38 protein-coding genes and 5 tRNA genes are annotated in these 41,031 nt (G+C 47.6%); 19 read left to right on the top strand and 24 right to left on the bottom strand.

The window, feature by feature from the left end; genetic code table 11:
* Positions 1–456 precede the first annotated feature (456 nt).
* Together mgtE and L976_RS11840 are read right to left on the bottom strand one after the other, a co-directional pair.
* Positions 457–1,830 carry a magnesium transporter gene (gene mgtE, locus L976_RS11845; protein ID WP_047536968.1) on the bottom strand — a complete coding sequence of 458 codons (1,374 nt, stop codon included), beginning with the start codon at positions 1,828–1,830 and terminating at the stop codon, positions 457–459.
* 22 nt (positions 1,831–1,852) lie between these two features.
* Positions 1,853–2,533, bottom strand: coding sequence for a hypothetical protein (locus L976_RS11840; protein WP_047536966.1), 681 nt, complete (start codon positions 2,531–2,533; stop codon positions 1,853–1,855).
* A 612-nt stretch (positions 2,534–3,145) separates the two neighbouring features.
* Between L976_RS11840 and L976_RS11835 the strand changes: the two genes are divergently transcribed.
* Both L976_RS11835 and L976_RS11830 read left to right on the top strand, forming a co-directional pair.
* Positions 3,146–4,279, top strand: a complete 1,134-nt coding sequence (locus L976_RS11835; RefSeq protein ID WP_047536963.1) for an endonuclease/exonuclease/phosphatase family protein — start codon at positions 3,146–3,148, stop codon at positions 4,277–4,279.
* A gap of 271 nt (positions 4,280–4,550) precedes the next feature.
* Positions 4,551–5,741, top strand: a complete 1,191-nt coding sequence (locus L976_RS11830; protein WP_047536960.1) for a class I SAM-dependent rRNA methyltransferase — start codon at positions 4,551–4,553, stop codon at positions 5,739–5,741.
* A gap of 91 nt (positions 5,742–5,832) precedes the next feature.
* Here the strand turns inward: L976_RS11830 and rpiA are convergent, their stop codons facing one another.
* On the bottom strand, positions 5,833–6,492 hold the full coding sequence (rpiA, locus tag L976_RS11825) for a ribose-5-phosphate isomerase RpiA (protein WP_037415120.1): 660 nt from the start codon (positions 6,490–6,492) through the stop codon (positions 5,833–5,835).
* 256 nt (positions 6,493–6,748) lie between these two features.
* Here rpiA and L976_RS11820 point away from each other — a divergent pair, with 256 nt between their 5' ends.
* The 7 genes from L976_RS11820 to L976_RS11790 all read left to right on the top strand — a co-directional run bounded on the left by L976_RS11820 (position 6,749) and on the right by L976_RS11790 (position 13,952).
* Positions 6,749–7,675, top strand: coding sequence for a DUF808 domain-containing protein (locus tag L976_RS11820; RefSeq protein ID WP_047536955.1), 927 nt, complete (start codon positions 6,749–6,751; stop codon positions 7,673–7,675).
* A 104-nt stretch (positions 7,676–7,779) separates the two neighbouring features.
* Positions 7,780–8,679, top strand: a complete 900-nt coding sequence (locus L976_RS11815; protein WP_047536953.1) for a 3'-5' exonuclease — start codon at positions 7,780–7,782, stop codon at positions 8,677–8,679.
* A gap of 43 nt (positions 8,680–8,722) precedes the next feature.
* Entirely contained in the window at positions 8,723–9,691 is a 969-nt protein-coding gene (locus tag L976_RS11810; RefSeq protein WP_047536951.1) for a hypothetical protein, read from the top strand.
* A gap of 307 nt (positions 9,692–9,998) precedes the next feature.
* Positions 9,999–10,075 (top strand) — tRNA-Trp (locus tag L976_RS11805).
* A 158-nt stretch (positions 10,076–10,233) separates the two neighbouring features.
* On the top strand, positions 10,234–10,524 hold the full coding sequence (locus L976_RS11800; RefSeq protein ID WP_047540419.1) for a hypothetical protein: 291 nt from the start codon (positions 10,234–10,236) through the stop codon (positions 10,522–10,524).
* 85 nt (positions 10,525–10,609) lie between these two features.
* Positions 10,610–12,757 (top strand): TonB-dependent siderophore receptor, encoded by a 2,148-nt coding sequence (locus L976_RS11795; RefSeq protein WP_047536949.1) that lies wholly within the window; start codon positions 10,610–10,612, stop codon positions 12,755–12,757.
* Positions 12,747–13,952: a DUF1624 domain-containing protein gene (locus L976_RS11790; RefSeq protein ID WP_047536946.1), complete on the top strand. Its 1,206-nt coding sequence runs from the start codon at positions 12,747–12,749 to the stop codon at positions 13,950–13,952. Before L976_RS11795 ends, L976_RS11790 begins: the two co-directional genes overlap by 11 nt.
* Positions 13,953–14,035: 83 nt before the next feature.
* On the opposite strand, the gene dpsA is transcribed toward L976_RS11790, so the two are convergent.
* Positions 14,036–14,503 (bottom strand): DNA starvation/stationary phase protection protein DpsA, encoded by a 468-nt coding sequence (gene dpsA / locus L976_RS11785; protein WP_037415139.1) that lies wholly within the window; start codon positions 14,501–14,503, stop codon positions 14,036–14,038.
* Positions 14,504–14,718: 215 nt separating this feature from the next.
* Between dpsA and L976_RS11780 the strand changes: the two genes are divergently transcribed.
* Together L976_RS11780 and rimI are read left to right on the top strand one after the other, a co-directional pair.
* Entirely contained in the window at positions 14,719–15,069 is a 351-nt protein-coding gene (locus tag L976_RS11780) for a DNA polymerase III subunit psi (RefSeq protein WP_047536943.1), read from the top strand.
* A 95-nt stretch (positions 15,070–15,164) separates the two neighbouring features.
* Positions 15,165–15,617, top strand: coding sequence for a ribosomal protein S18-alanine N-acetyltransferase (rimI, locus tag L976_RS11775; RefSeq protein WP_081990959.1), 453 nt, complete (start codon positions 15,165–15,167; stop codon positions 15,615–15,617).
* A 67-nt stretch (positions 15,618–15,684) separates the two neighbouring features.
* On the opposite strand, the gene lipA is transcribed toward rimI, so the two are convergent.
* The 14 genes from lipA to leuS form a co-directional block, all read right to left on the bottom strand.
* Positions 15,685–16,650 (bottom strand): lipoyl synthase, encoded by a 966-nt coding sequence (gene lipA, locus L976_RS11770; protein ID WP_023268311.1) that lies wholly within the window; start codon positions 16,648–16,650, stop codon positions 15,685–15,687.
* Positions 16,647–17,300, bottom strand: coding sequence for a lipoyl(octanoyl) transferase LipB (gene lipB, locus L976_RS11765; RefSeq protein ID WP_037430802.1), 654 nt, complete (start codon positions 17,298–17,300; stop codon positions 16,647–16,649). Before lipB ends, lipA begins: the two co-directional genes overlap by 4 nt.
* Before the next feature lie 92 nt (positions 17,301–17,392).
* Complete coding sequence (gene ybeD / locus L976_RS11760) at positions 17,393–17,659, bottom strand: DUF493 family protein YbeD (protein ID WP_037415150.1); 267 nt, start codon at positions 17,657–17,659, stop codon at positions 17,393–17,395.
* 120 nt (positions 17,660–17,779) lie between these two features.
* The gene (locus tag L976_RS11755) at positions 17,780–18,955 is read right to left on the bottom strand and encodes a serine hydrolase (RefSeq protein WP_037430803.1); all 1,176 of its coding nucleotides are present in this window, start codon (positions 18,953–18,955) and stop codon (positions 17,780–17,782) included.
* A 144-nt stretch (positions 18,956–19,099) separates the two neighbouring features.
* Positions 19,100–19,942 (bottom strand): septal ring lytic transglycosylase RlpA family protein, encoded by an 843-nt coding sequence (locus tag L976_RS11750; protein WP_037415153.1) that lies wholly within the window; start codon positions 19,940–19,942, stop codon positions 19,100–19,102.
* A complete protein-coding gene (mltB, locus tag L976_RS11745; protein ID WP_047536939.1) occupies positions 19,926–21,002 on the bottom strand; it encodes a lytic murein transglycosylase B in 1,077 nt (358 codons plus the stop codon). The genes L976_RS11750 and mltB overlap by 17 nt, the downstream gene beginning before the upstream one ends.
* 17 nt (positions 21,003–21,019) lie before the next feature.
* Complete coding sequence (rodA, locus tag L976_RS11740; RefSeq protein WP_037415160.1) at positions 21,020–22,123, bottom strand: rod shape-determining protein RodA; 1,104 nt, start codon at positions 22,121–22,123, stop codon at positions 21,020–21,022.
* On the bottom strand, positions 22,120–23,976 hold the full coding sequence (gene mrdA, locus L976_RS11735; protein WP_047536937.1) for a penicillin-binding protein 2: 1,857 nt from the start codon (positions 23,974–23,976) through the stop codon (positions 22,120–22,122). Before mrdA ends, rodA begins: the two co-directional genes overlap by 4 nt.
* A gap of 60 nt (positions 23,977–24,036) precedes the next feature.
* Positions 24,037–24,507, bottom strand: coding sequence for a 23S rRNA (pseudouridine(1915)-N(3))-methyltransferase RlmH (rlmH, locus tag L976_RS11730; RefSeq protein WP_037415165.1), 471 nt, complete (start codon positions 24,505–24,507; stop codon positions 24,037–24,039).
* Positions 24,507–24,836: a ribosome silencing factor gene (rsfS, locus tag L976_RS11725; RefSeq protein WP_011071401.1), complete on the bottom strand. Its 330-nt coding sequence runs from the start codon at positions 24,834–24,836 to the stop codon at positions 24,507–24,509. Before rsfS ends, rlmH begins: the two co-directional genes overlap by 1 nt.
* A 117-nt stretch (positions 24,837–24,953) precedes the next feature.
* Positions 24,954–25,592, bottom strand: coding sequence for a nicotinate-nucleotide adenylyltransferase (gene nadD, locus L976_RS11720; RefSeq protein WP_047536934.1), 639 nt, complete (start codon positions 25,590–25,592; stop codon positions 24,954–24,956).
* A 12-nt stretch (positions 25,593–25,604) separates the two neighbouring features.
* Entirely contained in the window at positions 25,605–26,636 is a 1,032-nt protein-coding gene (gene holA / locus L976_RS11715) for a DNA polymerase III subunit delta (protein ID WP_047536931.1), read from the bottom strand.
* Positions 26,637–26,688: 52 nt separating this feature from the next.
* Positions 26,689–27,183, bottom strand: coding sequence for an LPS-assembly lipoprotein LptE (locus L976_RS11710; protein ID WP_037415176.1), 495 nt, complete (start codon positions 27,181–27,183; stop codon positions 26,689–26,691).
* A 59-nt stretch (positions 27,184–27,242) separates the two neighbouring features.
* Positions 27,243–29,822 (bottom strand): leucine--tRNA ligase, encoded by a 2,580-nt coding sequence (gene leuS, locus L976_RS11705; RefSeq protein ID WP_047536928.1) that lies wholly within the window; start codon positions 29,820–29,822, stop codon positions 27,243–27,245.
* Positions 29,823–29,943: 121 nt separating this feature from the next.
* On the opposite strand from leuS, the gene L976_RS11700 reads away from it, so the two are divergent.
* Positions 29,944–30,444: a zinc ribbon-containing protein gene (locus L976_RS11700; protein ID WP_023268299.1), complete on the top strand. Its 501-nt coding sequence runs from the start codon at positions 29,944–29,946 to the stop codon at positions 30,442–30,444.
* A gap of 56 nt (positions 30,445–30,500) precedes the next feature.
* Here L976_RS11700 and L976_RS11695 read toward each other — a convergent pair whose 3' ends face one another.
* The 6 genes from L976_RS11695 to miaB all read right to left on the bottom strand — a co-directional run bounded on the left by L976_RS11695 (position 30,501) and on the right by miaB (position 36,701).
* Entirely contained in the window at positions 30,501–30,995 is a 495-nt protein-coding gene (locus L976_RS11695; RefSeq protein WP_047536925.1) for a type II secretion system protein, read from the bottom strand.
* Complete coding sequence (gene lnt / locus L976_RS11690; RefSeq protein WP_047536922.1) at positions 30,992–32,560, bottom strand: apolipoprotein N-acyltransferase; 1,569 nt, start codon at positions 32,558–32,560, stop codon at positions 30,992–30,994. Before lnt ends, L976_RS11695 begins: the two co-directional genes overlap by 4 nt.
* 42 nt (positions 32,561–32,602) lie before the next feature.
* A complete protein-coding gene (gene corC, locus L976_RS11685; RefSeq protein ID WP_037415189.1) occupies positions 32,603–33,478 on the bottom strand; it encodes a CNNM family magnesium/cobalt transport protein CorC in 876 nt (291 codons plus the stop codon).
* 39 nt (positions 33,479–33,517) lie between these two features.
* The gene (ybeY, locus tag L976_RS11680; protein WP_023268295.1) at positions 33,518–33,979 is read right to left on the bottom strand and encodes an rRNA maturation RNase YbeY; all 462 of its coding nucleotides are present in this window, start codon (positions 33,977–33,979) and stop codon (positions 33,518–33,520) included.
* Positions 33,969–35,033 carry a PhoH family protein gene (locus L976_RS11675; protein WP_047536919.1) on the bottom strand — a complete coding sequence of 355 codons (1,065 nt, stop codon included), beginning with the start codon at positions 35,031–35,033 and terminating at the stop codon, positions 33,969–33,971. Before L976_RS11675 ends, ybeY begins: the two co-directional genes overlap by 11 nt.
* 243 nt (positions 35,034–35,276) lie before the next feature.
* Complete coding sequence (gene miaB / locus L976_RS11670) at positions 35,277–36,701, bottom strand: tRNA (N6-isopentenyl adenosine(37)-C2)-methylthiotransferase MiaB (RefSeq protein ID WP_047536916.1); 1,425 nt, start codon at positions 36,699–36,701, stop codon at positions 35,277–35,279.
* Positions 36,702–37,192: 491 nt separating this feature from the next.
* Here miaB and L976_RS11665 point away from each other — a divergent pair, with 491 nt between their 5' ends.
* The 7 genes from L976_RS11665 (at position 37,193) to L976_RS11635 (ending at position 41,031) form a co-directional block, all read left to right on the top strand.
* Positions 37,193–38,407 carry an FAD-dependent oxidoreductase gene (locus tag L976_RS11665; RefSeq protein WP_047536913.1) on the top strand — a complete coding sequence of 405 codons (1,215 nt, stop codon included), beginning with the start codon at positions 37,193–37,195 and terminating at the stop codon, positions 38,405–38,407.
* 167 nt (positions 38,408–38,574) lie between these two features.
* Complete coding sequence (pth, locus tag L976_RS11660; protein ID WP_037415200.1) at positions 38,575–39,162, top strand: aminoacyl-tRNA hydrolase; 588 nt, start codon at positions 38,575–38,577, stop codon at positions 39,160–39,162.
* 137 nt (positions 39,163–39,299) lie between these two features.
* Positions 39,300–40,391, top strand: a complete 1,092-nt coding sequence (gene ychF, locus L976_RS11655; protein WP_037431408.1) for a redox-regulated ATPase YchF — start codon at positions 39,300–39,302, stop codon at positions 40,389–40,391.
* A 207-nt stretch (positions 40,392–40,598) separates the two neighbouring features.
* Positions 40,599–40,675, top strand: a tRNA-Met gene (locus tag L976_RS11650).
* Between the two features lie 54 nt (positions 40,676–40,729).
* Positions 40,730–40,814 (top strand) — tRNA-Leu (locus L976_RS11645).
* Positions 40,815–40,859: 45 nt separating this feature from the next.
* Positions 40,860–40,934: transfer RNA gene (locus L976_RS11640), tRNA-Gln, on the top strand.
* A 22-nt stretch (positions 40,935–40,956) separates the two neighbouring features.
* Positions 40,957–41,031 (top strand) — tRNA-Gln (locus L976_RS11635).

Raw genomic sequence — 41,031 nt, 5'->3', positions numbered from 1 at the left:
CGGGACTGTTGTTGCATGGCTTCATTTTCGCGGGCCATATTTTTTAGCTCTTCGATTTCAACTTCGTATCTATCTTGTTGATCAATGAGCTTTTGCTTCAGCGCTTCGTTTTCTGCTTTGAGTCTTGAATTAAACCACATAAAAACCTCTAAACTTTTATTGATATTGTTATGGCCACTGAATTAATAACGTCTAAGGTGCAATCCCTGCGGTATTAGGGTAAGTAGGAAAGTGTGGTAAGAAAATATTAACGTATATCAATGCCATAATCTTACTTTTTTATTGAATAACAATGAATTTATGAACTTGAGCAAATAAATTGCCCAAGTCCATTTTGGATAACAAGTGAATATCTCGTACTGTATTTCTACAAATTGCGATTCAACCTTAATTGAGCTTGCTAGTTTGAGTGTTAACGCTTTTCATCAGCATCGCAGCAAAAGCGTTGTAACTCTTTTAAGCCACAGGTAAATCTAAAATCATTGTAGCAATACTAAAGTAAACGAGCACACCAATGATATCGGCGATTGAGGTGATAAGTGGTGCGCTGGCTGAAGCCGGATCCATTTTTAACTTGCTGAGTAAAAAGGGCAGTGACATGCCAATCAGGCTGCCAATGATCACTACGATCTGCATGGTTAATGCAACGACCAAGGCGATTTCTGGACCGCCGCGCCAAAACCCAAGTAGCGATACTGCCAAGGCCATGCTGGCACCGAGTAATCCTGCTACCCCTAATTCACGCCCCAGCAATGAGAGCCAATCCTTGAGTATCACTTCGCCCGTGGCTAAGGCTCGCACCATTAAGGTGGCTGATTGTGAACCCGCATTACCGCCGCTATCGATGAGCAGGGGAAGAAAGAACACCAAAGAAACATAACTGGCAATGGTATCTTCAAAAAAGGCGATGCCAGCGCCTGAGAAAATATTACCAAACACTAAAATGACCAACCAAACGACTCGTTTACGATAGAGCAAGCCTATGCTGGCGGTCTTTAAATTGTGATCAATATTGCCGATGGCCGCAGTTTTAGTAAATTCAACATCAACCTGTGAACTGGCAATGTCCATCGCATCGTCATAGGTGACAATACCGACTAACTGTCCCTTGCCATTGATGATGGGGAGAGCCAACAAATCGTAATGGGCGATCATCTGTACCGCCTCTTGGCAAAGGGCGTTGGCATCTAAGGCGATGGGGTTGGGTTTCATAAAGTCGACCACTCGCTCTTCTGGCTGCGCTAAAAGTAATTGTCTAAGTGATACCGTTCCAATTAAACGGCCTAACATATCGACCACATAGGCTTGATAAATCGTCTCTTTATCGGCGGTTTCCGTGCGCAGCATTTCAATCGCTTGTGCGGCGGTATGACGGCTATTGAGCAGGGTGTAATCCGATGTCATCGCTGCACCGACTTTGGTTTTGTCGTAGGCGGCTAAAGTGCGCATATCCTCTCGTTTTGCCTGTGCTAACACGGGCAATAGTCGTTTTTGTTGTTCAGGTTCGAGCAGGTTATAAAGATCGGCGCGCTCGTCCGCTGCCATAGTGAGCAACAGCGATGACAGCGTGGTTTTATCTAACTGCTGCACTAATTCTGTTTGTAATTCATCACGTAAATAACGAAATAAATCCGCCGCAATTTTGGCGGGCGCAAGTTGCAAAAACCGTAATTGCTGTGGCTGAGTAAAGCTACCAACTACAGCGGCAATATCTGCGGGGTGACGCTCTTTCGCTAAAGCCATAATGCCTGCTGTATCGCGCTGCTCTAAAATATTTTGGATAGCTACGACGATTTGCTTAGTATTTTTTTGGTTGTTGTTCATGTTCATAGTTCATTCTCCCAACGATCTATTAATTAAAGAAAAAGGTAAAGTCAGCGCCCAGCTGTTGTGTGTTTCCTTTTAGGCTGTTGCCTAGGCTTAGTTGAAGTTGTAACTGTCTTTTAAGTAAATATTGATATGCGAGTTTGTAGGTTCGTTCATGGGACTCATGGCGATAAAATTCGGCTATCCATTGCTGCTCAGTGTCGTATTCGAAGGCGATAGCAACTCCTGCAATAAGCTGGGGCGATTGAGCGCCATACTGATCGATACCTAGGTTGCTATAGAGGCGTAAATTCTGAGCTGCCAAGTCATATCCCAAAATCCCCACAATTTGCGTTGTTAGAGGGTGGCTGCCTTGATGATTTTTTTGCAAATTAACAGCCAGCGCACTTTGCCAAGGGGCATAGTCTGCATTTAATGGCAATTTGAACCCCAGCTCGGTTTGCTGCTCATTGATAGCATTATTGCTTTGTTGTTCAATGCCTAAGTGCCATTCCCATTGATCTGGGTTGCAGGTGCCACTGCCATTTATCTGTTTTGCGCTATGATCGGATCTCGGCTGTTGCCAACCTAGCTGTAACTCGCAGTGTTCGGCGATGCTGGGATCATCCACATCGAGTTGAGAGGCATGTGTTGCGACGCTAATGCATAGCCCAAAAAATGCCCAAGACTGAAAAGCAAAGGTGAATGGCTTGTTTGTGTACGCCATGGTTTAACTCCCTGAGTGTGGGAGCCAACTGGGGCAAAATAGGCGTGAAGATGTATTCAATAGGCAGCACTTATTCTCCGGCTCAATGCCGGAAAAACCAATAGGCGAGCGCTAACGCTAGCATGACTGGCTAATATTAAGGTCTGAAATTGAATGTACGGGTGTGGGGTGAGATGTGTCACGCTACTACCCTGCTTAGCAGGTAGCAGCAAAATATTGCGGGCTAGTGCTAGGCGTTAAATCCTGTCTTTTGGACAGGGCATCTACTGTCGCTTATGTGTGTGCCCACAGTGGGTCTCCTAATGGTAAAATCGGCTAGATTCTAAACCGCTGACAATGAAAGTCAACCCAATAGGCAATTACCTATGTTTATGTTTCAATTTTGCTTTTATTCTTGAGTTAATTTTTGTTTTAGGTTTTTGCTGTGTTGCATTTTGGTGTTCAGCAGGTTGCCTTAGGGTGTCGGACTGTATTTTTATAAGATTTGATATTTATTAATTGCTGTTGTTCTGCGCCAGTTAATGGATGTATTTAATGATAAAATCGATTTATCGCAATCAGTTAAGAACCGAGTTTAATTAGCACAACAGTTTGGCTAAAGAGGAATCACCTGTGACATTTGCTTCCCAACAGCAGTCCATTTCGGCTGAAAACTGCCACTCGAATATTCGTATTGTGACTATCAATCTATTTAATTTTATTGAACCACCTTTAGCCTTTTACGATTTTGAAAATATCTATAGCCATGGCCAATGGCAAAAGAAGTGTCAGTGGTTTGGCGAGCTTTTAAACCAATATCATCCGGATATTGTCGGGTTTCAGGAAGTGTTTAGCCCTGAGCCATTAAAACAACTTGCGGCGCAGCAAGGGTTAACACATTTTGCCATAGTTGATAGCGCCACTTTGGTCAGTGATTACATTTATCAAAGCCCTGTGGTTGCGCTAGCGTCGCGCTTTCCTATCCTTGAGGTGCATGCGATTGAACCCGATGCACATTTAGTGGCAGCGATGGGGTTATCGAGCCAATTTACCTTTAGTCGTAAAGTGCTGCGGGCGACGGTGGATATACCGCAAATTGGCGCTTGTGATTGCTATGTGGTGCATTTTAAATCTAAGCGCCCGGGACTTGCGTTAGAGCCACATCCCTTAGGCTTAACCTTAAGTGCGCCGCACACGCTTGCGTTGCACTCTGAGACTAAGTTATTAACTGAGCAAGCCCTAGGTCGCTGGGCATCGACCATGCAGCGGGGCGCAGAGGCGGCATTGTTGTTCCATGCTATTCTCGCGCGGCGGCAAAGCATAAGATATCCGGTGATCCTGATGGGTGATTTTAACGATAGTTTGTCCATGGGGGCGTTGGATGCATTAACGCTCCAAGGCGAGCATCTCCACAGCAACGATATCAAGGCCGCGGGACTTGGGCATTTGTCTGATACTGCACGTTCGGCTGTGTTTGCCCAATATCGACTGCAAGATGCTTACGAGTTATTTATTGCGGCGAATATGCCCGATAACCTAGTCCATTCTCGGGAGCATCGAGCTGCAACCCATTACTACGGCCCTAAAGGTTCGGTACTCGATTATATTTTGCTTTCCAATGAGTTTGATGCCAGTGATAGTCGCAGTTTGGCTCAGGTGGTGGATTATCAAACCTGCGATAGACACTTAGTCAGGCCCGAATATGAGCGCGATGCTTACAGTACCGACCATGCACCGGTATGGGTGGAATTGGCGCTGCGGCGTTAGCAAGTAAAATAACTGTCGAGGATGCCATCAAGAACAACATCTCATCTTGAATCGTTAACACGCCCTCGGCCCAGGGTTTTACCCGCGAAACTGGAGTATGATCGCAGACCATGGGAATGGAGAGCTGATGTTTTGGACAGATGGCTCGCACTTGAACCCTATTAGGTATATTATCCGCTTCCATTTTTAGAGGGCGGCGCCTAGTGTTCGAGCGGTACTATTGATTACGGTGGTACAACACACAGGCGGTACAATTATCAAAGGCGGTACTATGGCTATCAGAATCAAACTTAAACCCGGTCGCGAAAAGTCCCTTGAGCGTCGTCATCCTTGGGTCTTTTCCAACGGGATCCACAACGTTAAAGGTAAGCCTGAACCGGGGCAGACCGTCGATGTGGTTGCCCACGATGGTCATTGGTTGGGCCGTGGTGCTTGGTCTCCTGAGTCTCAAATCCAAGTACGAATTTGGACTTTTGATCGCGAAGAAGAAATTGACCGTGAGTTTTTTAAGCGTCGTATTCTGCGTGCACAAGCGGGACGCGATGATTTGATCCGTGAACAAGGCTTAACGGGTTACCGTTTAATTGCCGCTGAGTCCGACGGCTTACCCGGTATCACTATTGATAAATATGCCAATGTATTGGTGTGCCAATTACTGAGCATGGGCGCCGATGTATGGCGTGACACTATTGTCGATGTGCTCGCCGAGCTGTACCCCGATTGCGCGATTTATGAGCGCTCAGACGTCGATTCCCGTAAGAAAGAAGGCTTAGCCTCTACCATGGGTTTACTCCATGGCACGCTGCCTGAAATGCCCGTCATTATTGAAGAAAACGGTATCAAAATCGCCGTTGATGTGACTAAGGGTCATAAAACCGGTTTCTACCTCGACCAGCGCGATAACCGCGCCATCGCCGCCCGTTTTGTGAAAGGCAAATCGGTACTGAACTGTTTTTGCTACACCGGCACCTTTGGCCTCTATGCTGCTAAGGCGGGCGCGGCCAGCATTGAGAACGTCGATGTCTCATCACTTGCCCTCGATACTGCGCGTTTGAATATGCGAGTCAATGGGTTAAATGATGACAATGTGCATTACAACGAAGCCGATGTGTTTAAGCTGTTACGTCAGTATCGCGATGAGGGTAAAACCTTCGATGTAATCGTACTCGACCCGCCAAAGTTTGCCGACAATAAGTCGCAGCTCAACGGTGCCTGTCGTGGCTATAAAGATATCAATATGATTGCGCTGCAATTATTAAATCCGGGCGGGGTGCTGCTGACCTTCTCTTGCTCGGGATTAATGCCTGCGGATCTGTTCCAAAAAATCGTTGCCGATGCCGCACTGGATGCCAAACGTGAGATCCAATTTATCGAGCGTTTAAGCCAGGCGAGCGATCACCCGATTGGCAGCGCCTTCCCCGAAGGTTTTTACCTCAAGGGCTTAGTGGCTCGAGTGTGGTAATCACTTAATCGTTTTAGGGTTATAAAAAATGCCGGTGCAGTTGCAGCGGCATTTTTGTTTCTCGCATGGGAGTCTTTCGACTCACCTTGCCTTAAGCGGTAAAGGTTTTCACGCCTTCAGGGGTGCCAACCAGTAACACATCGGCGCCGCGTTTTGCGAATAGACCGTTGGTCACTACGCCGACGATGGCGTTGATCTTATCTTCTAATTCCTTAGGATTGATGATCTTAAGGTTGTAAACGTCGAGGATCACGTTGCCGTTATCCGTGACAACGCCTTCACGGTACACTGGGTCGCCGCCGAGTTTGACGAGTTCACGGGCCACGTAAGAGCGCGCCATTGGGATCACTTCAACGGGCAGCGGGAATTCACCCAAAATATCCACTTGTTTAGTGTTATCCACGATACAGATAAACTTTTCAGCCACAGCCGCAACGATTTTCTCGCGGGTTAATGCCGCGCCGCCGCCTTTGATCATGTCCATATGGCCGTTAATTTCATCGGCACCATCAACATACACGGATAATTTATCGACGCTGTTTAAGTCATAAACTGGGATGCCAAGGGCTTTCATCTTTTGGGTAGAGGCTTCTGAGCTTGATACCGCACCTTCAATATCGGCCTTCATGGTCGCCAAAGCATCGATAAAGTGGTTAACGGTTGAGCCTGTGCCCACACCTACAATGCTGTCCTTCTCAACGTATTTGAGTGCAGCCCAGCCTGCGGCTTTTTTCATTTCATCTTGAGTCATGTTGACATCCTGTAATGGCAAATGAGTAAAAAATTCTGGGCTTAGTATACTCTTTTCCGCCAAATAGTGTGGTGCTATTGCACTATGGCTGTGATCTTGCTTACAGCCCGCACTGATTTAATCTGTGTATAAAGGGAAGTGCTTTAAGATAAAGTACATCTGGATAGAGACAATGCTCTATGCGGGCTTAATCTAACTAAGTTACTATTGCCAAAGCAGAATCGGCAAAATAAAACATTGGTTTAAGGGAGTGTGTATGGCAGGGGCAAGTTTATTAACCTTACTCGACGATATTGCATCCATTTTGGATGATGTGGCAGTGATGAGTAAGGTCGCGGCCAAGAAAACCGCTGGGGTGTTAGGGGACGATTTGGCCTTAAACGCCCAGCAAGTCACGGGCGTGAGTGCCGACCGCGAATTACCTGTGGTCTGGGCGGTCGCCTTAGGCTCGTTTCGCAATAAATTGATTTTAGTGCCCGCAGCCATGTTGATCAGCGCCTTTATTCCTTGGGCGGTGACCCCCTTATTGATGTTCGGCGGCTTGTTTTTATGTTTTGAAGGCTTTGAGAAATTACACCACAGCTATAGCCATCGAAAAGACAAACACGCGGAGCAGACCGAATCTGACATACCGGAGATAAGCGATCTTGCGGCCTATGAAAAGGAAAAAGTGAAGGGTGCTATCCGCACCGACTTTGTGTTGTCGGCAGAAATTATCGCCATCACTTTAGGCATAGTCGCGGATAAGTCGCTCTCAACGCAATTTTTTACCCTCGCCATTATTGGTATCGTGATGACCATAGGCGTTTATGGTTTGGTGGCAGCGATTGTCAAAATGGACGATGCGGGTCTGTATCTGAGCCAGCGTCAGGGCGAGTCGGGCTTCACTCGCTTTAATCGTAAGTTGGGGTTTGGCTTACTCAGCGCGGCCCCCGTGTTGATGAAGAGCCTAACCATTATCGGCACCGCCGCCATGTTTATGGTGGGGGGCGGCATTCTGACCCATGGTTTACATTGGGTCGGCGAGCAAATTCACCATGCCGAGCAATTTGTGGAAACCTTTGCCCTAGTCGGCCCCATGCTTGGTTTACTGACGCCGAGTGTGCTTAATGCGCTCTTTGGTATTGCGGCGGGCGCCCTAGCGGTGTTGGTGATGACCGGATTCCAAAAGCTGCGTAGCTGATCCGTTGTCATCCTTTCATAGCTGGCGATTATAGTGTCAGCTCACCCGAGTTGCGCGAGTGCGAAGGTGCTCGCGGCGATTATTTCAGTGCTTAAGGACGAAGTATGAAATTAATGCGTTATTGCCTTTCTCCCAATAAGTTGGCTTGGCTGCGTCAGGAATTAGGCGAACATACCGACAAACTGCTGGCGGCGATGGATGCGGCGGGCAGCAACTATCTGGCGGAGTTAACCGAGCTCCAAGCGGGGGATTTATCGGCAGGCGATTCGCAACTCAAGTTTACATGGTTTCAACAAAAGCTTGCCTTAACCACACGATTAACGGATGCCGAGCTGGCTAATCTTACGCCACTGTCGCTGGTGGATATGCGGGACGACATTCGTATTGAAATGCGGGTGGAATTAGTCTCGCTTGATAAGCTTACCGCCGCCTTACAACAACTTAGCAGTGAATCCGTGCTTGGGTTTGATACCGAAACGCGGGCAAGCTTTGAGCCGGGCGTTCAACATCCCTTGAGTTTAGTGCAATTGGCGACCTCCGATACCTGTTATTTATTTCAACAGGCGGTATTGGGTGAGAGGCTCGCTGAGCTTAAACCTTTGCTCGAAAATGAGCAGATCCTCAAAGTGGGGATTGGATTAAGGGGCGATGGCCAAGCACTGAAACGGGATTGGGATATTCAAGTCTCCCCTCGACTCGATTTGAATTGGGCGATGGCGCAGCTCGGGGCTGGGAAGGAGATGGGCACGCGGCAATTGGTGGCGGCATTACTGCATAAACGCATCGATAAACCTAAAAAAATGACTCTCTCGAATTGGCAACAGGTGCCTTTATCTCAAGCGCAAGTTCAGTACGCCGCCCTCGATGCATTGGCAGCGAACCAATGTTTTTGGCAGTTAATCGACAAGCTGCAAGGTTTTTATGGCAAAACGACAGTCGCTAATAAACCCTTATTGCCGCCGAGTTTAGCAGCACGACTCGCGAGCTATTTTCATCCAGCTTAAGACTTGAGATAAGGTCGCGAAGATAAGGATTAGGGAGCAAGAGATGTTGGATGCGATTTGTGTACTCACAACCGAGGCTGCGGCAGAGCAGGCTTCGTCACCATTACGACTCAATCCTCATGCTCAGGCTGGTGTCACCTACAGTGTGTTCAAGTTTCAGCAGTTACCCGAGGCTGAGATTGAGCGTTTGCGCCAACATTTATATTGTCCTGCCTGCTATGGCAAAGCCTATTTTCGCAAAGCATCTAAGGATGGTAAGGCCGCCTGTTTTGGCTCCCGTTACCATGAGTTAGATTGCATCGAATTTAATCCGTCGGCGCAAAAGTCCCGTGAAGAACAAGATGCCCTCGAAGTGCAGCAACAATTGCTCGACGCCGATGCTTTGGTCATCGATTTTTCGCTTAATCCCAGTAATAAGAGACCCTCTAACTCAGCGCACAAAATCAACGCTCCCCAAGAGCAAGAAGTTGTAACCAAAAGTGAAATTGAAAATGATACCGAGCAATTAGAGTCAGTACAGGAGCCAAAAGCTGACTATCAGGTAGCGGCCGATAAGCCAGAAATAGCCATCACGGCAAAGCGAACTCCGAGCCAAGGGCTAGAAAAGTTACTCCATAGCCTGCTGCGAGGCTCCGATCTGGCGACTTCGGATCTTTGGGTTTACACCGATGATGAGCGTAAGTACCGCTGGCGGGCGAAGAATTTGTTTGTGAATTTTGCCGATGCGGATCCGACAGATAACAAACCCCATATGTACTGGGGTACTATCTCCCACAGCGACCCGACGTTATCTTGGCTCAATCCCGCCGACAGTAAAGACATCGGCATTCCAATTGAGGCCGTCAAAACCAAACTGTTTAAGCGCTTTAATATCGAAGATAAGCGGGATTTAGAGGGCGCAGGGCTTATCCTGTTTGGTAAGTGTTTTTGGAATAAGGATAAGACCCGCAAAATTATCCAGCTTTGGGACAATGATTTGCGGCGAATTTTTATCTCAACCCTTGATGATTAACCATCAGCGAGGGAATTTAGTCGCTAGTGTATGGGATGTACTGCGCTTAAATTTATCCTTTAAGGCGTTTTCACGACTCTTTTGTGAGTTTCTGGGCCATAGACAGAGCATCAGGTTTCACCGTTTACGCCGTTGCCAACGGTTTTTTAACGTTCTGCACTGAGCTTACATGACGACTTTTTCAGCTTTATGCTAATTAAATCAACAGTAGCTGGCAAACTTGTTTGAAAATTCCTCAGTTAATTAAGTTTGTCATAAAAAGTCCTTTACCTTTGAGAGTGCTTTTAGCATAATGCCCCACGTCAACAGGGGTGTAGTTCCAATTGGTAGAACAGCGGTCTCCAAAACCGATGGTTGCGGGTTCGAGTCCTGCCACCCCTGCCAAATAAAACAACGGCTTGCATAGAAATATGCGAGCCGTTTTATTTTGCGCGCGATAAATTTTCTCACCGCATTTGCTTACATTTGTTAAGTAAAGGTATTTGCAACTTTCGTAGTGTCTAACATACAATCGCAATCCCTTTGGTTTGAGGATGTATGGTTTGAGCTCTGTGATGCAAACAAGGCGCAGATTAGCACTATGGCTTGCAGCCATCTTAGTGTTGCTGTCTGTTGCGTTTGCGCTGCACAGTGTTTCCCACCTCAATGATGATACCAAGGCCCACTGCGCGCTGTGTTTGCATCAGCATCAATTGCAGCATGCGATCTCATACTCTCCATTAGATTTTCAAGTTTCTCAACAGGGTGTTATCTCGGTTGAGTTTGATGTTATTTCCTTTAAGACGCCATTTAGGCGCCACTTCCATAGCCGCGCGCCGCCGCTAACAGCCTAACTCCTGCTTTTTATCTATTTCTCTTATTTTTCGAGCGCCTTGGCTTAACTAAGGTGCACGAGGCTGTTTATTTTTGGAGTAAAAAATGGCTGTTTATGTGAGCCACAAGCGCTCGGCATTAGTGCTGGGCGTGGCGTTATTGGCGTTGGATACGAGTGTTCCCCTATTTGCCGCCGAGGCGGTGCAAACTGATAGCACTGGACTTAATGATGATATCGAGCGTTTAAGCATTCATTATCGTCAGGCTTACCGCGGCAATGTGCCTGCGACTGAGTTGCCCCAAGCGATTACTGTGCTGGATGAGCAACTGATTAAAGATACTGGGCTGACGCGTTTTCAAGACCTGTTGGATTATTCCGCCAGTGTCGCGCGGCAAAACAACGGTGGTGGACTGTGGGATAGTTTTTCATTACGGGGCTTTCCTGGGAATGAAAACATGCCATCGGGCTATTTAATCAATGGTTTTAATGGTGGTCGAGGCTTTAGTGGTCATAGAGACCTATCGAACGTGGCCTATGTGGAAATCCTCAAAGGCCCGGGTTCGGCGCTTTATGGACGCTCGGAGCCTGGCGGGACTGTGAATATTGTGACTAAAAAACCGCAGTACGAGGCGCAAGGCTATTTAAAAGCCTCCGCGGGGAGTTTTGATCAATATCGGTTGGAGGGGGATTTTACCTCTGGGCTGACCGATACCTTGGCCTTTAGGATCAATGGAGCTTGGCAGGAGCATGACAGTTTTCGCGATTACGTGTTTAGCGATAAAACAATCGTCACGCCATCGCTGCGCTGGCAACTGTCCGATAAGTCATCGCTCCTGTATGAGGTTGAATATCTTAAGCAAGAACAGTTATTTGACCGTGGCGTAGTGGTGCTCAATAACGACTTTAATACCGTGCCCCGTTCGCGTTACTTGGGCGAGCCCAACGATGGGCCAACTAAGGTGGATGCGACTGGGCATCAGCTTACCTATGAGTATGAATTGAATGAGGATTGGTCGCTTACTGCGGGTTATAACTACCGCGATTCGAGTCTGAATGGTTACTCATCGGATGCCGAATTAGCAAAGGGACGTCAATCCTTATATGACGATGGCCGTACTCTGACGCGGCAGCATCGCTATCGAGATTACGCTTCTGAAGACCATTCAGTGCGTGCCGAACTCAGCGGCCAGTTTGATACTGGCAACATAAGGCACAATCTGCTGCTCGGGACGGATGCCTATCATTATCGACTAAAAACGGGACTCTACCGTTATCGAGGCCAGAAGGGCGCCTATGCTATCGATATTTTTGCTCCTCAGTATGGGGCGGCTCAGCCTGAGGTCAGTCTGCTGTATGAAAACCGAGAGACTCAAGATGCCTGGGGCGCCTATTTACAGGATCAATTGGAGTTAACCGAGCACTGGAAACTGCATTTAGGGTTAAGGTTTGACCGTTATTCCCAAGAAATTGCAGAGCAGGTCAACGCGAGTCTGTCGGATCAACGCGATCACAGGGTCAGTCCGAAAGTCGGATTAGTGTATCAATGGTCTGAGGCGTTAAGTGTTTACGGCTCCTATTCGGAAGGTTTTTTACCACTTTCAGGCACTGATTTTGCAGGTAATCCCTTCGAGCCAGAGGAGAGTAAATCCGTCGAGTTAGGGGTTAAGTTCAACAGCACTTGGTTTGAGTTACCCGTTAATGGCAGCTTGGCTTGGTTTGATGCGCAAAAGAGCAATATCTTGACCTCAGATCCCGTCAATGTCGGCTTTTCGGCAACCCTTGGTGAAGCTAAGAGCACGGGGATTGAATTGGATGTCGCGGCCGAGTTAACAGAAAGCTTACAAGCGACCTTGTCCTATGCCTATCTTAATACCCGCACGGCGAACGACAGCCTGAATCTGGATTGGGGCGTGTTAATTCCGGCGGGAAGTCCACTGGTCAATGTGCCAAAACACACGGGCAGTATCATTCTCAAACAGGACTTAAATGATCTTTCTATCGACGGTCATTTAGGGTTGAGTTGGCGTCATGTGGACTCTCGTTTGGGTGATTCGGCCGATCCGAGTTTTCAATTACCGAGTTATCAGTTACTTGGAATGTTTTTCACGACTCGACTTGCTGACAACTTAAGTCTCGCGCTCAATGTCGATAACCTGCTGGATGAGCACTATATCGCTAGCAGTTATTCGGCGCTGTGGGCCGTGCCGGGTGAGCCACGTAACGTTAAAGTGAGTGTTAGCTATGAATTCTAATGTCACAGTGACACCCGAGGCTTCGACTGTTGCGCCTAAACTGCAAGGGCGTCAGCGGATCAATAGCATCGACATGATGCGCGGCTTAGTGATGCTGATTATGTTGCTCGACCATGTGCGGGAGCGGTTTTTCCTGCATATGCAGGTGAGCGACCCTATGGATTTGAGCACAACAAACTGGGCGCTGTTTGTCAGCCGTTTTGCGGCGCACTTTTGTGCGCCTGTGTTCGTCTTTTTAACTGGGGTCTCGGCTTGGCTTTACGCCAATCGTGGCTGTGGCGAGCCGCGTTCTGTGCGCGAGTTTTTAATTAAGCGCGGACTATTCTTAATCGCCCTCGAGGTGCTGGTGATAAATTTCTCATGGATGGGCAATTATAACACCCTGTGGTTGCAGGTGATTTGGGTGATAGGGCTGAGCATGTTGGCCCTTGCGGCACTTATCAACCTCCCAAGGCTGTGGATGGCATTACTCGGGCTATTGATTGTCTTTGGCCATAACCTATTGTCGCCTATTCATTTTACGCCAGACGAGTGGGGCTATAGTCTGTGGACGATACTGCATGACCGAGGTTATTTGATTGCCGAGGGAGAGCTTAAGCTGAAGATAAGTTACCCAGCGCTACCTTGGATAGGCGTAATTTTATTGGGCTATGTGGCTGGCCCCTTATTTGACAGAGGGAGTGATGCGGGGCTGCGTCAGCAAAAATTAATACTGTTAGGACTTGGCTGCGCTCTGCTGTTTGGCTTGCTGCGTGGGTTCAATCTCTACGGCGAGACGCTGCCTTGGCAGTTTGGCGATACCTTAGGTCAAACCTTAATGTCAGTATTTAATCTAACTAAGTATCCGCCATCACTGAGTTTTTTGTTGGTGACCTTGGGCGGGATGTTCTATTGCTTAGTGGTGTTTGAGCGCTATTTTGCTACAGGCAGAGTATTAGGTTGGATAGGGCTGAGGTTAGCAGTGTTTGGCTCTGTACCTATGTTCTTCTATATCTTGCACTTATATGTGCTGCTGTTGCTGTATTCGCTGGCTAAAGGGATATTTGGCGCCAACCATGGTGAGCTGTTTGGCGTAGCGCATATGGGGTGGGTATGGCTGATAAGCGTAGTCTTAATCCCCTTACTCTATTATCCCGTGCGCTGGTTTAGCCGTTACAAAGGACAGAGTCAGCAGGCTTGGCTTAAGTATCTCTAAATTGGCTTTAGCATCGATAAATGCCCAATAAAATGGCCGAGCGCGTGACTGCTCGGCCATTTGGCTTGGGGATGATGAAAGGGTTATTCGCTTAACAAGCTACGTAACATCCACGCATTTTTCTCATGGAGTTGAATGCGCTGGGTGAGTAAATCCGCTGTGGCCTCGTCGTTGGCTTGGCTAACCAAGGGATAGAGCGCACGGGCATTTCTAATCACTACTTCTTGGTCGCTTAACAGTTCACGGATCATGGTTTCAGCTTTAGTGACACCTTGATCTTCACGGATTTCGGTCAACTTGGCATAGTCCGAATAGGAACCTAATGCCCTTGCGCCCAATGCTCGTACCCGCTCGGCGATTAAATCGACCGCTAAGGCAAGCTCGGTATATTGCTGTTCAAACAATAAGTGCAAGCTAGTGAACATGGGGCCTGTAACGTTCCAGTGAAAGCTGTGGGTCTTAAGGTAAAGGCTGTAGCTGTCGGCCAATAACTGATTTAACCCTGCGGCGATTTCTTCTCTATGAGCTTGGTTGATGCCGATGTTAATCATGGAAATTCCTCCTATTGTCCTACTCAATGGAGATAGCTTATCAAATAAGCTAAACATCTAAAGCGGTTAAAATAGATTCATAAAATCGATTTTGTAGATTAAAGCGTAAGCAAACGTTTGGCTTGAGTCATGAACCGTATCTTGGCAATAACATTCGGCCCATTTAGCTGGTATCCTTATGCGGTGTCAGTGCCTAATGAAACCCCAATAACCCCATGAATAAATCAGCCTATTTAGCCGCGATGGAGATAACTCCTTGGCAGCTTCGCGATACAAAAGTGCGACCTTATCAAGTGGTTTGGGACGTTGATGATATGTCGTCTGCCGCTGAGCCACTGATTGATACGGTCCTTGGCTTAATTGGGATCAGTAAGGATGACTGTGAGTTCAACACTGAGCCACATAAGGGCAAAACCATAGTTTGGGATTTACGCCGCCACAGGGTTAGACCCAGAGTGGCTTGGTTATTGTCGGATCCCCTTGTGGACTTGCTGTCTCGCAGTGAGGCAAAGCGTGCCCTATGGGCCCAGATCTGCCAGTGGCGTGAGCAGCAATTAACGGCCTAAGCCTCTATTGGTTGTGCCCTGTACATTATCGTGAGTTACCTTTTAATTTGGATTTTCCCGTGAGTCATCAAGTCCTTAAAACCCTGAGTGAGTCGTTGCAAATTGTGCTCCTGACGCCAACTGATGTAAGCCAAATGGCGCGCATTGAAGCGAGTGCCCATTCCCATCCTATGAGTGAGAATAATCTTGCCGATTGTTTTGGCCACTTGTACCGCGTCCTTGGGTTAATGCAACGCGATGGCGAGTTACTCGGCTTTGCGATTGTGCAGCAGATTGTTGATGAGGCAACGCTGCTAGATATTTGTTTGCCGCCAGAACAACAAGGACGAGGTTATGGGCATCTGCTACTCACGGCGGTTATCGACGGCGCTAAGGCTGCCAAGGCCGTGGTGCTGATGCTAGAGGTTCGCGAATCAAATCTTGCCGCGCGCGCGCTCTATCAGAAGCGGGGTTTTGTCGAAACCGGACGTCGCAAAGGCTATTATCCTTTGGCTGATGGCAAAGAAGATGCGATTTTGATGGATTTAGCCTTAAGCGAAACGGCTTAAGGTTTTCGAAGTTGATATAAAAAACAGCGCATTAGCGCTGTTTTTTATGGGGTTAATAAAGCGAATGTTACTTCACTTCTTTACCTTGAGCTTGCAGATCGGCATGGTAGCTCGAGCGCACTAATGGACCACAGGCTGCGTGAGTAAAGCCTAGCTCATCGGCAAGGGCTTTAAGCTCATCAAACTCGGCTGGTGACACGTAACGCTCAACCGGCAGGTGGAACTTAGACGGTTGCAGATATTGACCTAAGGTCAACATTTCAACCTTGTGCTCACGTAAGTCGCGAAGCACTTGAGCGATTTCTTCGTTGGTTTCACCTAGACCCATCATCAGCCCCGATTTTGTCGGCACGTTGGGGTGACGCTCTTTAAAGCGCTTCAGTAGGTCGAGTGACCATTGATAGTTCGCACCCGGACGCGCTTTGCGGTAATGCATAGGCGCAGTTTCAAGGTTGTGGTTGAACACATCAGGCGGCTCGGTCGACAGAATGTCGAGGGCGGCATCGATACGACCACGGAAATCGGGCACTAAGATCTCAATCTTAATCTCGGGATTGAGCTTACGGATCTCACGGATACAGTCGGCAAAGTGCTGGGCACCGCCATCACGCAGGTCATCGCGGTCAACCGAGGTGATAACCACGTATTTCAGCTTCATATCGCGAATGGTTTGTGCCAGTTTGACTGGCTCTTCCGCATCGGGCTTGAGTGGACGACCATGGGCCACGTCGCAGAATGGGCAGCGGCGAGTACAAATTGCGCCCAAAATCATAAAGGTCGCAGTGCCGTGGTTAAAACATTCTGCCAAGTTAGGACAAGAAGCTTCTTCACAGACCGAGTGCAGGCCGTTAGCGCGTAACGCTTGCTTAATATCGAGAATGCGTTGGTTAGACGCGGGCAGTTTAACCCTTAACCAATCGGGTTTGCGTAACATGGTTTCGCGCTCAGAGGGCACGATTTTAACCGGAATGCGCGAGACTTTATCGGCATCTCTTAATTTGACTCCGGGTTGTAAACGTTCAGGCCTATTCATGACGCTGCTAATCCTTGATGATGAACTAGATGTTGGTAGCCCAGTAGTTGGCTAAAGGTAATAATGAGTTGCTCGCCTGCTTCAATCACGGTTTGTGGGCCGCCAAGTTCCTTACATTGCACCATCTCAAGACCAGCATAACCACAGGGGTTAATGCGTCGAAACGGCGCTAGATCCATATCCACATTCAGTGCTAAGCCATGGAATGAACAGCCTTTACGGATCCTTAGACCCAAAGAGGCAATTTTGCGCTCATCCACATACACCCCCGGTGCATCGGCCTTGGCGTAGGCAGTGATAGCGTATTTGGCAAGCATATCGATAATGCTTTGCTCGATATGGGTAACAAGCTGGCGGACACCCACTTTACTGCGTTTAATATCGAGGAGAGGGTAGACAACTAATTGCCCTGGTCCGTGGTAAGTGACTTGACCACCACGATCCACTTGGATCACGGGAATATCGCCCGGATTCAAAATATGTTCGCTTTTACCGGCTTGGCCTTGGGTAAATACGGGTGGATGTTCAACGATCCACAGTTCGTCTGGACTGTCGCTGTTGCGAGTGTCGGTGTAATGCTGCATTGCATGCCACACAGACTCATAATCCTGCTGTCCCAGATGCCGAATATGCAAAGTGGTGTCTTGCAAGGGCAACCTCTCCCCTATAATTGAGTGGCGCTATTATACGCCTCTTGGCCATAAATGTAAGATAGATCACATTTTATAGCCTTGAGGAATACTTATAGTACGCGGCGAACGCCTTCGATACCGGCAAGCTCAGTGTACAGTATTTCGATATGATCTTTGCTGGTCACAGTGACACGGATAGTGACTGAATAGTAGCTCCCTTTGCTCGAGGCTTTAACTGTTGGTGAATAATCACCTGGAGCGTGTTTTTGCACTACCGCAACCACTCTATCCGTTAAGGTTTCGTGGGCATCGCCAACCACTTTGAATGGGAAGGCGCAGGGAAACTCCATGAGTTCATCAAATTTTGTGTTTAACATAGTCGTGCTCAATAACCATTTTAATAGGAACTATATGGTGGCGATTATACCCGATTCAAGGGTGATACTCCCCCAAAAACAACAAAGCCACCCGAAGGTGGCTGAGTTTTGTGAGCCGGATTAGCTAAACCAACCAGAAAACAGTTGCTTAAAGTAATCAACTAATTTGCTGAACCAGCTGCCTTCGTTGACTTCTTGTAAGGTAACTAGCGGGAATTGCGCAATATCTTTGCCATCTAACTGGAAGTATAAGCGTCCCACTGTTTCACCTTTTTTCAGTGGTGCGTCCAGTGGCTTAGTCAGTTCGAAGTTGGCTTTTAAGTCTTTTGCACGGCCACGGCTGACGGTAACTGGTGCATCTGTAGCGACACCTAAATCGACGGTACTCTTATCACCGTACCAAATTTTTTGCGTCACGAAGCTGTCGCCGGCCTTGTAAGGGGTCACTGTTTCGAAGAAGCGGAAACCATAGGTCAGCAGTTTTTTACTTTCGGCTTTACGAGCGGCTTCACTTTGAGTGCCTAATACCACTGAAATCAAACGCATGCCGTCCTTAGTTGCAGAAGCGACTAAGTTATAACCCGCTCCAGAAGTGTGGCCGGTTTTGATACCATCCACATTCATGCTGTTATCCCACAGCAGACCATTACGGTTATATTGTTTGATACCGTTGAAGGTATAGTATTTTTCGCTGTAGACACGGTATTCTTCTGGCACGTCACGAATGAGTGCTGCACCTAAAAGTGCCATATCATAGGCCGTCGTTTTATGGTTCTCTGAATCTAGGCCATGGGAGTTTTCAAAGTAGCTATCACGCATACCAAGCTGCTTTGCCCACGAGTTCATCATGTCAACAAAGGCGCCTTCAGTACCCGCAATATGTTCGGCCATCGCGACACAAGCATCGTTACCGGATTGAATGATGATGCCGCGGTTTAAGTCAGAAACTTTTACGGTTTTACCCACTTCGATAAACATTTTCGATGAGTCAGAGAAGTTCTTCGACCAAGCATTTTTACTGATGGTGACATCATCATCGGGAGATACGTTACCGGCTTTAATTTCCTGACCAATCACATAGCTGGTCATCATCTTCGTTAAGCTGGCGGGGTTTAAACTCTCGTATGCATTTTCTTCGGCAATGATTTGGCCTGAATTATAATCCATCAAGATGTAAGCCTTGGCGGCCACGGTTGGTGCATCAGGGGTAACAATCGGCTGCGCAGCATAAACAGGAAGAGAAACACTCGAAATTAGCAGCAATGTCTTAATGGGACTTTTTACAAAATTCATCATTAACTTAGCACGTCTTTTTGGTTGTATTGAAAGAAAAGGCAAAATAGTTTCGCGAGTATACCACCCTTCGACAAAGGTTTTCAGTGAAGGTTCCTTCATCTGCGGTATTTTTAAGCTAAATTGACTCCATAATGTGAGTGTTCACTATTCCAAAACCATATAGCCTTCGGGATAGCCATCTTGTTTCACTTTAATGAGTAATCGGTCGGCAAGCTCCGTTTGACCAATCGGACCGAGCTGTAGTCTAAACATATTGTTTGCCGGTTGTACACGAGTCTTGACCTGATATTTCTTCTCCAGATCCTTCGCTATTTTATGGAGTCGCTGTTTATCCTTCGAAGCCACTAACTGTATATAGTGGTTTCCTGAGGATTGAATATTGGCTATTGCCGATTGGGTTGCGGTTTTATTGCCAATATAGATGACATCCAGTTTTATGCGTGCCGTGCCTGTGCCTAGCATACCAAGCTTATAGGCGGCGGCATAGGATAAGTCTAAAATCCGGTCAGAGTGGAACGGACCGCGATCATTAATGCGAATAATCACCTGCTTATTGTTATCTAAGTTAGTGACGCGAGCGTAGCTTGGTAGGGGTAGGGTCTTATGGGCACCAGACATGCCGAACATATCGTAGGGTTCACCATTGGATGTCTCATAACCGTGGAATTTTTCGCCGTACCATGAGGCGCGACCCATTTCGGAAAAGCCTTCCCCCGAGTCTAATACCGTATAGGACTCACCATAAACCGTATAGGGTTTGTTACCGCGGCGGCTATAGGGTTCATATTTGGGGGTCGCATTCGGTACATGATCTACATTGGGTGGATTAAGGGGCATCTTATCGTTTTTAAGCGCGTAGCGGCCCTTATTGGGATCCATATTCTTATTCTTCACGCTGGCTGAGCCAGAGTTAGAACTCGAGCAGGCCGCGAGCGCAAAACAGCAGCCGAGCATCAAAAGCGATAAAAGATTATTTTTTAGCGTCATGTTGTTGCTTCAGTTGTTGGCTAAATTGATAAACAGCCATGGAATACAAGGGGCTACGGTTATAACGGGTGATTACATAAAAGTTATTGAGCCCTAACCAGTAATCTTTACTTCCCACTTGTTCTAGCTCGATAAGCATGGCTTTTTGCGAGGCATCTAAATCGCGGGCGTTGGCTAGCGATAAGCTCGGGGAGAGAATATCAGAGACCTTGTATTGTAACTTCTCGCCTGCCCACACTTTGGCTTTAGGTGCATTGGCACTGCTATTCACTAAGGGTAAAGCAACGGGGGCATGCAATTGCCAGCCATGTTCATGGAAGTAATTGGCAACACTGCCAATGGCGTCCTCTGGACTCTGGAGTAAATCACGGTTGCCGCTGCCATCAAAATCCACAGCATAGTGGCGGTAACTTGAAGGAATAAACTGACCAAAGCCCATGGCGCCAGCGTATGAGCCTTTGAGGCTATTGATATCTAAGTGTTCTTCTTTTACCAGCCTCATCAACTCACCAAATTCCTTGCGGAAGAAGGTGGCTCTTGGCTCGTAATAAAATCCTAAGGTATAGAGTGCGTCGATAACCGGATAATTACCCGTGTACTGGCCATAGAAAGTTTCGATACCAATAATAGCCACAATAATTTGTGGTTCGACTTGGTACTTAGTGGCGGCTTTGGCAATCGTCGCCTCGTGTTTTTTCCAGAAGGCCAGACCCGCGTTGAGGCGTTTTTCGGTTAAGAAAATCGGATAATACTGATGCCAAGGTTTCGCTTCCCAAGGACGCGAAATCGCATCGATAACCGCTTGGTTGTAGTTGGCTTTGGCCAAGAAATTTTCGACTTCGGCTTGGGTAAAGCCTTGTGCCATTTGGGTTTTGATAAACTCAGCCTTTAAGGCCTCAGGTAATTCTGGTGCCTCGGTTAATACCGGTGTGGGGGCCTGTGTGGTCACGGCGGCACTTGGCTGTGTTGTCGCGGACTCGTTAGCGGTTGAACAGCCAATAAGGTATGAACTGAGGCAAAGCATTGCCAGTGGAGCCAAACAAGCTCGAAGAATAGGCATTAAGAAGTCCCTAAAAATTATCTATCTACAAAACGTCTATGGGTATGAATGCTCATAAGAATGCCAAACCCTGTCATCAATGTCAGCATCGATGTGCCACCATAACTGACAAGGGGTAAAGGTACACCCACCACAGGCAGGATACCTGAAACCATACCAATATTCACAAAAACATAAACGAAGAAAGTCAATGTGATACTGCCGGCAAGGAGTCTGGCAAAGCTGGTTTGCGCCCGAGAGGCAATGACTAAGCCGCGTCCGATGATGTAGAGATACATCAGGAGGAGGATAATGCTACCTATCAGACCAAATTCTTCACCGATCACCGCAAAGATAAAGTCAGTGTGACGTTCGGGGATAAATTCTAATTGGGATTGAGTGCCATCGAGCCAACCTTTACCCCAGAGGCCGCCTGAGCCAATAGCAATTTTCGATTGGATAATGTGGTAACCCGCACCGAGGGGATCTTGTTCTGGATCGAGTAGGGTCAAGACGCGGGTTCTTTGGTAATCGTGCATTAGGAAGTACCAGAGAATAGGCAAAAATGCCAACACGGCGGCAATAAAACCGCCCACAATCACCCAGCTCATACCCGATAAAAACAGTACGAAAATACCTGATGCCGCAACTAATATAGAAGTGCCAAGATCGGGTTGTTTAGCAATTAATAATGTGGGGATCAGCAGAATGACACCTGCGCCCGCTAGATAGCGTTTTTTGGGCGGTAGTGGGAATTTACTGATATACCAAGCCATAGTAATGGGGAAGGCGAGCTTAATCAGTTCAGATGGTTGAAACTCCATAAAACCTAAGTTCAACCAGCGTTGTGCCCCTTTGTTAATCTCCCCAAAAAAATGCACCCCAAGCAGTAACACAATGCCTGCAAGGTAAATGGGTAATGCCCAGCGTTTTAGCGCCTCAGGATTAATTTGCGCCATGGTAAACATGATTCCTAGGGATAAAAACATCCTAAACAGTTGGCGTTCCATCATGCCAAGATCTTCACCACTGGCGGAATAGATAACAAATAGGCCAAAGCCCATTACAGCCAATAGGCCGAGCAACAGGGGCAGGTCGATATGTAATCGTTGCCAGATATTTTGACGTTGATGGGCACTCATGGCGTTGGTTTCCAAGTGTCTCTGAGTATATATTCATCGAGCATAGCGCGAGCGACGGGGCCAGCGTTTGCGCCACCCCAGCCGGCGTTTTCCATTACCACAGCCAGCACGATTTTCGGATCTTCAAAGGGCGCGTAGGCGACGACGAGTGCGTTATCGCGGAAATGCTCTGCAATCTTATTAGCATCGTATTTCGTGTTTTCGGCCACGCCAATCACCTGCGCCGTACCGGTTTTCATCGCCGCGGTATAGCTTGCGTCGGTGAAGCGAGACTTATGGGCGGTTTGGCGCATGGCTTCGTTAATGATATTCCAGTTGCGCGGATTTTTAAGCTCAATCGGTGGTAACTCGTTAATCGGCGAGTCAATTTTGGCCGTATTATCTTTAATCGATCTTAATAAGTGCGGCGGAAAACGGCGGCCCTTATTGGCGAGAATAGCGGTAGCATTGGCCAGTTGTAACGGAGTTGCGGTCCAGTAACCTTGACCGATACCGACTGAAATGGTGTCACCTATGTACCAAGCTTGATTGTATTTTAAGCGCTTCCATTCTTTCGACGGCATATTGCCCGCTGATTCTTCGAAAATATCGACACCAGTATTTTGGCCAAAGCCGAATTGCTCCATAAAACGGGCTATGGGATCAACACCGATTTTATAAGCTAATTCATAGAAGTAGGTATCGCAGGATTCCACGATAGCACTATAGACGTTAACCCAGCCATGGCCCCAGCGTTTCCAGTCGCGATATTTACGCTCAACCCCTGGGATTTGCCAAAAACCAGGGTCCCAAATACGGGTGTGTTCGGTCACGGCTTTTTCATCAAGTCCCAGTAGGGCAATAATAGGTTTAATCGTTGATGCGGGCGCATATTGGCCTTGGGTAGCGCGGTTAATCAGCGGACGTGATTTGTCATTCAATAAATCACTGTAATCCTTGCTGTTAATCCCTTGCACGAACTGGTTGGGATCGTAACTTGGGCTCGACACTAAAGCTAAAATCCCGCCATCCCTTGGATCGATAGCAACGATTGAGCCTTTATGGCCTTGGAGTAGTTCCACGGCTTTTTGCTGTAATTGTAAATCGAGAGTTAAGTAAATATCTTGTCCCGGCTCCGGCGGTACAATTTTAAGCGTACGGATAGTTCGGCCGCGGTTGTTTACTTCTTCTTCGAGATGACCTGGTGTGCCGTGAAGGAGTGATTCATAGTATTTTTCAATGCCTTGCTTACCAATATCCTTGGTGGCGGCATAGTTTTTCCACTGATCGTTACGCTCCAATTGAGCACGATCTCGAGTGTTGATTTTACCTACATAGCCCAGCACATGGGTGAGCTGGCTCGCATAGGGGTAGTTACGTTTTAAACCCGCCTCAACGGAGATCCCAGGAAAGCGATGTTGGTTAACGCTAAAAATGGCGACCTGTTCTTCGGTCAACTGATTTTTAAGGGTTAAGGGCTTAAAGCGGCGGTGAAACTTTAGCGCTTCGGTAAAGGTTTCACGCTCATCGGGAGTGATTTCGATTAACTTGCCTAATTCGTCCAAGGTCTCGGACATATTGGCAATTTTCTCCGGCACTAAGTCGAGAGAATAAAAGGGTTGGTTCTCGGCGAGTAACACGCCGTTTCTGTCGTAAATCAGGCCACGGCTTGGGGCGATAGGCACGACACGAATGCGGTTGTCATTAGAGCGCGTTTCGTAATCTTTATAGGATTCAACCTGAAGATGATAAAGATTGGTCACCAACACACTAAGGAGGGCGACAACACAAATAAAAGTGAACAGCGCGCGACGCTTAAACAGTGACGCCTCGGCGGCGTGGTCGTGCATGGTTATCCGCTTTTTTGGCGACACTTAGGCTATCTCCAGCTGATCCCATCCGGGTGGTTGACACTCGTTAACATCAAGATCCCGCTATTCTCTGTGATAAGGGTGATTAGTGTTCACGCTCCACGCGCGGTATAAGCTTTCGGCAACCACAATCCGCACCAGAGGATGGGGCAGGGTCAATGCCGACAGGCACCAACTCTGATGGGCGGCTTCCTTACAGGCGGGCGCTAAGCCTTCGGGGCCGCCGACCAGTAAGCTTACATCACGACCATCGAGTTGCCATTTATTCATGGCTGTCGCTAATTCTGGCGTAGTCCAGTTTTTGCCGGGAAGATCTAAGGTAACAATGTGATTGCCCTTAGGAATCGCCGCTAACATTTGCTCGCCTTCCTTTTGCAGGATGCGTGCGATGTCAGCATTTTTTCCGCGTTTACCAGCAGGGATTTCGATAAGTTCCAGCGCCATATCCCGAGGAAAGCGGCGTTGATACTCTTCAAAACCGCGGGTAACCCAATCGGGCATCCGTGTCCCCACTGCGATAAGTTGCAACTTCATTAGGCTTGCTTTTCTGACCAGAGTTTTTCAAGCTGGTAGAAATCACGGGTTTGATCTTGCATAACATGCAGGATCACGTTGCCCATATCCACCAATACCCATTCGCTGCTGTCGCGGCCTTCGATACCGATAGGTGGAATGCCTGCGGCTTTTGCTTCGATCACGAGATTTTCGGCGATCGCTTTAACGTGAGTTTTAGATGTACCAGAACAAATCACCATGTAGTCGGTGATGTTAGATTGGTTGCTGACATCGATAACCACGACGTCACGGGCTTTTAAATCGTCGATTTTATCGACAACAAACTGTTTTAATTCGGCGCTCTGCAAGCTGATGTACCTCATTCATTTTAAATAGCGCGCTAGTATATCAGTCTTAAGCGGGGGAATACATTCTCTTAGCGATCTTAGCGGCTGAGTTTGTACTCTTAGCGCTTGATTTTCGGCCTAAGAAAAATAAAGCCGTTGTTTTTGAATGTAATTTAAAGTGACGGGCAGGAGGGCGTCCTGTGGAATTTCTCCCATGGCCAGTTGTGAGCGAATTTGGGTGGACGAAATATCCTGTGGGCTGATATCAACGGTAAAGATGCGCCCATGTTGTGGTTCATTTGAGTGACTTAACGCTTCAAGCGACGCGTGGCGTACGTTTAACTCATGCAGCATCGGGTGCCCTTCGGCTAAATGCCAGCCCGGGCGCTGACATACTACGATATTGGCTAATTCAAACAATTGCTGCCATTGGTGCCAGCTTTGCAGGTGAATAAACGAATCCATCCCCATAATAAAAAACAGTTCGTCATTGGGATAAAGTCGAGTTAACTGCTTAAGGGTGACAACGGTATAGGATGGGCTGTCGCGTTTAGCTTCGATATCACATAGCTCGAAACCTGTTAATGCCTCACATACCTGCGCGACCATTTCGAGCCGCTGCGCTGTGGTAGAGTGGGTAGTGTTTTTGTGTGGCGGAATATGGTTGGGCATCAGCAGGATTTTATCCAGCTTGAGACTGGCTTTGACTTCCATCGCGGGGCGAATATGGCCGTAATGTATGGGGTCAAAGGTGCCACCTAAAATACCGATACGCATCCAGTCAGTGCCTTAATCTAAGCTGATATGGGCCAAATGGCCGTGGGCCTTGGGGTCGAATAATAAGCACAGGTGGCTGAGCCCTGTCCAATCTTCATGGCCTAATTGCTTTAAGTTCAATTCCAGCTTGGACGCGAAGGCAAGCATATGTTCGATTTGGGTGAGGCTTAAGCGCTGCAACGCGGTTTGGTACAGCGGTTTACGCTTATCCCAAATTCGATATTTACCAAAGAGACTATTTAAAGGCACGCCTTGCGCCTGTTCACTCTTGAGGCTGAGCAGCAACTGCAGCTCTTTAAACAAGGCCCAGAGTAAAATGGGCATGGCCGTACCCTCACCGTTGAGTTGGGCCAGCATATGCTGAGCACTGTCTTGGCGATTATTCAGCAGTGCATCGGTGAGCTGAAACACGGTAAAGCGGGATTGATCTTCAAAGTAATGGCTTAATTCGTCGGCACCGATAGGCTGGCTTGGGCTTAACAGTTGTAGCAACTGCATGGCCTGATCGGCGGCGAGTAAATTCCCTTCGTAGAGTGTGTACAACATAGCGCGCGCATCGGGTTGTAAATTCAGCTTAAAGTGCGTAATGCGTGAGTCGAGCCAACGTCTGAATTGGTCGCCCTCTGGCGTAGTGCAGGGTAAATAAATTCCTAAGCTATCTAAGGTTTTGAACCACTTGCTATTGGTCTGCTCGCTGGCGAGTTTTGGGCCTTCAAGGATCAGCAACACATCGGGATTCGGCGTTTGCAGTAACGCTTGTAGCGCCGCCGAACCATCTGCACCGGGTTTTGCGTTGGGGAGAGTTAGCTCAATGATGCGCCGGCTAGAAAACAGGCTCATGGACTGCCATTCCTGAGTTAAGTCGCCCCAATTAAAACCGGTTTCTTGAATTAACTGAACGCGCTCTTCAAACCCTTGGCGTTTGGCGGCTTGGCGGATCTGATCCTTGAAGGTTTCGAGCAACCAAGGATCATCACCAAAAATCAGGTAACAAGCGTGAAGCGGATTGAGATGGCGGGAGAGTTGATCAGGATAAACACGCATTTAAACCACTCTCCACATTTTATTGCAGTGCCACATTAATTTGGACCCTGCATTAATTCACCTCTGTGCTGGCCAGGGATTGCAAAATCCTATCGGCCGCTTGAATACGCATTTCTTTGACTAACAGTTCCATCTCACGGCTTTTAGCCAGTGCGGTGCGAGGATCGTCTAAGTAATCGCGGCGAATTTCAATCTTGAAAGGTTGTGCCTCTTTGCCCGGCAAGGCCACAGCAAACTCGACGAAATAGATAAGCTCATACTCGGCCACATTGCCCGTAGGGTAAAGTGACAGGGTCGAACGCTCTAAGGAGTCGGTGATAAGCCTTAACACTGGCACATCATTGGCAGCATCGACAATCTTGACGTTGTTCAAACGTAACCGCTCACGCACCAAACGGGTGAGTTCGCTGTATTCATCCGAGCTGCTCAAACTGAGTTGATTGAGCTGCTCGGGGATTTGGTAGCTACGTTGAAGCTTAAAACCGCAACCTGCGCTGGTCATAATGACCAGCGCCATGATTGCGAAAGCTAAGCGTTTAATTAGCATAAGTTTTCGCGGTTTCCTGTTTGTCGTGTGGACAGCATCTGTTTATCACATCAACGATGTTAGTTGGCAACGATGCTGAGCAGTTTACCGGGTACATAGATCACTTTACGAACCGTAACGCCATCTAAGTACTTGATGACTTGCTCGTCCGCCATACCCAGTGCTTCAACAGACGCTTGGTCAGCATCGGCAGCGACAGTGATCTTAGCACGCACTTTACCGTTCACTTGTACCACGATGAGTTTGCTGTCTTCTACCAGAGCAGATTCATCCACAACTGGCCATTGGCTGTCTTCGATACTGTTGGTGTTTCCCAGCTCATTCCACAGGGTGAAGCTCACGTGCGGGATGATGGGGTACAGTAAACGCACTACCGCAGTTAAGGCTTCGCCGATAATAGCTCGGTCTTGACCTGTGGTTTGTGGCGCTTTTTGCAGATGGTTCATCAGTTCCATTACGGCGGCAACCGCAGTATTGAACATCTGACGACGGCCGATATCATCGGTCACCTTCGCGATAGTCTTGTGCACTTCACGGCGCAGTGCTTTTTGCTCGCTTGTTAATTTGCTGACGTCTAGTGCTTCGCTGTTATCCTGCGCCACATATTCGCTGGCCAGTTTCCACAGACGTTTGATAAAGCGGTGCGCGCCTTCAACGCCAGACTCTTGCCATTCCAGCGTTAATTCTGGTGGTGAGGCGAACATCATAAACAGACGCACAGTGTCGGCACCGTATTTTTCGACCATTACCTGTGGGTCGATACCGTTGTTTTTCGACTTAGACATTTTGCACATACCGGTGTAAACCAGTTCGTTGCCGTCTTTATCGATAGCTTTAGTCACTCGGCCCTTGTCGTCTTTTTCGGTAGTGACTACATCCAGCGGAGACACCCATACACGGGCACCTTTATCGTTGGTGTAGTAGTAGGCATCGGCCAGAACCATGCCTTGGGTCAGCAGTTGTTTTGCTGGCTCGTTAGTGTTTACTAGGCCCGCGTCACGCAGCAACTTGTGGAAGAAGCGGAAATATAACAAGTGCATACAGGCGTGTTCGATACCACCAATGTACTGATCCACTGGCAACCAGTAGTTAGCCTTGGTTGGATCTAACATTTGATCAGCCTTTGGGCTGCAATAACGGGCGTAATACCATGAAGATTCCATAAAGGTATCAAAGGTATCAGTCTCGCGCAGCGCGTCTTGGCCGTTAACTTGGGTTTTCGCCCATTCTTTATCGGCCTTGATTGGGCTTTGGATCCCGTCCATCACCACATCTTCTGGCAGGATCACCGGCAGTTGATCTTCAGGTGTTGGGATAACAGTGCCGTCGGCTAAGGTCACCATAGGAATTGGTGCGCCCCAGTAACGTTGACGTGATACACCCCAGTCACGCAGACGGTAGTTTACTTGGCGTTTGCCTTTACCTTCTGCCACTAACTTGTCGGCGATGGCATTGAAGGCGCCGTCAAAGTCTAAACCGTCGAACTCGCCAGAGTTAAACAGCACGCCTTTTTCGGTGTAAGCCGCTTCGCTGATGTCTAACTCGCCGTCAACAGGTTTGATAACCGCTTCGATTGGCAGATTGTACTTTTTCGCAAATTCGTAATCGCGTTGGTCGTGACCAGGAACTGACATCACAGCGCCGGTGCCATAGTTCATCAGTACGAAGTTAGCCGCCCAAATGGGCACTTGTTTGCCAGTGATGGGGTGAATAGCGTATAGACCTGTCGCGACGCCACGTTTTTCCATGGTGGCTAAATCGGCTTCTGACGTGGTGCTGTTTTTGCACTCATCGATAAAGGCAGCCAGCTCAGGGTTAGTTTGCGCCGCTAATTCTGCTAATGGGTGACCCGCAGCAATCGCTACATAGGTTACGCCCATCAGGGTATCGGGGCGGGTAGTGTAGATATCGAATGACTTATCGCTACCTGCCACACCGAAGGTCATTTCCACGCCTTCGCTGCGACCAATCCAGTTGCGCTGCATAGTCTTAACTTGCTCAGGCCAGCCGTCTAAGGTGTCGATATCGTTTAACAGTTCTTCGGCGTAGGCGGTGATCTTAATGAACCACTGTGGAATTTCTTTTTGTTCTACAGGGGTATCACAGCGCCAGCAGCAACCGTCTTGCACCTGCTCGTTTGCTAGTACGGTTTCATCGTTAGGGCACCAGTTTACAGAAGCGGTCTTCTTGTAAACTAAGCCCTTTTCGTACAGTTTAGTGAAGAACCATTGTTCCCAGCGGTAATATTCTGGGGTACAAGTGGCGATTTCACGGCTCCAGTCATAGCCAAAACCCAGCAATTTTAGCTGGTTTTTCATGTACTCAATATTTTGATAAGTCCATGGTGCTGGTGCGGTTTTGTTGTTGATTGCGGCGTTTTCTGCAGGCAAACCGAAAGAGTCCCAACCGATAGGTTGTAGCACGTTTTTGCCTTGAAGACGCTGGAAGCGGGCAACCACATCGCCTATGGTATAGTTGCGAACGTGTCCCATGTGGAGTCGACCTGAAGGGTACGGAAACATCGAAAGGCAATAAAACTTTTCTTTGTTTGCATCTTCAGTAACTTCAAAGGTTTTGTTGTCGTGCCAGTGCTTTTGCACTAAGGCTTCAATTTCTGAGGGATTATATTGCTCTTGCATCACGCTATTTCCGGCAGTGCCGCCTATTTATTTGATCTAACGCCATATCGACGCGAATAAGATCTGCATAGAATAAACTAGAAGCGATGCATTAAAAAGGTTCTATGAAGGAGTATTGGTTATGAATGATAGAAGTAGTGCGCTACTAGGACTGTATCAAGCCTTAATTAACGAAGTGAAAGCGCAATTTGCGGAAGATAACTCGCTGACTGCAAAGAATTTATTTAAGTCTGTCACTCAAGGGAAGGAGTTCTTACGCCTCAAAGAACAAGCGGGGGAAGATGAGCTCGCGTTAGTTGAGCAATTCTTAAAGCGTGATATCGCCAGCTTTTTGCGTGAGCAAAATGCCGACAGCTTAAGCCACAGCCCAACGGTGATCACTCTAGAAAACACCCTTTGGCATTGGTTAAGTGAAATCACCGACCGCAGCCAAGTGGAATGGCATGAACTGGCTCAAGACTTTAAACACCACGGCTATTACCAGAGTGGCGATATTGTTAGCCAAGGGGTGATGGTGTGCACTAACTGTGGCCATGAAATGAGTATTGAGTTTCCGGGCGTGATCCCCGATTGCCCAGAGTGTGACCATGAAGAGTTTACTCGTGAGGCGTTAACGCCTTAGCCTTGTGGATGCGCCAGAAATAAAAAACGACGCTTAGCGTCGTTTTTTATTAGCCATCAACAGCCTTGGACATTGATATCGTAAAGCGGCGGAGTGCTCGAATCGGCTGCTTGGGTATAGCGGAAATAACATTGGTCATCGTTGACTAAGGTATTAGCATCCAAGTCGTAGCCAATATATGTAATATCAATACCTTGATATTGAATGACGAGTTTATCATCTTTCTCTATCCATTTTTCGATATCGGTATTGTCCAGATAACCCCACTTGAGGCGGGTTTCTGCCACACCATCACCATTAAGGTCGATGTCAATAATATCATCACGGCCTGCGACGGCTTGACTCTGTAAGCTGGGCATTTGGGTCTTGGAATAGGCTAAGGTATTTGCGGCTTTTACACTGGCATGGAGTTGCAGCAGACTTTTTTCCCGCGCCTCTTTGCTCAGGCCGATAAATTTCGGCGCGACGATAACCGCTAAAATCCCGAGCACTATGATAACGACCACGAGTTCGATTAAGGTAAAACCTTGAGTGCGTTTCTGATTAATCATTTCAAATTCTGTTGCTGCTTTTGACGACGGATAAAACCGAGTAACAGCAGTACTCCACATAAGGCTAACAGTGGTGTTTGGCCGATTTTAGCAAACCAAGTTTGGCCTGTAACCAGTGGAATTGTGGCTCGCAATACACCCGTTTCAAATTGCGGCAGAGAAGCTGTGATATTGCCATGCTCATCGACAACGGCGGTTACACCATTATTGGTGGCACGAACCAGAGGACGGCCTAACTCAATGGCGCGCATTTGAGCAATTTCCATATGTTGTAATGGACCATTTGAGGTGCCAAACCAGGCATCGTTGGAGACGGTTAACAGCAGATCCGTCCCGAGATTAACGCTGTCACGCAATTGTTCAGGGAAGGCTATTTCATAACAAATTGCTGGCGCAATTTTATGGCCTACCGCGCTCAAATTTGGCTGTTGATAGTCGCCTCGCGCAAAAGAGGACATGGGCAGATTAAAGAAAGGCGCAATCGGCCGCAGCAGTGTTTCTAAGGGCACAAACTCACCAATTGGCAACAGATGGTGCTTTTTAAACTGGTTGCTGCCATCGCTTTCATAATCTGGGCTATCTTGCTGTTTCAGATTATGATTACCTAATACAATCAGTGAATTATAAAAATTGTCATGTTGACGACTGATAATGCCAGTAATGATGGATGTGTGGTTAAGGTTGGCCACTTTATTGGCATTATCCAAAAATTCTTGCACCATAGATTCTGGCGCTGGGATTGCTGCTTCTGGCCAGACGATAATGTCAGCATCAAAGTGTTCACGGGACAAATCCATGTATTTCAACAGGGTCGGCCAGAGTGCATCGGGTTCCCATTTCATACTTTGCGGAATATTGCCTTGCACAAGCGCGACCTTGACCGACTCGCCTGTCGGCTCGATTTGCGTTAGCTTAGGCGCGACCCAAGTAGCGGCTGCGATGATGGGCAGTAAAATCAACAGACTTTTGTAGCGCTTGCTAAAACACAAGGCGAATGCGCCCGCAACCATGGCGATGATGAAACTTAATCCTAAGGCGCCAATAATACTCGCGAATTCCTTTAATGGGCCTTCAGTTTGGGAGTAGCCTGCCCAAATCCAAGGGAAACCTGTCAAAACCCAGCCTCTGGCCCATTCGGTTAAGACCCAAAGCGCGGGGAAGAAGAGCAGGTTACGCCATAGCGAGGGAGTATTAGTGCGAGTCAACCACGCTAAACCCAGACCCGTTAAGGCCGGATAGAGGGCTAAATAGAGTGCTAACAGCGCCATTAGCCCTACTGAAGCGGCTAAGGGGAGGCCACCGAAGGTGTCCATACTGACATGCACCCAACTGATCCCAACGGCAAAACAGCCAAAACCAAAGCTTAACCAATGGAAAAAGCTTGCTTTAGGGCTTAAGGATTCACTCTGCCAAAGGGCTAACGCCATGGCGATAGGATAGATGATCCAGAAGGAATACGGGGCAAAGGAAAGCGCTGTACTGGCGCCTAAAATAAACGCCAGTACGAGGCGTAACGCACTCAATCGAGACTTTTGTTGGGCAAAAGCCCGAATGTTAGTTAGCACGGATCATTCTTCTTACAAGGAGAGTTATTCTTACGCAGAGGGTTATTCTACGTCTTCACCGATATTGGGATCGGGGAGTTTTACTCTGAGTTGGATTAAACGTCGGGTATCGGCGTTGATAACTTTAAATTCAATACCTTCGATCATGATGCTCTCATTGCGCTCCGGCAAGTGGCCAAAGGCATGGGACACCAAGCCACCAACGGTATCAAACTCTTCATCGCTGAAATGGGTGTTGAATTCTTCGTTAAAATCTTCGATAGGCGTAAGCGCCTTCACCATATAGACAGTATTGCCGACTTTGCGGATTTCGGTGTCTTCAGGGCTATCGTGATCGAATTCATCTTCAATCTCACCGACGATTTCTTCGAGAATATCTTCAATAGTTACCAGACCAGATACGCCACCGTACTCATCAACGACAATCGCCATATGGTAACGCTGGGAGCGGAATTCTTTGAGTAACACATCGACGCGTTTACTCTCTGGCACAACAACCGCTGGGCGGATCACGCGCTCAAGGGAAAAGGGTTCTTCACTGTTTGAGAAACCATAAGGGATCAAATCTTTAGCCAGTAAAATGCCTTCGATATGGTCTTTGTCTTCGTTAACCACAGGGAAGCGAGAATGGCCTGAACCGATAACAGTTGCGAGCAACTCTTCAACGGTATTGTCGATTTGAATCGCGACAATTTGAGCTCGTGGGATCATAATGTCCCGAACACGCATATCGGAAACTTCCAATACACCTTTAATCATTTCGCGGGTGTCTTCAGAGATCAGTTCGCGCTGTTCTGCGCCATCAATTACATCAACTAAGTCTTCGCGATTTTGAGGTTCGCCCTGAAATAACTGACTTACTCTGTCAAACCAGCTTTTCTTTTGGGCGCTCGTACTCGGGGGGATATCGTCACTCATAGTTTTCTCATTAACCTTGATAGAGAGTATCTCAGTTAATTATTGTTCCTTATATGGGTCAGTAAAACCTAAGCTTTCAATGAGTTGAGTCTCTAATGACTCCATCTCTTCGGCTTCTTCGTCTTCAATGTGATCATAACCTAGCAGATGCAGGCAACCATGTACAACCATGTGTGCCCAATGGGCTTCTAGGGTTTTATCTTGTTCACGCGCTTCATTTTCAACGACTGCGGCACAAATGACAAGATCTCCAAGCAGTGGAAGTTCAATTTCTGGCGGTGCTTCAAAGGGAAACGACAACACATTAGTGGGCTTGTCTTTCCCTCTGTAAGTGCTGTTTAGCATTTGGCTTTCACGGGCATCGACGATGCGGATCGTCAGCTCCGCCTGTTCCATGCTATTACCAATGGCGGTTTTTACCCAGAGGGCAAATTGTTCTTCACTAGGAAGATAGTCACTCGCCGTGGCGTATTGCACATCTAAGGCTAAATCAAGACTCATGCTTTATAACTTCCTGTTGCGTTTGTGGGTGCGCTTGTTGATTGTCGCGGCGCTCTTTTTCGGCCTTTAATGCCTGCTCTTTACGATCAAAAGCCTCATAGGCTTCGACAATGCGAGCAACCACAGGATGACGCACAACGTCTTGAGACACGAAGAAGTTGAAGCTGATTTCTTCCACTTGGCTTAATACTTCAATGGCGTGGCGCAGACCTGACTTAACATGTTTGGGTAAGTCGGTTTGGGTGATGTCACCAGTAATGACCGCGCGTGAGTTAAAGCCAATACGGGTTAAGAACATTTTCATCTGTTCAACCGTGGTGTTTTGGCTCTCATCGAGAATAATAAAGGCATCGTTTAAGGTGCGGCCACGCATGTAGGCCAAAGGCGCTACTTCGATAACGTTTTTCTCGATTAAGCGCTCGACCTTTTCAAAGCCGAGCATTTCAAACAAGGCATCATAGAGCGGGCGCAGATAGGGGTCGACCTTCTGGCTTAAATCGCCCGGTAAGAAGCCGAGTTTTTCCCCCGCTTCAACCGCGGGGCGGGTGAGCAGAATACGGCGCACTTCTTGACGCTCTAGTGCATCAACGGCGGCGGCAACGGCCAAATAGGTTTTACCTGTGCCCGCTGGACCAATACCAAAGGTAATATCATGGCGCACAATGTTGGCCACATAGGTGCTTTGGTTGGGGTTACGCGGTTTTATCACGCCACGGCGGGTTTTGATAACTAAGGCTTTATCGTCACCGCTGTCGTCCTGCTCTAGGGCAATGGCTTCTTGAATGGCCAAATGCACTTGTTCAGGGTCGAGATCCGGCGTGCTGCCCTTGACCGTTTGAGTTTCAATATAGAGCTGCTTAAGTAAGTTATTGGCACTTAAACAGTGACGTGGTAATCCGGTAATTTGGAAATGGTTGTTCTTACGGACTATCTCAACGCCAACGCGACGCTCAATCTGTTTGATATTGTCATCGAAGGGACCGCACAGTGAAGCCAAACGGCGGGTTTCTGCGGGTTCGAGATACAAATTCATTGTGGTTAATTTACTGGACAAACAGTACTCCTATTGTCAAATAACAAGCAAATTATCAAATACCAAGCAAAGTGCCGAGTGAAAGCTAAGTGCGATGTCAGTCAACTATCGCAGCCTCTATTCAGAAGATAATCTCAGTTTACGAGCCATCCATCATAATTGCTAACGGAAAATCATCAATTACAGCAGTTGTTAAGGCCATAAAATAAGAGGGCGACATTGTCGCCCTCTTTATATAGGTACACTCACCCAAGATTTAAACCCTTAAGGTTTAAATTGAGTGACACCGAGATCATCATCTTGCTTATGCTTCGCCAGAATATCCGATGGGCGCAGGTTACGGCGCAGATCCATTTCATCTTCACCGCGGATAAATTTACCGCGTAGTGAGTTAGTGTAAACGTCGACAATCTCGACATCCACAAAGGTACCAATGTGTTTTGGTAAGCCTTCAAAGTTCACCACACGGTTGTTTTCGGTGCGACCGCGCAGTTCCATCGGGTTTTTCACCGAGGGGCCTTCAACCAGAATGCGTTGCACTGTGCCCATCATATGGCGGCTGTAACGCATGGCCTGTTGAGTGATGCGGTCTTGTAGAATGGCCAGACGTTGTTTTTTCTCTTCCATATCAACGTCATCGGGTAAATCTGCCGCTGGCGTGCCTGGGCGCGCACTGTAGATAAAGCTAAAGCTGTGGTCAAAACCTACATCTTCAATCAGCTTCATGGTATCGGCGAAGTCTTCTTTCGTTTCGCCAGGGAAACCAATAATAAAGTCGGAGCTGATTTGGATATCTGGGCGGGCTTTACGCAGGCGGCGGATGATAGATTTGTACTCAATCGCCATATGGCCGCGTTTCATTGCGGTGAGAATGCGATCAGAACCTGACTGCACGGGTAAGTGCAGGAAGCTAACTAATTCGGGCGTATCTTCGTAAACGTCGATGATATCCTGGGTAAATTCAATGGGGTGACTGGTGGTGAAGCGAATACGGTCGATGCCGTCGATAGCGGCAACATAGCGTAATAGCTCGGCAAAGGTACAGATCCCGCCATCGTGGGTTGCGCCACGGTAAGCATTGACGTTTTGACCGAGCAGATTGACTTCGCGCACACCTTGTTCTGCCAGTTGGGCAATTTCAAGAATGATGTCGTCCGATGGGCGGCTGACTTCTTCACCACGGGTATAAGGTACCACGCAGAATGAACAGTATTTGCTACAACCTTCCATAATTGACACAAACGCCGTTGGGCCTTCGGCGCGTGGTTCGGGAAGACGGTCAAATTTTTCGATCTCAGGAAAACTCACGTCGATCACTGCTTTATCGCCGCGGCGTACTTGTTCGATCATCTCCGGTAGACGGTGAAGCGTCTGTGGGCCAAAGATGATGTCAACACAATGAGCTCGGTCTTTAATCGCTTTACCTTCTTGAGATGCAACACAGCCACCCACACCAATAATCAGGTCAGGATTTCTATCTTTGAGTGTTTTCCAACGACCTAACTGATGGAACACTTTTTCCTGTGCTTTTTCACGGATAGAACAAGTGTTCAGCAGCAGAATATCTGCTTCTTCTGCTTCTTCAGTTAAGGTGTAACCTTGGTATTCGCCTAAAAGATCCGCCATCTTAGATGAGTCGTACTCATTCATTTGACAGCCCCAAGTTTTAATATGGAGTTTTTTGCTCATCAGTTGTGTTGCCCTACGCTGCCCTGTAAAAAGAGTCCCGAGCCGTCGTTGCCTTGTAAAAAGACCAACAGACCGCCCAGTCAAAATAGCGCGACATTTTACCCGCAGTTGTTGCTGCTGACCAGCGTTGTCCACATTTTTACTCGCTAATCCTATCGGATTATGATACCCACAAAGAAGCTAGGTTTATCGCTATTGATGGGTTTTAGGTTGGTGACTTAGTGCGACATTTGCCATTGGCAACAAGCTATTGCTGGAGCAAATGCCAATGTCTTCACGGATTTAGAGTCGAAATACGTTCAACATTTCCGTGGTGTAGTGATATAGGGCATAATCGAGCCTGTTGCGGTAACTGACGGTAACGTTTACATGGTTGGTGTGGCAGCCAATGCATTATTTACAGCGCAGCTGTTGCGAATGGCGATGGTGTGACAAGGTGTATTTGACAAGTCTAAACAACAATATGAGTGGTAATTAAGATGAGCCGAACAATGAGCCAAACACAGCAATCTGCACCGATAACATCAGAGACTCAATCCTTTGATGTGGTTTTAGTCGGTGGCGGCATGGTGGGCGCGGCAACGGCGATTGGTCTTGCACAGCAAGGACTTAACGTTGCTGTAGTTGAGTCCTTTACGCCCGAGGCTTATTCTCCAGAGCAAGCATTAGATGTACGCGTTTCGGCAATAAGCGTTGCCTCTGAACATTTACTTGAACAGTTAGGCGCATTAGACAGCTTACTTAAGATGCGTAATGTGCCTTATCTTGGCTTAGAGACTTGGGAGCTTGATGGCTGTATTACTCAATTCCATAGTTCACAAATCGGCGCTAGCCATTTAGGCCATATCGTTGAAAACCGTTTAGTGCAGCTCGCTCTGTGGGAGCAAATGCTGCAATGGGAAAATATTCAACTCTTTTGCCCTGAGCGCGTTGCCTACTTTGCGCGTGGTGTTGATACGGTAAGCGTGCACTTACAATCCGGTTATTCACTCGAGGCTAAGCTGTTGGTTGGCGCTGACGGTGCGAATTCTCAAGTACGCCAATGGGCGGGCATTGGGATTTCGGGTTGGGACTATGCTCAATCGGCCATGCTGATTAATATCCAAACCGCCCAAGGTCAACAAGATGTGACTTGGCAGCAATTTACACCTAGCGGCCCACGTTCCTTGTTACCTTTACCCGGTAATCATGCCTCGTTAGTTTGGTATGATGATGCCAATCGCATCAAACAGTTAATGCAACTGAACAATAAGCAGTTGGCCGACCAAATTCGCCAGCATTTTCCATCTCGTTTAGACAGTGATTTTACGGTTGAGGCAAAGGGCAGCTTTGCGCTCACGCGCCGGCATGCTCAGGCTTATTTTAAGCCAAATGTGGTGATTTTAGGGGATGCAGCGCACACCATTAATCCGCTTGCTGGTCAAGGGGTTAACCTTGGATTTAAAGATGTTGGAGCTTTGTTGACAGCCATCAAGACGGCATTAACTGAGGATAAACCATGGTGGTCAACCGAGGTGTTAAGCCAATATCAAGCAAAACGTTACCTTGATAATCAGCTGATGATGACCACCATGGATGTGTTTTACGCTAGCTTTAGTAATGATATTTTGCCGCTTAAATTACTTCGCAATGGCGCATTAAAATTGGCCAATATCAATTCTCCCATCAAACAAACTGTACTTAAGTATGCGATGGGGCTCAATTAGTTCCTCGTTGTGAGCACTTGCTCACTCGGTATTTGTTGACTTACGCATTGAGTGCTAAAATGCCGCGTTTTTAACGAGTATAAGCGGCATTATTAGCTCAATATGGTCGACCTGTGTGCTTTGCCATCGACCAATTAACGCAGTATTGAGTGCCATCAGTGAGTGTCATGAGCGAAATTAAATTAATCGTAGGGCTTGCCAATCCGGGCGCTGAATATGCCCAGACTCGCCATAATGCGGGTGCTTGGTATGTGGAAGAATTAGCCCGTATTTGTGGTGTGAGCTTAGTCGCCGATAGCAAGTATTTTGGCTTGACAGCCAGAGCCGTATTACACGGTAAAGATGTGCGTTTACTCATACCGACTACGTATATGAACTTAAGTGGTAAAGCCGTAGGTGCTTTAGCTAATTTCTTTCGTATTACACCTGAAGAAATTCTGGTGGCCCACGATGAGCTGGATATGCCACCTGGCGTGGCTAAATTTAAACTCGGTGGCGGCCATGGTGGTCATAACGGCTTAAAAGACATTATTGCCAAATTAGCGAATGATAAAAACTTCTATCGTTTACGGATTGGGATTGGTCATCCCGGCGATAAAAATAAAGTCAGTGGCTACGTATTGGGTAAGGCTCCCGCGAAAGAGCAAGAGCTGATCAATGCTGCCGTAGACGAAGCCGTGCGCTCAACTGAAATTTTATTTAAAGAGGACATGGTGAAAGCCATGACTCGATTACACTCCTTTAAAGCGGAGTAATGTTTGGGTAGGCGCTTTGTTATAGGTCGCTATTCAAACGTCAAGACGATTTATCAATGTGCTGCCAAGGGGCAGTGCGACTAAAACTTGCTGGTGAGTGTGACTTGCCAGCCAATCATCGAGAGAAAGGTAAGAATATGGGTTTTAAATGCGGCATTGTTGGTCTTCCTAACGTAGGTAAATCAACGCTTTTTAATGCGTTAACTAAGGCTGGCATCGAAGCGGCAAACTTCCCGTTTTGTACCATTGAGCCAAACACTGGTGTAGTGCCTGTGCCGGATCCTCGTTTAGATGCGCTGGCGGCAATTGTTAATCCTCAACGTATACTGCCAACCACTATGGAGTTCGTGGATATCGCTGGCCTAGTTGCAGGCGCTTCTAAAGGTGAAGGTTTAGGGAACAAGTTCCTTGCTAACATCCGTGAAACCGATGCTATTGGTCATGTGGTACGTTGTTTTGACGATGACAACATCGTTCACGTTGCAAACAAAGTGGATCCTGCTCGCGACATCGAAGTGATCAATACCGAGTTGGCGCTTGCCGACTTAGATAGCTTAGAGCGCGCCGTTATTCGTCAGCAAAAACGTGCTAAGGGTGGCGATAAAGACGCTAAGTTTGAGGTTGAGGTTCTTGAGAAAATGCGTCCAGTGCTCGATGAAGCCAAAATGCTGCGCTCGATGGATCTTTCTAAGGAAGAATTAGAAGCTGTTGCTTACTTAAACTTCTTAACCTTAAAGCCAACCATGTACATTGCCAACGTGGCTGAAGATGGGTTTGATAATAACCCACACTTAGATGCAGTGCGTGCCATTGCTGAAAAAGAAAACGCCATTGTGGTTTCAGTGTGCGCTGCAATTGAATCTGAACTAGCTGAAATGGATGTTGAAGAACGCGATGAGTTTATGGCAGACCTTGGGTTAGAAGAGCCTGGGTTAGATCGCGTGATCCGTGCTGGTTACCAGTTATTGAACCTGCAAACTTACTTCACTGCGGGCGTAAAAGAAGTGCGTGCTTGGACCGTTTCTGTAGGCGCGACTGCACCACAGGCGGCGGGCGTTATCCATACCGACTTCGAACGTGGGTTTATCCGTGCGCAAGTGGTGGCATTTGACGACTTTATTGCCTATAAAGGTGAAGCTGGCGCCAAAGAAGCGGGTAAGTTACGTGTAGAAGGCAAGACTTATATCGTTCAAGATGGCGATGTGATGCACTTCCTGTTTAACGTATAAGTTAGCCATTATTGGGCTAAGCTTTAGAAAGTTAGGCAAAATACGGGCAACAGAGGCTGATTTAGTGTATCTGTTGCTCAGTTTGGTGAAGTAATAGCCGAACGGTTTGTATCAAGGAAAATAGCGAAAAAAAGCTGTTGACCTCGATACCTCGAATAAGCATAATACGCCCCGTTCCTCGCTACGAGGGGCGCGCAATAACGAAGTGGCAATGTAGCTCAGCTGGTTAGAGCACAGCACTCATAATGCTGGGGTCGCAGGTTCAAGTCCCGCCATTGCTACCATTTCGTTATACTAGCTTTTGCTAGCATCACTTCAGGATGTAAAATTGAAACTGTGCGGGAATGGTGAAATTGGTAGACACGCCAGATTTAGGTTCTGGTGCCGTAAGGTGTGAGAGTTCAAGTCTCTCTTCCCGTACCATTATTTTAAACATCTGCGTTAGCGGGTGATGAAACAAGTTTTAGTTGGGGTATCGCCAAGCGGTAAGGCACCGGGTTTTGATCCCGGCATACCTAGGTTCGAATCCTAGTACCCCAGCCATCATTTCATGTTTCTCAGTTTTTGGGGTATCGCCAAGCGGTAAGGCACCGGGTTTTGATCCCGGCATACCTAGGTTCGAATCCTAGTACCCCAGCCA

The sequence above is a fragment of the Shewanella sp. ZOR0012 genome (assembly GCF_000798835.1).
Taxonomy (GTDB): domain Bacteria; phylum Pseudomonadota; class Gammaproteobacteria; order Enterobacterales; family Shewanellaceae; genus Shewanella; species Shewanella xiamenensis.
This window is presented reverse-complemented; position numbering and strand designations above follow the sequence as displayed.

Coding starts and splice junctions, on each gene's coding strand:
- mgtE (WP_047536968.1), bottom strand. CDS start 1,830: ATGAACATGAACAACAACCAAAAAAATACTAAGCAAATCGTCGTAGCT.
- L976_RS11840 (WP_047536966.1), bottom strand. CDS start 2,533: ATGGCGTACACAAACAAGCCATTCACCTTTGCTTTTCAGTCTTGGGCA.
- L976_RS11830 (WP_047536960.1), top strand. CDS start 4,551: ATGGCTATCAGAATCAAACTTAAACCCGGTCGCGAAAAGTCCCTTGAG.
- rpiA (WP_037415120.1), bottom strand. CDS start 6,492: ATGACTCAAGATGAAATGAAAAAAGCCGCAGGCTGGGCTGCACTCAAA.
- L976_RS11820 (WP_047536955.1), top strand. CDS start 6,749: ATGGCAGGGGCAAGTTTATTAACCTTACTCGACGATATTGCATCCATT.
- L976_RS11815 (WP_047536953.1), top strand. CDS start 7,780: ATGAAATTAATGCGTTATTGCCTTTCTCCCAATAAGTTGGCTTGGCTG.
- L976_RS11810 (WP_047536951.1), top strand. CDS start 8,723: ATGTTGGATGCGATTTGTGTACTCACAACCGAGGCTGCGGCAGAGCAG.
- L976_RS11795 (WP_047536949.1), top strand. CDS start 10,610: ATGGCTGTTTATGTGAGCCACAAGCGCTCGGCATTAGTGCTGGGCGTG.
- L976_RS11790 (WP_047536946.1), top strand. CDS start 12,747: ATGAATTCTAATGTCACAGTGACACCCGAGGCTTCGACTGTTGCGCCT.
- dpsA (WP_037415139.1), bottom strand. CDS start 14,503: ATGATTAACATCGGCATCAACCAAGCTCATAGAGAAGAAATCGCCGCA.
- L976_RS11780 (WP_047536943.1), top strand. CDS start 14,719: ATGAATAAATCAGCCTATTTAGCCGCGATGGAGATAACTCCTTGGCAG.
- lipA (WP_023268311.1), bottom strand. CDS start 16,650: ATGAATAGGCCTGAACGTTTACAACCCGGAGTCAAATTAAGAGATGCC.
- ybeD (WP_037415150.1), bottom strand. CDS start 17,659: ATGTTAAACACAAAATTTGATGAACTCATGGAGTTTCCCTGCGCCTTC.
- L976_RS11755 (WP_037430803.1), bottom strand. CDS start 18,955: ATGATGAATTTTGTAAAAAGTCCCATTAAGACATTGCTGCTAATTTCG.
- L976_RS11750 (WP_037415153.1), bottom strand. CDS start 19,942: ATGACGCTAAAAAATAATCTTTTATCGCTTTTGATGCTCGGCTGCTGT.
- mltB (WP_047536939.1), bottom strand. CDS start 21,002: ATGCCTATTCTTCGAGCTTGTTTGGCTCCACTGGCAATGCTTTGCCTC.
- rodA (WP_037415160.1), bottom strand. CDS start 22,123: ATGAGTGCCCATCAACGTCAAAATATCTGGCAACGATTACATATCGAC.
- rlmH (WP_037415165.1), bottom strand. CDS start 24,507: ATGAAGTTGCAACTTATCGCAGTGGGGACACGGATGCCCGATTGGGTT.
- nadD (WP_047536934.1), bottom strand. CDS start 25,592: ATGCGTATCGGTATTTTAGGTGGCACCTTTGACCCCATACATTACGGC.
- holA (WP_047536931.1), bottom strand. CDS start 26,636: ATGCGTGTTTATCCTGATCAACTCTCCCGCCATCTCAATCCGCTTCAC.
- L976_RS11710 (WP_037415176.1), bottom strand. CDS start 27,183: ATGCTAATTAAACGCTTAGCTTTCGCAATCATGGCGCTGGTCATTATG.
- leuS (WP_047536928.1), bottom strand. CDS start 29,822: ATGCAAGAGCAATATAATCCCTCAGAAATTGAAGCCTTAGTGCAAAAG.
- L976_RS11700 (WP_023268299.1), top strand. CDS start 29,944: ATGAATGATAGAAGTAGTGCGCTACTAGGACTGTATCAAGCCTTAATT.
- L976_RS11695 (WP_047536925.1), bottom strand. CDS start 30,995: ATGATTAATCAGAAACGCACTCAAGGTTTTACCTTAATCGAACTCGTG.
- corC (WP_037415189.1), bottom strand. CDS start 33,478: ATGAGTGACGATATCCCCCCGAGTACGAGCGCCCAAAAGAAAAGCTGG.
- ybeY (WP_023268295.1), bottom strand. CDS start 33,979: ATGAGTCTTGATTTAGCCTTAGATGTGCAATACGCCACGGCGAGTGAC.
- miaB (WP_047536916.1), bottom strand. CDS start 36,701: ATGAGCAAAAAACTCCATATTAAAACTTGGGGCTGTCAAATGAATGAG.
- L976_RS11665 (WP_047536913.1), top strand. CDS start 37,193: ATGAGCCAAACACAGCAATCTGCACCGATAACATCAGAGACTCAATCC.
- pth (WP_037415200.1), top strand. CDS start 38,575: ATGAGCGAAATTAAATTAATCGTAGGGCTTGCCAATCCGGGCGCTGAA.
- ychF (WP_037431408.1), top strand. CDS start 39,300: ATGGGTTTTAAATGCGGCATTGTTGGTCTTCCTAACGTAGGTAAATCA.